At 67.4% G+C, this 51,019-nt stretch carries 73 protein-coding genes (1 of these 73 cut by a window edge); 20 read left to right on the top strand and 53 right to left on the bottom strand.

Features of this window, described 5'->3' with window-relative positions:
• On the bottom strand, positions 1-158 hold the beginning of the coding sequence (locus BM162_RS14460) for a thymidine phosphorylase (RefSeq protein WP_093423399.1). Its footprint begins 1,150 nt before the window's first position; 158 of the gene's 1,308 nt are visible here — the first part of the coding sequence; the start codon lies at positions 156-158; its stop codon lies off the left edge, out of view.
• On the bottom strand, positions 159-548 hold the full coding sequence (locus BM162_RS14455; protein ID WP_093423396.1) for a cytidine deaminase: 390 nt from the start codon (positions 546-548) through the stop codon (positions 159-161).
• Positions 549-664: 116 nt separating this feature from the next.
• On the opposite strand from BM162_RS14455, the gene BM162_RS14450 reads away from it, so the two are divergent.
• The 5 genes from BM162_RS14450 (at position 665) to BM162_RS14430 (ending at position 5,989) form a co-directional block, all read left to right on the top strand.
• A complete protein-coding gene (locus BM162_RS14450) occupies positions 665-883 on the top strand; it encodes a DUF3072 domain-containing protein (RefSeq protein WP_093423394.1) in 219 nt (72 codons plus the stop codon).
• Between the two features lie 3 nt (positions 884-886).
• Positions 887-1,096, top strand: coding sequence for a hypothetical protein (locus BM162_RS14445; protein ID WP_093423391.1), 210 nt, complete (start codon positions 887-889; stop codon positions 1,094-1,096).
• 62 nt (positions 1,097-1,158) lie between these two features.
• Positions 1,159-1,380: a DUF3072 domain-containing protein gene (locus BM162_RS14440; RefSeq protein WP_093423388.1), complete on the top strand. Its 222-nt coding sequence runs from the start codon at positions 1,159-1,161 to the stop codon at positions 1,378-1,380.
• Positions 1,381-1,441: 61 nt separating this feature from the next.
• Positions 1,442-3,721: an NADP-dependent malic enzyme gene (locus BM162_RS14435; RefSeq protein WP_093423385.1), complete on the top strand. Its 2,280-nt coding sequence runs from the start codon at positions 1,442-1,444 to the stop codon at positions 3,719-3,721.
• A gap of 375 nt (positions 3,722-4,096) precedes the next feature.
• Positions 4,097-5,989, top strand: coding sequence for a propionyl-CoA synthetase (locus tag BM162_RS14430; RefSeq protein ID WP_093423382.1), 1,893 nt, complete (start codon positions 4,097-4,099; stop codon positions 5,987-5,989).
• 36 nt (positions 5,990-6,025) lie between these two features.
• On the opposite strand, the gene BM162_RS14425 is transcribed toward BM162_RS14430, so the two are convergent.
• Genes BM162_RS14425 through BM162_RS14415 form a run of 3 tightly spaced genes read right to left on the bottom strand, consistent with a single transcriptional unit; the run spans position 6,026 to position 7,358 of the window.
• Positions 6,026-6,421: a hypothetical protein gene (locus BM162_RS14425; RefSeq protein ID WP_093423380.1), complete on the bottom strand. Its 396-nt coding sequence runs from the start codon at positions 6,419-6,421 to the stop codon at positions 6,026-6,028.
• 24 nt (positions 6,422-6,445) lie between these two features.
• Positions 6,446-6,862 carry a curli-like amyloid fiber formation chaperone CsgH gene (gene csgH, locus BM162_RS14420; protein WP_093423378.1) on the bottom strand — a complete coding sequence of 139 codons (417 nt, stop codon included), beginning with the start codon at positions 6,860-6,862 and terminating at the stop codon, positions 6,446-6,448.
• A 55-nt stretch (positions 6,863-6,917) separates the two neighbouring features.
• The gene (locus BM162_RS14415; protein WP_093423375.1) at positions 6,918-7,358 is read right to left on the bottom strand and encodes a hypothetical protein; all 441 of its coding nucleotides are present in this window, start codon (positions 7,356-7,358) and stop codon (positions 6,918-6,920) included.
• Between the two features lie 348 nt (positions 7,359-7,706).
• Between BM162_RS14415 and BM162_RS22830 the strand changes: the two genes are divergently transcribed.
• Positions 7,707-7,862: a hypothetical protein gene (locus BM162_RS22830; RefSeq protein ID WP_177215167.1), complete on the top strand. Its 156-nt coding sequence runs from the start codon at positions 7,707-7,709 to the stop codon at positions 7,860-7,862.
• 1 nt (position 7,863) lies between these two features.
• Here BM162_RS22830 and BM162_RS14410 read toward each other — a convergent pair whose 3' ends face one another.
• A complete protein-coding gene (locus BM162_RS14410) occupies positions 7,864-8,625 on the bottom strand; it encodes an NAD kinase (protein WP_093423373.1) in 762 nt (253 codons plus the stop codon).
• Here BM162_RS14410 and BM162_RS22825 point away from each other — a divergent pair.
• The 3 genes from BM162_RS22825 to BM162_RS14400 are packed head-to-tail and all read left to right on the top strand — an operon-like array spanning position 8,603 to position 10,872.
• Positions 8,603-8,761, top strand: coding sequence for a hypothetical protein (locus BM162_RS22825; RefSeq protein ID WP_177215166.1), 159 nt, complete (start codon positions 8,603-8,605; stop codon positions 8,759-8,761). The two genes, BM162_RS14410 and BM162_RS22825, sit on opposite strands and share 23 nt — an antisense overlap.
• Positions 8,762-8,803: 42 nt before the next feature.
• Positions 8,804-10,099, top strand: a complete 1,296-nt coding sequence (gene glyA / locus BM162_RS14405) for a serine hydroxymethyltransferase (protein WP_093423371.1) — start codon at positions 8,804-8,806, stop codon at positions 10,097-10,099.
• A gap of 8 nt (positions 10,100-10,107) precedes the next feature.
• On the top strand, positions 10,108-10,872 hold the full coding sequence (locus BM162_RS14400; RefSeq protein WP_093423368.1) for an alpha/beta fold hydrolase: 765 nt from the start codon (positions 10,108-10,110) through the stop codon (positions 10,870-10,872).
• A 3-nt stretch (positions 10,873-10,875) separates the two neighbouring features.
• On the opposite strand, the gene BM162_RS14395 is transcribed toward BM162_RS14400, so the two are convergent.
• Both BM162_RS14395 and BM162_RS14390 read right to left on the bottom strand, forming a co-directional pair.
• Positions 10,876-11,403 (bottom strand): cytochrome b, encoded by a 528-nt coding sequence (locus BM162_RS14395; RefSeq protein WP_093423365.1) that lies wholly within the window; start codon positions 11,401-11,403, stop codon positions 10,876-10,878.
• Between the two features lie 34 nt (positions 11,404-11,437).
• Positions 11,438-11,692: a hypothetical protein gene (locus tag BM162_RS14390; RefSeq protein WP_093423363.1), complete on the bottom strand. Its 255-nt coding sequence runs from the start codon at positions 11,690-11,692 to the stop codon at positions 11,438-11,440.
• Between the two features lie 133 nt (positions 11,693-11,825).
• On the opposite strand from BM162_RS14390, the gene BM162_RS14385 reads away from it, so the two are divergent.
• The 3 genes from BM162_RS14385 (at position 11,826) to BM162_RS14375 (ending at position 12,682) form a co-directional block, all read left to right on the top strand.
• Complete coding sequence (locus tag BM162_RS14385) at positions 11,826-12,131, top strand: hypothetical protein (protein WP_245759276.1); 306 nt, start codon at positions 11,826-11,828, stop codon at positions 12,129-12,131.
• A 49-nt stretch (positions 12,132-12,180) separates the two neighbouring features.
• Positions 12,181-12,324 carry an entericidin A/B family lipoprotein gene (locus BM162_RS14380; RefSeq protein WP_093423358.1) on the top strand — a complete coding sequence of 48 codons (144 nt, stop codon included), beginning with the start codon at positions 12,181-12,183 and terminating at the stop codon, positions 12,322-12,324.
• Positions 12,325-12,418: 94 nt separating this feature from the next.
• Positions 12,419-12,682 (top strand): hypothetical protein, encoded by a 264-nt coding sequence (locus BM162_RS14375; RefSeq protein WP_093423355.1) that lies wholly within the window; start codon positions 12,419-12,421, stop codon positions 12,680-12,682.
• A 356-nt stretch (positions 12,683-13,038) separates the two neighbouring features.
• On the opposite strand, the gene BM162_RS14370 is transcribed toward BM162_RS14375, so the two are convergent.
• Both BM162_RS14370 and lepA read right to left on the bottom strand, forming a co-directional pair.
• Positions 13,039-13,290 carry a PA2433 domain-containing protein gene (locus tag BM162_RS14370; RefSeq protein ID WP_093423352.1) on the bottom strand — a complete coding sequence of 84 codons (252 nt, stop codon included), beginning with the start codon at positions 13,288-13,290 and terminating at the stop codon, positions 13,039-13,041.
• Between the two features lie 342 nt (positions 13,291-13,632).
• A complete protein-coding gene (lepA, locus tag BM162_RS14365; RefSeq protein ID WP_093423350.1) occupies positions 13,633-15,435 on the bottom strand; it encodes a translation elongation factor 4 in 1,803 nt (600 codons plus the stop codon).
• Between the two features lie 102 nt (positions 15,436-15,537).
• On the opposite strand from lepA, the gene BM162_RS14360 reads away from it, so the two are divergent.
• From BM162_RS14360 to BM162_RS14350, 3 genes are all read left to right on the top strand, one after another.
• Positions 15,538-15,819: an acylphosphatase gene (locus BM162_RS14360; RefSeq protein ID WP_093423347.1), complete on the top strand. Its 282-nt coding sequence runs from the start codon at positions 15,538-15,540 to the stop codon at positions 15,817-15,819.
• Between the two features lie 129 nt (positions 15,820-15,948).
• Positions 15,949-16,248, top strand: coding sequence for a hypothetical protein (locus BM162_RS14355; RefSeq protein ID WP_093423344.1), 300 nt, complete (start codon positions 15,949-15,951; stop codon positions 16,246-16,248).
• Positions 16,249-16,276: 28 nt separating this feature from the next.
• On the top strand, positions 16,277-16,969 hold the full coding sequence (locus BM162_RS14350) for an NAD-dependent deacylase (protein ID WP_093423341.1): 693 nt from the start codon (positions 16,277-16,279) through the stop codon (positions 16,967-16,969).
• Here BM162_RS14350 and BM162_RS14345 read toward each other — a convergent pair.
• From BM162_RS14345 to meaB, 3 genes are all read right to left on the bottom strand, one after another.
• Positions 16,958-17,377, bottom strand: coding sequence for a copper chaperone PCu(A)C (locus BM162_RS14345; RefSeq protein ID WP_093423339.1), 420 nt, complete (start codon positions 17,375-17,377; stop codon positions 16,958-16,960). The genes BM162_RS14350 and BM162_RS14345 overlap by 12 nt on opposite strands.
• A gap of 107 nt (positions 17,378-17,484) precedes the next feature.
• Positions 17,485-17,772: a 50S ribosomal protein L28 gene (gene rpmB / locus BM162_RS14340; protein ID WP_093423336.1), complete on the bottom strand. Its 288-nt coding sequence runs from the start codon at positions 17,770-17,772 to the stop codon at positions 17,485-17,487.
• A gap of 250 nt (positions 17,773-18,022) precedes the next feature.
• Positions 18,023-19,018: a methylmalonyl Co-A mutase-associated GTPase MeaB gene (meaB, locus tag BM162_RS14335; protein ID WP_093423334.1), complete on the bottom strand. Its 996-nt coding sequence runs from the start codon at positions 19,016-19,018 to the stop codon at positions 18,023-18,025.
• A 74-nt stretch (positions 19,019-19,092) separates the two neighbouring features.
• Here meaB and hrpB point away from each other — a divergent pair, with 74 nt between their 5' ends.
• Positions 19,093-21,531 (top strand): ATP-dependent helicase HrpB, encoded by a 2,439-nt coding sequence (gene hrpB, locus BM162_RS14330; RefSeq protein ID WP_093423331.1) that lies wholly within the window; start codon positions 19,093-19,095, stop codon positions 21,529-21,531.
• A gap of 99 nt (positions 21,532-21,630) precedes the next feature.
• Positions 21,631-21,840, top strand: coding sequence for a hypothetical protein (locus BM162_RS14325; protein ID WP_093423328.1), 210 nt, complete (start codon positions 21,631-21,633; stop codon positions 21,838-21,840).
• 3 nt (positions 21,841-21,843) lie between these two features.
• Here the strand turns inward: BM162_RS14325 and BM162_RS14320 are convergent, their stop codons facing one another.
• Entirely contained in the window at positions 21,844-22,584 is a 741-nt protein-coding gene (locus BM162_RS14320; RefSeq protein WP_093423326.1) for an SDR family NAD(P)-dependent oxidoreductase, read from the bottom strand.
• 78 nt (positions 22,585-22,662) lie between these two features.
• Here BM162_RS14320 and argB point away from each other — a divergent pair, with 78 nt between their 5' ends.
• Positions 22,663-23,532, top strand: a complete 870-nt coding sequence (gene argB / locus BM162_RS14315; protein WP_093423323.1) for an acetylglutamate kinase — start codon at positions 22,663-22,665, stop codon at positions 23,530-23,532.
• Positions 23,533-23,673: 141 nt separating this feature from the next.
• Complete coding sequence (locus tag BM162_RS14310) at positions 23,674-24,183, top strand: SixA phosphatase family protein (protein WP_093423320.1); 510 nt, start codon at positions 23,674-23,676, stop codon at positions 24,181-24,183.
• Positions 24,184-24,192: 9 nt separating this feature from the next.
• Here BM162_RS14310 and BM162_RS14305 read toward each other — a convergent pair whose 3' ends face one another.
• The 10 genes from BM162_RS14305 to BM162_RS14260 all read right to left on the bottom strand — a co-directional run bounded on the left by BM162_RS14305 (position 24,193) and on the right by BM162_RS14260 (position 34,041).
• Positions 24,193-25,002, bottom strand: coding sequence for an amino acid ABC transporter ATP-binding protein (locus BM162_RS14305; protein ID WP_093423318.1), 810 nt, complete (start codon positions 25,000-25,002; stop codon positions 24,193-24,195).
• A 12-nt stretch (positions 25,003-25,014) separates the two neighbouring features.
• On the bottom strand, positions 25,015-26,328 hold the full coding sequence (locus BM162_RS14300) for an amino acid ABC transporter permease (protein ID WP_093423315.1): 1,314 nt from the start codon (positions 26,326-26,328) through the stop codon (positions 25,015-25,017).
• Between the two features lies 1 nt (position 26,329).
• Positions 26,330-27,868: an ABC transporter permease subunit gene (locus BM162_RS14295; RefSeq protein ID WP_093423313.1), complete on the bottom strand. Its 1,539-nt coding sequence runs from the start codon at positions 27,866-27,868 to the stop codon at positions 26,330-26,332.
• Between the two features lie 125 nt (positions 27,869-27,993).
• On the bottom strand, positions 27,994-29,010 hold the full coding sequence (locus BM162_RS14290; protein ID WP_093423310.1) for an amino acid ABC transporter substrate-binding protein: 1,017 nt from the start codon (positions 29,008-29,010) through the stop codon (positions 27,994-27,996).
• A 202-nt stretch (positions 29,011-29,212) separates the two neighbouring features.
• Entirely contained in the window at positions 29,213-29,923 is a 711-nt protein-coding gene (locus BM162_RS14285; protein ID WP_093423307.1) for an ATP12 family chaperone protein, read from the bottom strand.
• The gene (locus BM162_RS14280; protein WP_093423305.1) at positions 29,923-30,603 is read right to left on the bottom strand and encodes an HAD-IA family hydrolase; all 681 of its coding nucleotides are present in this window, start codon (positions 30,601-30,603) and stop codon (positions 29,923-29,925) included. Before BM162_RS14280 ends, BM162_RS14285 begins: the two co-directional genes overlap by 1 nt.
• Positions 30,600-31,640 carry an RluA family pseudouridine synthase gene (locus BM162_RS14275; RefSeq protein WP_093423302.1) on the bottom strand — a complete coding sequence of 347 codons (1,041 nt, stop codon included), beginning with the start codon at positions 31,638-31,640 and terminating at the stop codon, positions 30,600-30,602. Before BM162_RS14275 ends, BM162_RS14280 begins: the two co-directional genes overlap by 4 nt.
• Entirely contained in the window at positions 31,637-32,014 is a 378-nt protein-coding gene (crcB, locus tag BM162_RS14270) for a fluoride efflux transporter CrcB (RefSeq protein WP_093423299.1), read from the bottom strand. The genes BM162_RS14275 and crcB overlap by 4 nt, the downstream gene beginning before the upstream one ends.
• A gap of 31 nt (positions 32,015-32,045) precedes the next feature.
• Positions 32,046-33,371 (bottom strand): replication-associated recombination protein A, encoded by a 1,326-nt coding sequence (locus BM162_RS14265; protein WP_093423296.1) that lies wholly within the window; start codon positions 33,369-33,371, stop codon positions 32,046-32,048.
• A gap of 43 nt (positions 33,372-33,414) precedes the next feature.
• Positions 33,415-34,041: a helix-turn-helix transcriptional regulator gene (locus BM162_RS14260; RefSeq protein WP_093423293.1), complete on the bottom strand. Its 627-nt coding sequence runs from the start codon at positions 34,039-34,041 to the stop codon at positions 33,415-33,417.
• Positions 34,042-34,144: 103 nt separating this feature from the next.
• Here BM162_RS14260 and BM162_RS22420 point away from each other — a divergent pair, with 103 nt between their 5' ends.
• On the top strand, positions 34,145-34,336 hold the full coding sequence (locus BM162_RS22420) for a hypothetical protein (protein ID WP_143096162.1): 192 nt from the start codon (positions 34,145-34,147) through the stop codon (positions 34,334-34,336).
• Positions 34,337-34,377: 41 nt separating this feature from the next.
• Here BM162_RS22420 and rplQ read toward each other — a convergent pair whose 3' ends face one another.
• The 29 genes from rplQ to BM162_RS14115 all read right to left on the bottom strand — a co-directional run.
• On the bottom strand, positions 34,378-34,797 hold the full coding sequence (rplQ, locus tag BM162_RS14255) for a 50S ribosomal protein L17 (protein WP_093423290.1): 420 nt from the start codon (positions 34,795-34,797) through the stop codon (positions 34,378-34,380).
• A 143-nt stretch (positions 34,798-34,940) separates the two neighbouring features.
• On the bottom strand, positions 34,941-35,957 hold the full coding sequence (locus BM162_RS14250) for a DNA-directed RNA polymerase subunit alpha (RefSeq protein ID WP_093423287.1): 1,017 nt from the start codon (positions 35,955-35,957) through the stop codon (positions 34,941-34,943).
• Positions 35,958-36,078: 121 nt separating this feature from the next.
• Entirely contained in the window at positions 36,079-36,471 is a 393-nt protein-coding gene (rpsK, locus tag BM162_RS14245) for a 30S ribosomal protein S11 (RefSeq protein WP_093423284.1), read from the bottom strand.
• A gap of 15 nt (positions 36,472-36,486) precedes the next feature.
• Complete coding sequence (rpsM, locus tag BM162_RS14240; protein WP_093423282.1) at positions 36,487-36,855, bottom strand: 30S ribosomal protein S13; 369 nt, start codon at positions 36,853-36,855, stop codon at positions 36,487-36,489.
• A gap of 192 nt (positions 36,856-37,047) precedes the next feature.
• Positions 37,048-37,695 (bottom strand): adenylate kinase, encoded by a 648-nt coding sequence (locus BM162_RS14235; RefSeq protein ID WP_093423279.1) that lies wholly within the window; start codon positions 37,693-37,695, stop codon positions 37,048-37,050.
• Positions 37,692-39,047, bottom strand: a complete 1,356-nt coding sequence (gene secY, locus BM162_RS14230) for a preprotein translocase subunit SecY (RefSeq protein WP_093423276.1) — start codon at positions 39,045-39,047, stop codon at positions 37,692-37,694. The genes BM162_RS14235 and secY overlap by 4 nt, the downstream gene beginning before the upstream one ends.
• A gap of 106 nt (positions 39,048-39,153) precedes the next feature.
• Positions 39,154-39,621, bottom strand: a complete 468-nt coding sequence (gene rplO, locus BM162_RS14225; protein ID WP_093423273.1) for a 50S ribosomal protein L15 — start codon at positions 39,619-39,621, stop codon at positions 39,154-39,156.
• 140 nt (positions 39,622-39,761) lie between these two features.
• Complete coding sequence (locus tag BM162_RS14220; RefSeq protein ID WP_093423270.1) at positions 39,762-41,048, bottom strand: hypothetical protein; 1,287 nt, start codon at positions 41,046-41,048, stop codon at positions 39,762-39,764.
• 155 nt (positions 41,049-41,203) lie between these two features.
• Positions 41,204-41,392 carry a 50S ribosomal protein L30 gene (rpmD, locus tag BM162_RS14215; RefSeq protein WP_093423267.1) on the bottom strand — a complete coding sequence of 63 codons (189 nt, stop codon included), beginning with the start codon at positions 41,390-41,392 and terminating at the stop codon, positions 41,204-41,206.
• A gap of 12 nt (positions 41,393-41,404) precedes the next feature.
• Positions 41,405-41,998, bottom strand: coding sequence for a 30S ribosomal protein S5 (gene rpsE, locus BM162_RS14210; protein ID WP_093423265.1), 594 nt, complete (start codon positions 41,996-41,998; stop codon positions 41,405-41,407).
• A 12-nt stretch (positions 41,999-42,010) separates the two neighbouring features.
• Complete coding sequence (rplR, locus tag BM162_RS14205) at positions 42,011-42,370, bottom strand: 50S ribosomal protein L18 (RefSeq protein WP_093423264.1); 360 nt, start codon at positions 42,368-42,370, stop codon at positions 42,011-42,013.
• Positions 42,371-42,382: 12 nt separating this feature from the next.
• Complete coding sequence (gene rplF, locus BM162_RS14200) at positions 42,383-42,916, bottom strand: 50S ribosomal protein L6 (protein ID WP_093423262.1); 534 nt, start codon at positions 42,914-42,916, stop codon at positions 42,383-42,385.
• Positions 42,917-42,928: 12 nt separating this feature from the next.
• A complete protein-coding gene (gene rpsH / locus BM162_RS14195) occupies positions 42,929-43,321 on the bottom strand; it encodes a 30S ribosomal protein S8 (RefSeq protein ID WP_093423259.1) in 393 nt (130 codons plus the stop codon).
• Positions 43,322-43,333: 12 nt separating this feature from the next.
• Positions 43,334-43,639, bottom strand: a complete 306-nt coding sequence (gene rpsN, locus BM162_RS14190) for a 30S ribosomal protein S14 (RefSeq protein WP_093423256.1) — start codon at positions 43,637-43,639, stop codon at positions 43,334-43,336.
• A gap of 11 nt (positions 43,640-43,650) precedes the next feature.
• A complete protein-coding gene (gene rplE, locus BM162_RS14185) occupies positions 43,651-44,214 on the bottom strand; it encodes a 50S ribosomal protein L5 (RefSeq protein ID WP_093423253.1) in 564 nt (187 codons plus the stop codon).
• On the bottom strand, positions 44,214-44,522 hold the full coding sequence (gene rplX / locus BM162_RS14180) for a 50S ribosomal protein L24 (protein WP_093423251.1): 309 nt from the start codon (positions 44,520-44,522) through the stop codon (positions 44,214-44,216). Before rplX ends, rplE begins: the two co-directional genes overlap by 1 nt.
• Complete coding sequence (rplN, locus tag BM162_RS14175; RefSeq protein ID WP_005621870.1) at positions 44,522-44,890, bottom strand: 50S ribosomal protein L14; 369 nt, start codon at positions 44,888-44,890, stop codon at positions 44,522-44,524. Before rplN ends, rplX begins: the two co-directional genes overlap by 1 nt.
• A gap of 154 nt (positions 44,891-45,044) precedes the next feature.
• Positions 45,045-45,278 (bottom strand): 30S ribosomal protein S17, encoded by a 234-nt coding sequence (gene rpsQ / locus BM162_RS14170; RefSeq protein ID WP_093423248.1) that lies wholly within the window; start codon positions 45,276-45,278, stop codon positions 45,045-45,047.
• A gap of 4 nt (positions 45,279-45,282) precedes the next feature.
• Entirely contained in the window at positions 45,283-45,489 is a 207-nt protein-coding gene (gene rpmC, locus BM162_RS14165; RefSeq protein ID WP_093423245.1) for a 50S ribosomal protein L29, read from the bottom strand.
• Between the two features lie 106 nt (positions 45,490-45,595).
• A complete protein-coding gene (gene rplP / locus BM162_RS14160) occupies positions 45,596-46,009 on the bottom strand; it encodes a 50S ribosomal protein L16 (RefSeq protein WP_093423242.1) in 414 nt (137 codons plus the stop codon).
• A 13-nt stretch (positions 46,010-46,022) separates the two neighbouring features.
• A complete protein-coding gene (gene rpsC / locus BM162_RS14155; protein ID WP_093423239.1) occupies positions 46,023-46,724 on the bottom strand; it encodes a 30S ribosomal protein S3 in 702 nt (233 codons plus the stop codon).
• Positions 46,724-47,104: a 50S ribosomal protein L22 gene (rplV, locus tag BM162_RS14150; RefSeq protein ID WP_093423237.1), complete on the bottom strand. Its 381-nt coding sequence runs from the start codon at positions 47,102-47,104 to the stop codon at positions 46,724-46,726. Before rplV ends, rpsC begins: the two co-directional genes overlap by 1 nt.
• Before the next feature lie 3 nt (positions 47,105-47,107).
• Complete coding sequence (rpsS, locus tag BM162_RS14145) at positions 47,108-47,386, bottom strand: 30S ribosomal protein S19 (protein ID WP_093423234.1); 279 nt, start codon at positions 47,384-47,386, stop codon at positions 47,108-47,110.
• 3 nt (positions 47,387-47,389) lie between these two features.
• A complete protein-coding gene (rplB, locus tag BM162_RS14140; RefSeq protein WP_093423231.1) occupies positions 47,390-48,232 on the bottom strand; it encodes a 50S ribosomal protein L2 in 843 nt (280 codons plus the stop codon).
• A 98-nt stretch (positions 48,233-48,330) separates the two neighbouring features.
• Positions 48,331-48,627 carry a 50S ribosomal protein L23 gene (locus BM162_RS14135; RefSeq protein WP_093423228.1) on the bottom strand — a complete coding sequence of 99 codons (297 nt, stop codon included), beginning with the start codon at positions 48,625-48,627 and terminating at the stop codon, positions 48,331-48,333.
• Positions 48,624-49,244, bottom strand: coding sequence for a 50S ribosomal protein L4 (rplD, locus tag BM162_RS14130; RefSeq protein ID WP_093423225.1), 621 nt, complete (start codon positions 49,242-49,244; stop codon positions 48,624-48,626). Before rplD ends, BM162_RS14135 begins: the two co-directional genes overlap by 4 nt.
• Positions 49,241-50,083 carry a 50S ribosomal protein L3 gene (gene rplC, locus BM162_RS14125; RefSeq protein WP_093423222.1) on the bottom strand — a complete coding sequence of 281 codons (843 nt, stop codon included), beginning with the start codon at positions 50,081-50,083 and terminating at the stop codon, positions 49,241-49,243. The genes rplD and rplC overlap by 4 nt, the downstream gene beginning before the upstream one ends.
• 14 nt (positions 50,084-50,097) lie before the next feature.
• Positions 50,098-50,406 carry a 30S ribosomal protein S10 gene (gene rpsJ / locus BM162_RS14120; RefSeq protein WP_093423590.1) on the bottom strand — a complete coding sequence of 103 codons (309 nt, stop codon included), beginning with the start codon at positions 50,404-50,406 and terminating at the stop codon, positions 50,098-50,100.
• 141 nt (positions 50,407-50,547) lie between these two features.
• Positions 50,548-51,019, bottom strand: a 472-nt coding sequence (locus tag BM162_RS14115) for an EF-Tu C-terminal domain-related protein (protein ID WP_245759275.1), incomplete at its 5' end; no start/stop codon positions are given.

The raw sequence follows: 51,019 nt of genomic DNA, 5'->3' as shown, positions 1-51,019 counted from the left end.
TCGCCAAGCCCCGCGTGGCAGACGCCCATGGCGAAGGCCCCGGCCTGTGCGTCGCTCACTTGGCCGTCGGCCAGGCCCTTGGCGAACCAGCGCACCGCGTCCGGCTCGGGGGCGACCCCGGCGCGAAGGTCGGCCAGGACGCTGCGGGCGTCGGTCATTCAGCTCTCCATGTGTTCGGCGGCGAAGGCGCCCGGCAGCAGGTCGGCGACCTTCATGACCCGCGTGGCGCCGCCGGTGGTGGCCAGCGTCACCTGCACGTCGGGGTCCGCGAACTCGGCGATCTTCTGCCGGCAGCCGCCGCAGGGCGGAACGGGCGACAGGCTGTCGGCGATCACCGCGATCTCGGCGATGCGGGTGTCGCCAGCGGCGATCATCGCGGCGATGGCCCCGGCCTCGGCGCACGTTCCTTCCGGATACGCCACGTTCTCGACGTTGCAGCCCCGGTGCTCGCGCCCTTCGGTGCTGCGCAGCGCCGCGCCGACCTTGAACTTGGAGTAAGGGGCGTAGGCGTTCTCGCGCACCTCTTTCGCCGCGTCGATCAGGTTCATGGGCAGGCTCCTCGGATGATCGCGCGATCTTGAGGGGACGGGCCCGCGAAGACAAGGGCGCGGCCGGAACCCGGCGCTTCGACCTCGCGTTAAATTTGACTGAACGGAGACGCGCCATGAAGAACCGCAACGAACCCAAGGGCGTGGTGGACGAAACGCCGCTGGCGGGCATCACCACCGCGCGCACCCACGGTCACGATGCGATGACCGAAAAGCAGGCCGTCGAATTGCGCCAGTTGGCCGAGGAAGCGGGCGAGCCCTTCGACACCAGCCTCAATCGCGGCCAAGCCGAAGAACGCATCGAAGCGCTGAAGAAACAACTGGGACGCTCGTAAGCCATGACCACGAACCACCACCTGAACCCCGCCGCCGGTGGCCTGATCCGCGAAGACGGGTTCGAGGACCGGCCGGCCCACGACATGAGCAACGAGCAGGCCGTCAAGCTGCGCGAGCTGTCCGAGAAGGCGGGCGAACCGTTCGACGGCAACCTCGACGCGCGGCAGGCGGACGCGCGAATTGCCTATCTCGAAAAGAAGCTCAAGGGCTGAGGGAAACGCCGAGCCCAGCGTCGGCGTTTTCTTGAGAACTTTTAGCGAACAACGGGGACAACATGCAGGACGATGACCAGCATCCCAAGACCGACGCGCCCGGCAACGCCGACAAGCCGACCGAGGACTGGGTGACCGGCGACGAGAAGATGACCGGCGCGCAGGCGTCCTACCTCAAGACCCTATGCCAGGAGGCAGACGAGCCGTTCGATCCGAACCTGACCAAGGCCGAAGCGTCCGAGAAGATCGACCAGTTGCAGGAGAAGACGGGCCGCGGCGCCTGAGCCATCTTTCCGTAGCGCCAGCAATCGTCTAGTCCTGCCTTCCGGAACGGAGAGGCAGGGCATGACGACCAAGGGCACCGACACTCTGCGCCAGGCGGCGCTTGACTATCACCGCAACCCCAAGCCCGGAAAGCTCGAGATCCGGGCGACGAAGCCGCTCGCCAACGGCCGCGACCTCGCCCGCGCCTATTCGCCGGGCGTGGCGGAGGCGTGTCTCGAGATCAAGAGCGACCCCTTCACCGCCGGTGACTACACCGCGCGCGGCAACCTGGTGGCCGTGGTCACGAACGGCACGGCGGTGCTGGGCCTGGGCAACATCGGGGCGCTGGCCTCGAAGCCGGTGATGGAGGGCAAGGCGGTGCTCTTCAAGAAGTTCGCCAACATCGACTGCTTCGACATCGAGCTGAACGAAAACGACCCCGAGAAGCTGGCCGACATCGTCTGCGCGCTGGAGCCAACCTTCGGCGCGATCAACCTCGAAGACATCAAGGCCCCCGACTGCTTTATCGTCGAGAAGATCTGCCGCGAGCGGATGAACATCCCCGTCTTCCACGACGACCAGCACGGCACCGCCATCGTCGTGGGCGCGGCCGCGGTTAACGCCCTGCGCGTGGCCGGCAAGAAATTCAAGGACATCAAGATCGTCTCGACCGGCGGCGGCGCGGCGGGGATCGCCTGCCTCGACATGCTGCTGAAACTCGGCGTGAAGCGCGAGAACGTGTTCCTCTGCGACCTCGCCGGGCTTGTCCACGAGGGCCGAGAAGAGGATATGACGCCCCAGAAAGCCGCCTATGCCCAGCCCGGCGGCCCGCGCGGGCTGTCAGACGTGATCGACGGCGCCGACCTGTTCCTGGGTCTTTCGGGGCCCAACGTGCTCAATCCCGAAATGGTCGAGCGCATGGCGACCGACCCGATCATCTTCGCGCTCGCCAACCCCACGCCCGAGATCATGCCCGACGATGCGCGCGAGGTCGCGCCGGGCGCGATCATCGCGACCGGGCGCTCGGACTATCCCAACCAGGTGAACAACGTCCTCTGCTTCCCCTTCATCTTCCGCGGCGCGCTCGACGTCGGCGCGACGACGATCAACGACGAGATGAAGATCGCCTGCATCGAGGGCATCGCCGCCCTCGCCCGCGCCACCACCAGCGCCGAGGCCGCGGCGGCCTATCAGGGCGAGCAGCTGACCTTCGGGCGCGACTACCTGATCCCCAAGCCCTTCGACCCGCGCCTGATGGGCGTCGTCGCCTCGGCCGTGGCGAAAGCCGCGATGGACACCGGCGTCGCGACCCGGCCGATCGAGGACCTGCAGGCCTACAAGCGCAAGCTCGACAGTTCGGTCTTCAAATCGGCGCTCATCATGCGCCCGGTCTTCGACGCCGCTGCCACCGCCGAGCGCCGCATCGCCTTCGCCGAGGGCGAGGACGAGCGCGTGCTGCGCGCCGCTCACGCCATGCTCGAGGAAACCACCGACACGCCGATCCTTATCGGCCGTCCCGAAGTGATCGAGCTGCGGGCCGAACGCGCGGGCCTGCCAATCCGCCCGGGCAAGGATTTCGAGCTGGTGAACCCCGAAAACGATCCGCGCTACCGGGACTACTGGACCACGTATCACAAGATCATGGCCCGGCGCGGCGTCACGCCCGACCTCGCCCGCGCGATCATGCGGACGAACACCACCGCCATCGGCGCGGTGATGGTGCACCGCGGCGAGGCGGATTCGCTGATCTGCGGCACGTTCGGCCAGTACCTGTGGCACCTGAACTACATCCAGCAGGTGCTGGGCACGAAAGAGCTTCACCCCGTCGGCGCGCTGTCGCTGATGATCCTGGAGGACGGACCGCTCTTCATCGCCGACACCCACGTCCACCCCGAGCCTACGCCCGAGCAGATCGCCGACACGGTGATCGGCGCCGCGCGCCACGTGCGCCGCTTCGGGCTGGTGCCGCAGATCGCGCTGTGCTCGCACTCGCAGTTCGGCAACCTCGACTGCGACACGGGGCGGCGGATGCGCGCGGCGCTCGACATCCTCGATTCCAAGCCCCGCGACTTCGCGTACGAGGGCGAGATGCACGCAGACGCCGCGCTCGACGCCGGGCTGCGCGACCGCATCTTCCCCGACTCGCGGCTCGACGGCGCGGCCAACGTGCTGGTCTTCGCCAACACCGACGCGGCCTCGGGCGTGCGTAACGTGCTGAAGATGAAGGCGGCGGGGCTCGAGGTCGGGCCGATCCTGATGGGGATGGGCAACCGCGCGCATATCGTGACCTCGTCGATCACCGCGCGCGGCCTGCTGAACATGTCGGCGCTCGCCGGCACGCCGGTGGCGCATTACGGCTGAACGAAAACGCGCCGCTGCGGGGGCACTGCAGCGGCGCGCACCTGAGGGAATTACTTCGCGGACGGCTTCGAGCCCGGTTTCGACGGCTGCTTCTTCGTGTCCTTCTTGTCGCCCATGGCAACGGATCCTTGATGAGCGGGCGGGCGCCATGCCCGGCCCTGCCCCGCATCATGCGCCGCCGCGACCCGAGTCGCTAATCCGTTTTCGACGCCGATGTCGAAAACGCCCCCCGCACGGGCAAGGCCGATGCGATCGATGAGCCCCGCAGCCTTCTTCTCCGTTAACGCCAACAGTGACCGGATAGCGCAGACGACCGGCTTGCCCGCTCGCCGCGACGCCGCGTAACGTCATCGTGACCGCAGGGAGGAGACGGCCATGAGCTACGCGGAGGTCTTTGACGCGTGGAAGCGGGACCCCGAGGGGTTCTGGATGGAGCAGGCGCGCGCCATCGAGTGGGAGAGGATGCCGTCCAGGGCGCTCTTCGACGACAAGGCGCCGATGTACGAATGGTTCTCGGACGGGCTGGTGAACACCTGCTGGAACGCCGTCGACCGGCACGTTGAGGCCGGGTACGGCGACCGCGTGGCCATCATCCACGACAGCCCGGTGACCCATACCAAGCACGCGATCACCTATGCCGAGCTGCGCGACCGCATCGCCTCTCTCGCCGGGGCGCTGAAGGCGAAGGGCGTGGGCAAGGGCGATCGCGTCATCATCTACATGCCGATGGTGCCCGAGGCGCTGGAAGCGATGCTGGCCTGCGCCCGGCTGGGCGCGATCCACTCGGTCGTCTTCGGCGGCTTCGCGGCGCACGAACTGGCCGTGCGTATAGACGACGCCAAGCCCAAGGCGATCATCGCCGCCTCCTGCGGGATCGAGCCAGGGCGCATCGTCCATTACAAGCCGCTGCTCGACGGGGCGCTGGCACAAGCCAGGCACAAGCCCGACTTCTGCGTCATCTTCCAGCGCGAGCAGGAGGTCGCGAAGCTGGAGGACGGGCGCGATTTCGACTGGCACGGCTTCCAGTACGGCGTAGAACCCGCCGACTGCGTCCCGGTCGAGGGCAACCACCCGGCCTACATCCTCTATACCTCGGGCACGACCGGGCAGCCCAAGGGCGTGGTCCGGCCCACCGGCGGCCACCTGGTCGCCCTGAACTGGACGATGAAGAACATCTACAACGTCGATCCAGGCGAGGTGTTCTGGGCCGCCTCGGACGTGGGCTGGGTCGTCGGGCACAGCTACATCTGTTACGCCCCGCTGATCCACGGCAACACGACCATCGTGTTCGAGGGCAAGCCGGTCGGCACCCCCGACGCCGGCACGTTCTGGCGCGTGATCTCGGAACACAAGGTCCGGTCGTTCTTCACCGCGCCCACCGCCTTCCGCGCCATCAAGCGCGAGGACCCGAAGGGCGAGTACCTGAAGAAATACGACCTGAGCGGCCTGCGCGCGCTTTACCTCGCCGGAGAACGTGCGGATCCGGACACGGTGAACTGGGCGGCGGACATGCTGGGCGTGCCGGTCATCGACCATTGGTGGCAGACCGAGACGGGTTATGCCATCGCCGCCAACCCCGTGGGCATCGAGCACCTGCCGGTCAAGGTCGGCTCGCCCTCGGTCGCGATGCCGGGCTACGACGTGCGCATCCTCGACGAGGGCGGGCATCCGGTGCCCGCCGGCACGCTCGGCGCGATCGCAGTGAAGCTGCCCCTGCCTCCGGGCACGCTGCCGACGCTGTGGAACGCGGAAGAGCGGTTCCGCAAGGCCTATCTCGACCACTTCCCCGGCTACTACGAGACCGGCGACGCGGGTTACGTGGACGAGGACGGGTACCTCTGGATCATGGCCCGCACCGACGACGTCATCAACGTCGCCGGCCACCGCCTGTCGACCGGCGCCATGGAGGAGGTGCTGGCCTCCCATCCCGACGTGGCCGAATGCGCGGTGATCGGGATGAGCGACGAGCTCAAGGGCCAGCTGCCCGTGGGCTTCGTCTGCCTGACCAAGGGGGTCGAGCGGCCGCACGACGAGATCGCGAAGGAATGCGTGGCGCTGGTGCGCGACCAGATCGGCCCGGTGGCGGCGTTCAAGCACGTCGCGGTGGTGGACCGGCTGCCCAAGACCCGCTCGGGCAAGATCCTGCGTGCCACCATGGTCAAGATCGCGGACGGGGCCGAGGTCAAGGTCCCGGCGACCATCGACGACCCCGCGATCCTGGACGAGATCCGCGGCGCGCTCGGCGGCATCGGGCTCGCCAGGGCGTAACGGCAACCCCGCCCGGCATGCGGGCGGGGCCCTGCCTCACCAGCCGTACTGGAACGTCAGCCCGGCGCGCCCGTCGCCGCGTTGTTTCACGTGAGCCGTCGTACCGCGGCCCTTCTGGAACAGGCCATAGAGGTTGCCGTTGCCGGTCTGGCTTATGCTCCCCTCGTGCCCCGCGCCGTCCTGCTCGATCAGCGCGCGGTTTCCGCGCCCGCGCTGGCGCGTCCCGGCGGTGTTGTCCTCGCCCCTCTGGCGCACCTCCGCCTCGTTCTCCAGGTCCTTCGTCAGCGCGTAAGCGCTCAGAAGCGCGCCGAGGGTCCGCGCCCCGTCCCCCCGCGGCGCGAAGTTGAAGGTCACGCTGCCGCCCGCCGCCGCGGGCGCGGCAAAGCCGAGGGACAGGGCGAGCGTGGCGGCGGTGGCGATGCGGGTGAACATGGCGTGGCTCCTTTCGCTGAGGGATCAGAGGTTGATGGCGTCGTGCAGGCGACAGACGGTGCGCTTACCCTCCCATTTCAGGGTGAGCTCGGCGTCGTAATCCGCCGCCTGCCCGCCGAGCGTCGCCAGGCTCAGCGTGTCCGGCGTGCCGTAGGCGGCCGAGAAGGTGCCCGATTGTTCGATCACCGCCGAGCCGCCGCCCCGGCGCTTCTCGATCTGCATCTCGAACGTGCCGGAGACGGGGCGGTCGGCGCGCGCGATCCCTACGAGGCGTACGCCCCCCGCGGTGTCCGCGACCGCGATCTCGCACCGCACGGGGCCGTCGGCGGTACCGTCGGATGCGGCCGAAACGGCGCAGGCGCCGGCGAGCGCCAGTGTCGCGGGCAGGAGCAGGGCCAGCGCGGCCTGGCGCGCCGGGAGGTTCGAGGGTCTGCGTGTCATGGCGTCTCTCCTTGTGCTGCGGGGCGGCGGGCGGCGCGAGGGCCGCCCGCGCCGGTCAATCCTGCACGATCACGGTGACGTTGCCGCTGCCGCGCTGGATCACGTCGGCCGTGTTGCCACGGCCGGACTGAATCACCCCGAGCGCGTTGCACCGGCCGCTTTGCGTGGTGGTGGCGCTGTTGTTGCGACCGAACTGCGCCACGCCCGCGACGTTGCAGCGCCCGGTCTGCAGAACGTCGGCGCGGTGATGGCCGCCCGCCTGGCCGATGACCACGCGGTTGCGGTGGCCGTCCTGCGACGACAGCGCCGTGTTGCGGTGCCCGTCCTGCGTGACGGTCAGCCGGTTGCGGCCGCCGTGCTGCGCGACGCCCAGCTCGTTCTGCCAACCGAACTGCTCGACCGACAGGCGCGAGCCGCCGCCCGCAACGGCCGGAACGGCGGCTGCGGCAAGCGTGAGGGACAAAAGGGCGGTGCGGATCGTGGTGGTGAGGGTCATCGTCTGCTCCTTGTGCACGTGGTGCGGTTCGCTGTGACGGCTTTGCGCCGTGGCGCAGGGTGCCGATGCGCCGACGATGGGGGCCGCGGCGGAGGACAGGCAATTTCGTCACGGCGTTATCCGCCTTCGACCCCGCCGTCATCGGATAGCGACGGCGGCAAGGCACCGATTTTTCGTCGAAAAACCGGAGACTGCGAATTTTCGACGAAAATTCGCTGCCTCGGTCAGCCCTTCGCTGGGGTCCCTATTCGATGGAGCGTGATTCACATCAAGCGCACGCGACGCGGCCTGTGTTACCCTACGTCACATTGGAAGCGCGGATGCGGCTGCATCCGAAGGAGTATTTTCATGACGTTCAAATTCGCCTGCCTCGTCCTCGGCGCCGCCGTCACGCTCGGCGCCTGCGCCCCCGGCACCTATCCGATGAGCGGTCGCACGGTCGGAACCGACGATCCGGTGCGGTCCTTCCAGGCGCGCGATTGCGTGCCCTTCGACGGGCGTTGATTCAGACGAACTGCTCGCGGATCAGCCGCTCTTCCAGCCCGTGGCCGGGATCGAAGAGCAACAGGTGCTCGACCGCAGGCTCGCTGCGGATCTCGACCCAGAGCACGTTGCGGACCGAGCGGCTGTCGGCGTCGGCCATCACCGGCCGCTTGGCGTGCTCGAGCACGTCGAAGCGCACCTTCGCCGCCTTGGGCAGCAGCGCCCCGCGCCAGCGGCGGGGGCGGAAGGCTGCCATCGCCGTCAACGCCAGCACGTCCGCCCCGATGGGCAGGATCGGGCCATGGGCGGAATAGTTGTAGGCGGTCGAGCCCGCCGGCGTCGACAGGAGTGCGCCGTCGCAGACCAGCTCTTCCATCCGCACCGTGCCATCGACGCTGATCCTGAGCTTCGCGGCCTGCGGCCCCGCGCGCAGCAAAGACACCTCGTTGATCGCCAGCGCCTCGTGCAGCTTGCCGTCATCGGCCGCCGCCGTCATCACCAGCGGATTGATCACCTCGAGTTCGGCCGCCTCGAGCCGGGCGAGGAGGTTCTCCTCGCCGAACTCGTTCATCAGAAAGCCGATGGTGCCGCAATTCATGCCGTAGACCGGCGTTTGCAGGTGCATCGTCGCGTTCAGCGTCTGCAGCATGAAACCGTCGCCGCCCAGCGCCACGATCACGTCCGCATCCTCGGGCGGGGCGTCGCCATAGGCGTCGCACAGCCGGGCGCGGGCCCGCTGCGCCTCGTCCGTGGGACTGGCCATGAAGGCGATCCTGGGCGCCATCGCGCTCTCCCCTCGTTCCCTGCAAGGCATCGCAAGCGACGCGACGAAACACAAGCATGCGATGCCGCCGTCCGCGCCGCCGGCGCGCTGCGGTGCGTCGCATTGGGGCCTTTTGAACCGTTGCGTCATCCGTTAAAGAGCCCGCAACCCCGCCCCGTCATCGAAGGGAGAGACCCAGATGAACGCTCCGCACCGCGATTCCGGCTTTTTCACCGAGACCCTCTCGACCCGCGACCCCGAGCTTTTCGGCGCCATCCGCTCCGAACTCGGCCGTCAGCGCGACGAGATCGAGCTGATCGCATCGGAGAACATCGTCTCGGCCGCGGTGATGGAGGCGCAGGGCTCGGTGATGACGAACAAGTACGCCGAGGGTTATCCGGGCCGCCGCTACTATGGCGGCTGCCAGTACGTCGACGTGGCCGAGAAACTGGCGATCGAGCGCGCGAAAGAGCTGTTCGGCGTGGCGTTCGCCAACGTCCAGCCGAACTCGGGCAGCCAGGCCAACCAGGGCGTGTTCACCGCACTTCTTCAGCCCGGCGACACCATCCTGGGCATGAGCCTTGATGCCGGCGGCCACTTGACCCACGGCGCGAAGCCGAACCAGTCGGGCAAGTGGTTCAACGCCGTGCAGTACGGCGTGCGCCAGCAGGACCTGCAAATCGATTATGACCAGATCGCCGCGCTTGCCGCCGAGCACAAGCCGAAGATGCTGATCGCCGGCGGCTCGGCCATTCCGCGCATCATCGACTTCGCCAAGATGCGCGAAATCGCGGACAGCGTCGGCGCCTACCTGCTGGTGGACATGGCGCACTTCGCGGGCCTCGTCGCCTCGGGCCACTACCCCTCGCCCTTCCCGCACGCGCACGTCGCCACGACGACGACGCACAAGACCCTGCGCGGCCCGCGCGGCGGCATGATCCTGACCAACGACGAGGCTATCGCGAAGAAAGTCAACTCGGCCATCTTCCCCGGGATCCAGGGCGGCCCCCTGATGCACGTGATCGCCGCCAAGGCCGTGGCCTTCGGCGAGGCGCTGCGCCCCGAGTTCAAGACCTACCAGCAGCAGGTCATCAAGAACGCCCAGGCGATGGGCGACCAGCTGATGAAAGGCGGGCTCGACATCGTCACCGGCGGCACCGACAGCCACCTGCTGCTGGTGGACCTGCGTCCCAAGGGCGTGAAGGGCAACGCGACCGAAACCGCCCTAGGCCGCGCGCACATCACCTGCAACAAGAACGGCATTCCCTTCGACACTGAGAAACCGACGGTGACCAGCGGCATCCGCCTGGGCTCCCCGGCCGGGACGACCCGCGGATTCGGCGAGCCGGAGTTCCGGCAGATCGCGGACTGGATCGTCGAGGTCGTGGACGGGCTCGCCGCCAACGGCGAGGACGGCAACGCCGCCGTCGAGGAGAAGGTGAAGGGCGAGGTCGCCACGCTCTGCGCCCGCTTCCCGATCTACCCCGAACTCTGAGGGGGCCGATGCCCCCCCTCCCCCTCGCCACGATCGAACATCCCTCGGACGGCGACGCCGTGCCCGTGCTGATCGCGCACGGACTCTTCGGCTCGGCCCGGAACTGGGGCGTCATCGCCAAGCGCCTGTCCGATCGCGGGCCCGTAACCGCCGTCGACATGCGCAACCACGGCGACAGCCCGTGGGCCGACAGCCACGGCTATCACGAGATGGCCGAGGATCTGGCCGGGATGATCGACGGGCAGTGTGACGTCATCGGCCACTCGATGGGCGGCAAGGCCGCCATGGCGCTGGCTCTGCTGCACCCGGAAAAGGTGCGGCGGCTGGTCGTCGCCGATATCGCGCCCGTCGCTTATGGCCACACGCAGATGCACCTCGTCGACGCGATGCGCGTGCTTGACCTGTCCGACGTGCGCCTGCGCTCGGACGCCGACGCGAAGCTGGCCGAGGTGGTCGAGACGCCGGGCGTGCGGGCGTTCCTGCTCCAGTCGCTCGACCTCAAGGGCAAGTGCTGGAAGCTGAACCTCGACGTGCTTGCGGCCGAGATGGAGCGGATCGTCGGCTGGCCCGTGGACATCGGCGACACCTTCGACGGCCCCGCCTTCTTCCTGTCGGGCGAAAACAGCGACTACGTCCTCCCCGAGCACCGGGACGTCATCCGCGACCTGTTCCCGAAGGCGCGTTTCGCGAAGCTGTCAGGCGCGGGCCACTGGCTGCACGCCGAGAAACCGCGCGAATTCGAAGCCTCGGTCCGCGCCTTCCTCGACGCCTGAGCCTCAGCGCCGGGTGCCCGGGCCGGTCGCCGGCGTCTGCGGCGGGTCGGCGCGCAGCATGCGGCGGTGCGCGTCACTGTCCTTGCGAAAGGCGTGCAACAGCGCGCCCGAGACGTGCATCACGATCAGCACCAGAAGCGCGATCCGCAGCCATTCATGCGCCGTGCCCCAGACCGGCTCGAGCGTGAGCACGGCGGTCATTCCCGTCAGCGGCATGGCCAGCAGCACCGCATAGAACGCCCAGTGCGTTCCGCGCGACACGACCTGCATCCAGCCCGGCTCGCTGTCGGGCGGGGGCGGTGTGCCGTGGGTGAAGCGCAGCGTCAGGCGCCAGAGCATGAAGACGAGGATCAGCGACCCGCCCACGGCATGCATCAGCGCCGAACCGTCGAGGGGGAATACCCCCGTCTCCAGCCCGGTCGCGTAGGCCCTCTGCATCGCGCCGTTGAACAGGTACTGCATGATCACGACCAGCACCGTCATCCAGTGCAGGATGAGCTGATGCCGGTGATAGTGGCCGGGGCGGGACATGGCGGCTCCTTTTGCGTGTCTCGCGGCGGGCGTTTCAGACCTCGGGCGCGTCGGGCGGCGGGACCGGCTTCTTCGCGTCTTTCACGCGATCCTCGCGCCAGTTCGGGTCGTCGCGCTTCACCTTGCGGCTGATGACATAGGCCAAGGGCCAGGCCAGGGCGAATCCGATGACCGCCGCGACGCCGACGCTCCACCACGAATACCAGTTGAACGTGAAGAACAGGATGGCCAGCCCGCCCGTCAGAACGGCGCCCGTCATCAGGGTGAGCAGGATGGAAAGACGGTCCATGGCGTGCCTCCCGTGCTTGCTTGCGGTTAAGATTCCAACGGGTCGGGCGGCGGCAGGGTTCCTCGGCGTCAGCGCCGGGATGACGCAGGTCAAGACAGACCCGGCCCGCATGGGGCACACTGGACGGCGTGGCATGGCACGGGAGGAGGCGATGATCACGCTGGACGACATCGAGGACATGACCATCCTGACGCGCGAGGAGATCGCCGCGGTGGCCGAGCACGAGCACCTGCCCGAGCTCGACGCGGCGGTGCTGGGCGACTACGTGATGCACGCCCATCACGGCCCCGCGAGGGTGCAGACCATGATCTGCGAAGACATTCGCGACGCCCTGCACAGGCGGGACAAGGACGAGGCGAAGCGGCTGTTCGTGGTGCTGCGGCACTTCATGGCGGGCCACCCCGACGCGGCGCGGGGGTCGGGGGACGGCGGAACGTGAGGCGGCCGGGGGCGTTGGGCGCAGGATCAACGAACCCAAGAGGAACACCATGAACCTGCTCGTGAAACTGCTGCCCATCCTCGCCCTGACCGGCCTTGCCGCCTGCGACACCACCGCCGGGTTCGGGCAGGACCTGGAAGAGACCGGCGCCGCGATCCAGGAGGAAGCGATCGAGACCGAGGCGCAGATGTGAGGCACCGCACGGGGCGGTGACGCGTCCGAAAGCGTACCTCCGGTACAGTTCCGGGCAAACGCTGTACGCTTCCGGGTCTGAAAGGAGCCGCCCCATGCTGCCACACCTGCACAAGGTCCACCTGACCGACTTCCGCGCCCACATGGCCCGCGACTTGGCCTTCGTGCGGGAACGGTTGGGCCACCTGTGGCTGATGAGCCACAACCGCCACGTCGCCACCATCGTCCCGCCCCGCGACGGCCTGCTGGTCGAGGAGTTCCGCAAGCGCTCGGTCGACGAGGTGCGCCGCCGCCAGGATGCGCTCTGGGAGAAGTGGAAACGGGTGCAGGAACTGGACGGCTCTTACGATCAGTGGTGACCGCGCGGTGCGTTCACGGGATGTTCACTCTTGGGCGGCAAGCTGTGCCCATGATTTGCTCGCCGTCCCCTCCGCCCCGCCGTCGCCCTGGGTCATTCACCGGCTATCAGGGCCGCGGCGCCTGTCATTTCCGCGAATGCAAGGACCTCCCGCCGTTAGCGCAGACCGTGCCACGATGCCGGACACGGCCGGACCGACGGCGTGCGCCTCCGTCGTGGACAAGTGGCGACGCGGGTACGACCGCCGCGCTGGCGGCGGGAGAGGTCCCCGCTTTCGCGGGGACGACTCGGCGGAGGGCGTCGGCGCCCTTCCGCGGACGGAATGGCTCCGCGCCCGCCGAGTGGCGGGCCTCTGCCCTACCCTCCGATGCCCAGCAGCGCCTTAGCTTCGGCGAGCGCGTCGACCGAGGCTTGGTGGTCCCCGGCGGCGTGCAACTCCTCTCCCCTCTGCCGCAGGCTATGTGCCTCTTGCAGCGCCTCGTCCGAAACCTGCGGGTTCGAGGCGAGCGCCGCGTCGATCTCGGCCATGTCGGCCGGACACTGGAATGCCATCGCCGGGCCTGCGAAGGCGAGCGCGACCGCACCGGCCGCGAGAAGACGTCTCAGCATGGTCAGGATCCTCCCATCCGCGCCCGGCCAGGGGGCCGGGTTACGCTGGGGAAGATTAGCAGGATTCGGATAGCGAAGGGAGGCGAACTCAGCGGAGCGATTGCGAGCGTCTTGTGTCATCCCCGCGCAAGCGGGGACCTCCAAGCGCGAGCGCAGGTGGACAGGGGGAGAGGTGAGCGTGATGGGAGCTAGGGGCAGCGACAGAGGCGAACATCGGCCACTAGAGCCTTGCGGAGGTCCCGTTGGTGTCACCCCCGCGGAAGCGGGGACTCGCGGTGTTAGCGGAAGGATGGGCGCAGCGTGAGCGGTGGCAGGTGCCCGCTTTCGCGGGGATGACAGGCGTCAACTATCCATCTTCAACGCGTTGATGAACGCTTCCTGCGGGATCTCGACCTTGCCGAACTGGCGCATCTTCTTCTTGCCGGCCTTCTGCTTCTCCAGAAGCTTGCGCTTCCGGGTGGCGTCGCCGCCGTAGCATTTGGCGGTCACGTCCTTGCGCATGGCCGACAGGGTCTCGCGCGCGATCACGCGGCCGCCGATGGCCGCCTGGATCGGGATCTTGAACATGTGGCGCGGGATCAGCTCTTTGAGCTTCTCGCACATGGCGCGGCCGCGGCCCTCGGCGCGGTCCCGGTGGACCATCATGGCAAGCGCATCCACCGGCTCGTCGTTCACCAGGATCGACATCTTCACCAGGTTATCTTCCCGGTAACCGATCATCTGGTAGTCGAAGCTGGCATAGCCCTTTGTCACCGACTTCAGCCGGTCGTAGAAGTCGAAGACGACCTCGGCCAGCGGCAGGTCATAGACCACCATCGCCCGCGTGCCGGCATAGGTCAGGTCCATCTGCACGCCGCGCCGGTCCTGGCAAAGCTTGAGCACATCGCCCAGGTACTCGTCGGGCACCAGGATCGTCGCCTTGATGCGCGGCTCCTCGATATGATCGACGGTCGCCGGGTCGGGCATGTCGGCAGGGTTGTGCAGCTCGATCATCTCGCCGTCGCGGGTGTGGACGTGGAAGATCACGCTGGGGGCGGTGGTGATGAGCTCGATGTCGTACTCGCGTTCGAGCCGGTCGCGGATGACCTCGAGGTGCAGAAGGCCCAGGAAGCCACAGCGGAAGCCAAAGCCGAGCGCGGCCGAGGTCTCCATCTCGTAGGTGAAGGATGCGTCGTTGAGCGCGAGCTTCTCGATCGCATCGCGCATGTCGTCGAAGTCGTTGGTGTCGACCGGGAACAGGCCGCAGAACACCACCGGGACCGAGGGCTTGAAGCCCGGCAGCGCCTTCTCGGTCGGCTTCTTCTCGGTCGTGATGGTGTCGCCCACGCGGGTGTCGCGCACCTGCTTGATCGAGGCGGTGAGAAAGCCGATCTCGCCCGGGCCGAGTTCTTCGACGTCGGTCATGGCGGGGCGGTAGACTCCGACCTTGTCGACGTCGTAGGTGCCGCCCGTCTTCATCATGCGGATGCGCTGGCCCTTCTTCAGCACGCCGTCGATGATGCGGACGATGACGACGACGCCGAGATAGGGGTCGTACTTCGAATCGACCAGCATGGCCTTGAGCGGCGCGTCGCGGTCGCCCTCGGGCGGGGCGGGCAGGCGCTGGACGATGGCTTCGAGCATCTCGGGGATGCCGAGGCCGGTCTTGGCGCTGATCTCGACGGCGTCGTGCGCCTCGATCCCGATCACGTCCTCGATCTGCTCCTTCACGCGCTCGGGCTCGGCGGCCGGAAGGTCGATCTTGTTGAGGACGGGGACGATCTCGTGATCCGCCTCGATCGCGGTGTAGACGTTGGCGAGCGTCTGCGCCTCGACGCCCTGGGTGGCGTCGACGACGAGGAGCGACCCCTCCACCGCCTGCATCGAGCGCGAGACCTCGTAGGCGAAGTCGACGTGGCCCGGCGTGTCGATGAGGTTGAGGATGTAGGTGTGGCCGTCCTTGGCCGGATACTCGATCCGGACGGTGTTGGCCTTGATAGTGATGCCGCGCTCGCGCTCGATATCCATCGCGTCGAGCAGCTGTTCCTTCATGTCCCGTTCGGCCACCGTTCCAGTGAGCTGGATCAGGCGGTCGGCCAGGGTGGATTTCCCGTGGTCGATATGGGCGACGATGGAGAAATTGCGGATGTAACGGAGCTCGGTCATGACCGGCGATATGCGGTGGAAACCGTGTCTGGTCAAGCGGACTTGGTGTTGCGGCGGCTGTCGTGGCAGCCTTTCGGGCAGGGTTTTGGAGCGGAGGATGCGATGTCGGAGCGTGTGGCGGTCGAGGTGCGCGTGACGGGGCGCGTGCAGGGCGTGAGCTTCCGGGCGTGGACGCAGGGCGAGGCCGAGGAGCTGGGCCTGGCGGGCTGGGTGCGCAACGCGGATGACGGCGCGGTGGAGGCGTGGCTCGAGGGGCCGGAGGACGCCGTGCGCGCGATGGTGGAGCGGCTGAACCAGGGGCCGCTGCCGGCGCGGGTGGATACGGTCGAGGAGGTGTCGCGGGGCACGCCGGAGGGGGAGTCGTCGTTTCGCATCACCGGGTGAGACAGGGCGTGCGCGCGGGTCTTGAAAAATTGAAAAGTATCTTCGACTCAGGCATCGTTCCTCACATGGCAGTGACCGGGGACAAGCACGCGGCAAGCGGGCGGCCCCGGCAGGAACGAGGACGAGCAGATGAAGAAATTCCTTGCGATCGCGGCTCTGGCCGTTTGCGCGGGCGGCGCGGCCCAGGCGGGCACCATCGAACGGGCGTGCCTGAGTTCGGAACGGGCGTCCGGCAACCGGGCGCTGTGCGGCTGCATCCAGCACGTGGCCGACCTGACGCTGGACCGGCGCGACCAGCGCCTGGCGGCGAAGTTCTTCCGCGACCCGCACCAGGCGCAGGTCGTGCGCCAGTCGGACCGCCGCAGCGACGAGACGTTCTGGCAGAAGTACAAGCGGTTCGGCACCACGGCCGAGACCTATTGCAGCTGAGGCGGCGCGTGCCGCCCGAGGTGGCGGCATGATCGTGATCCTGACCGGGGCCGGCGTTTCGGCGGAAAGCGGCCTCGGCACCTTCCGTGACAAGGGCGGCCTCTGGTCGAGGTACGACCTGAGCGAGGTGGCGACGCCCGACGGCTTCGCCGCTGACCCCGCGCTGGTCCACGACTTCTACAACGCGCGGCGCGCCAATGCGGCGGAGGCCGAGCCGAACGCGGCGCACCGGGCGCTGGCGCGGCTGGAGGCCGAGGCGGACGAGGACGTGCTGATCGTCACGCAGAACATCGACGACCTGCACGAACGGGCGGGCAGCCGGTCGGTCATCCACATGCACGGAGAGCTTTTCCGCACGCTTTGCGCCGCCTGCGGGGCGCGCTGGGACGCGGCCCCTGCCCTGTCGACCGCCGATGCCTGCCCGCAATGCCGGGCGGCGGCCGTCCGGCCCGACGTCGTCTGGTTCGGCGAGATGCCGTATCACATGGAGCGGATCGTCGAGGCGCTGGAGCGCGCGCGGCTTTTCGTGTCGATCGGGACGTCCGGGAGCGTCTATCCGGCCGCGGGCTTCGTGGCCGAGGCCAAGGCGTTCGGGGCCGCGACGCTGGAGCTGAACCTCGAACCGTCCGACGGCGCAACGGGGTTCGACGCGGGGCGCTATGGCCCCGCTAGCGAGGTGGTGCCGGCCTGGGTGAACGAGGTGCTGGGATCAGCGCGGTAGCGCGACCGGCAGCTCGACCTCGATCTCGCCCGCGTTCTCGAAGATCAGCGTCAGGTTCAGCGTTCCCTCGGGATCGAGCGGGGCAAGGCCCATCAGCATCACGTGGTCGCCGCCGCGTTCGAGGGCGAGCGATTCGCCCGCCGCGATCTCGAAGCCGTCCTCGACGTGAAGCATCTTCATCACGCCGTCCTCGTGGACATGCGTGTGCAGCTGGGCCTTCTCAGCGGCGTCAGTGCGGGCGCCCGTCAGCCTGTCGGCCAAGTCGCCGGTGTTGGTGACGGTCAGGAAGGCCGCGCCCGAGGGGGCGCCGGGGCGGGAGATGCGTGCCTCGCCCGGCTCGACGACGATCTCGGCGAGGGCGGGGAATGCGGCGAGCGCGAAGGCGCAGGAAAGGAGGATCTGTTTCATGCGCCGATCAGTGATACGACCGCACACACGCTTCCAGAGTCCAAAACGACGCAGCCCCGCCGGGCCGGTGCCGGGCGGGGCCGTGATCGTCTGGCGACGAAGAAGCCTCAGGCGGTGGCCTGCGCCTTTTCCAGTTCGCGCTTGATCTTCAGGGCGTTGGGGGCCAGCTGGGCCTCTTTCGCCTTGAGCAGGTAGTTGTCTAGCCCGCCCCGGTGATCGACGGTGCGCAGCGCCGACGCCGAGATCCGCAGCTTGAACGTGCGGCCCAGCGTTTCGGACATCAGCGAGACGTCGTTCAGGTTCGGCAGAAAGCGGCGGCGGGTCTTGTTGTGGGCGTGGCTGACGTTGTTGCCAGTCACCGGGCCCTTTCCGGTCAGTTCGCAGCGGCGCGACATGGGCGTTTTCCTCAGTCCTGAGCCGGACGTCCTGCGGGTCCGGCAATACCAAGGGGCACCGCCCACGGCAGCGCCCCGAATTCCGTCTGCGCCGTGTAAGGGGGTTGGCGGGGGAGGTCAAGCGATTCATGGGGGCCCTGGCGGCACCGTGTCGGAACGCGGACGCGCCTGCGGCGCGACGCCTTTTCGTGGCGCCGGGCTGCGCCCGGCGCGGTGCCTCCGGCGGGGATATTTCAGGACCGAAGATGCCCTAGCGGCCGGAGGCCTCGGGAAGCTGGTCGAGCACCTGCGCCGCGGCAGCCGAGGGCGGCAGCGTGCCGTCGGCGACACGGCGCGAGAGCCGCTCCATCGCCTCGCGCGTGGCGGGGTCTTCGCGCAGGCGGGCGAGCAAGCCCTGCCGCACCTCCTCGGCGAACCAGCGGGCGTTCTGCTCGGCCCGGCGGGCGACCCAGTGGCCGTGGGCGCGGCGCCATTCGGCCAGGGCCTGCATCTCGGACCAGGCGGCGTCCAGCCCCTCGTCCGTCTCGGCCGAGACGGTGAGCGCCTTCGGGAAACCCTGCGGGTCCTGCGGGCGCTTGCGCAACAGGCGCAGCGCGCCGGCGTAGTCGGCGGCGGTGCGGGTGGCGGCGGACTTCATGTCGCCGTCGGCCTTGTTGACCAGGATCAGGTCCGCCGTTTCCATGATCCCGCGCTTGACGCCCTGCAACTCGTCGCCGCCGCCCGGCGCGATGAGCAGGACGAACAGATCCGACATCTCGGCCACCAACGTCTCGCTCTGGCCGACGCCGACGGTCTCGATCAGCACGACGTCGAAGCCCGCGGCCTCGCACAGGCTCACCGCCTCGCGCGTGCGGCGGGCGACGCCGCCGAGTTCGCTCTGGCTGGGCGAGGGGCGGATGAAGGCCCTCGGGTCGCGCGACAGCCGCTCCATTCGGGTCTTGTCGCCCAGAATCGAGCCGCCGGTGCGGGCGGAGGACGGATCGACCGCCAGCACCGCGACGCGCAGGCCCTGCGCGGTCAGGCGGGTGCCGAACGCCTCGATGAAGGTGGACTTGCCGACGCCGGGCGTGCCCGAGAGGCCGATGCGCAGCGCCTCGCGCCTTGGGTCGGCGAGCTTCGCCAGAAGTTCGGTCGCCTGCGCGCGGTGGTCGGCACGGCCGCTTTCGACAAGGGTGATCGCGCGGGCCAGGGCGCGGCGGTCGCCGGTGCGGAGGCGCTCGGCGAGGGTGTCGAGGTCGTGCGTCATCCCTGTCGATGTGCATGGGGCCGCGCGGCTTGTCCAGCCTTTCGCCCGCGCCCCCGGCTTGCGATAAGGCGGGCATGATGCGCCTTCCCATCGACGATGCCCTGCCCGACCTGATCGAAGCGCTGCGTGCCGAGGGGCGCGCGGTGCTGCAGGCCCCGCCCGGCGCGGGCAAGACCACGCGCGTGCCGCTGGCGATGCTGGAGGCGGGCCTGCGGCCCGGCCGGATCGTGATGCTGGAGCCCCGCCGGCTGGCCGCCCGTGCCGCCGCCGAGCGGATGGCAGAGACGCTGGGCGAGCCGGTGGGCCGCACCGTCGGCTACCGCATCCGGGGCGAGGCGAAGGTGTCGCGCGCCACCCGGATCGAGGTGGTCACCGAGGGGATCCTGACGCGGATGATCCAGTCCGACCCCGAGCTTGCGGGCGTCGGCGCGGTAATCTTCGACGAGTTCCACGAGCGCTCGCTGAACGCCGACCTCGGGCTGGCGCTGTGCCTGGAGATCCGGGGTGCGCTGCGCGACGACCTGGTGCTGGTGGCGATGTCGGCGACGCTGGACGCCGCGCCGGTGGCCCGGCTGATGGACGACGCGCCGGTGATCACGTCGGAGGGGCGGAGCTTTCCGGTGGAGACGCGGTGGCTGGAGCGGCCGGTGGCGAACGGCGCGCGGTTTGAGCTGGCGGTGGCCGACCTGGTGGCGCAGGCGGTGGGCGAGACCGGGGGCGGTGTGCTGGTGTTCCTGCCGGGCGAAGGCGAAATCCGGCGGGTCGAGGGCGCTCTGGCCGGCCGGCTGCCAGCGGGCGTGGCTGTGCGGCCGCTCTTCGGTGCGATGGAGATGAAAGCCCAGCGCGCGGCGATCGCGCCGGCGGCGGAGGGGCGGAAGCTGGTGCTCGCCACTTCGATCGCCGAGACGTCGCTGACCATCGAGGACGTGCGCGTGGTGGTCGATGCCGGGCGCGCGCGGCGCGCGCGGTTCGATCCCGGCTCGGGCATGTCGCGGCTGGTGACGGAGCGGGTGACGCGGGCCGAGGCCGACCAGCGCCGGGGCCGCGCCGGGCGGGTGGCCGAGGGCGTGTGCTACCGGATGTGGACGAAGGGAGAGGAGGGCGGCCTTCTGCCCTTCCCGCCGGCCGAGATCGAGGCGGCGGACCTGTCGGGGCTGGCTCTGGAACTGGCGCTCTGGGGCGTGGCGGAGCCCGCTGAGCTGCCCTTCCTGACGCCGCCGCCCGAGGGGGCATATGCCGAGGCGCGGGCCCTGCTGACGGCGCTCGGCGCGCTCGACGGCGGGACGATCACGGCGCACGGGCGCGCGCTGGCGGCGATGCCGCTGCACCCGCGGCTGGCGCACATGCTGCAGCTGTCGGGCGGCGGGGCGGCGGATCTGGCGGCGCTCCTGTCCGACCGCGACATCCTCAAGGGCGCGCCCGCCGACCTTTCGCTGCGGCTGGAAGCGCTGCGAGACCCGCGCGGCTTCGCCGAGCGGCGGCCGTATCAGCTTCTTCGCCCCGCCCGCGCGCGGGTGAAGGACGAGGCGCAGCGCCTGCGCCGCCTCGCCGGGGAAGGTGCGGACTTCACGCTCGCCCAGCAGGCCGCGCTGGCCTATCCCGACCGGGTCGGCCTGCGGCGGAAGGGCGACGCGCCCCGCTTCGTGCTCTCGGGCGGCAAGGGCGCGGCGCTGACCGAGGACGATCCGCTGGCCAGCGCCCGCCTGATCGTGGTCACCGACACCGACGGACATCCGAGAGAGGCGAGGATCCGGCAGGCTGTCGAAGTTACCGAGGCCGAACTGCGTGCCGTGCACGGCGACGCGATCGGCTGGACCGACGTCTGCGAATGGTCGAAGCGCGAGCGCCGGGTGGTGGCGCGCAGGCAGGAGAGATTCGGCGCGGTGGTGCTCGACGACCGGCTCTGGCGCGACGCCCCGCCCGAGGCCGTGGCCCGCGCGATGCTCGACGGCGTGCGCGAGCTGGGCCTGACATTCTCCGACGCCGCCCGCCGCTTCCGCGCCCGCGTGGCGCTGGTGCGGGAGGCGGGTGCGGACCTGCCCGACCTCTCCGATGCGGCTCTGATGGAGACGCTGGAGGACTGGCTTCTGCCCTACCTCAAGGGCGTCCGCACCTCCGAGGACTGGAAACGCTTCGACCTGCTCGAGCCGCTCCGCGCCATGCTCGACTGGGAGCAGATGCAAACGCTGGACCGCGAGGCCCCGGCCCACGTGGAGACCCCGCTCGGCCGGCGCATCCCCATCGACTATGACGGCGAGGCGCCGGGCATCCAAGTCCGCCTGCAGGAGATGCTCGGCACCACCACCCATCCCACCGTCGCCGGGCGCCCGCTGCGGGTCACGCTGCTGTCGCCCGCGCACCGGCCCGTGCAGACGACGATGGACCTGCCGGGGTTCTGGGCCACCTCCTATGCCGACGTGCGCAAGGACATGCGCGGCCGTTATCCGAAACACCCCTGGCCCGAGGACCCGACACAGGCCGACCCGACGCTCCGGACGAAACGGAAAGCGTGACCGGCTCCATCTTCGGTCCTGAAATATCCTCGGGGGGAGTCGCCGCAGGTGACGGGGGGCAGACAGCCCCCCTTCACGCGCAGACAGGAGAGAGACCGCATGCAGATACTGGAAGACGTGGCCGACCAGCTGGCCCGCGACACGCTGGCTGCCGTCGCCAAGACCGGGGACGAGTCGCTTGAACAGCAGGTGAGCGAGGCACTGGGGTCGTCCTCGCAGACGCTGCAAGAGGCGTTCCTTACCGCGATCCGCGTGCGCAAGGCCGAGCGTCGGGCGCTGGCGCTGCTGGCGAGGGCGGAGAAAGACTAGCGCTCAGACGTGCTGGCCGGCATTGACCTCGATCTCGGTGCCGGTGACGTAGCTCGACTGGCCAGAGCACAGGAAGTGGATCACGTCCGCCACCTCGCCCGGCTGGCCCAGGCGGCGCAGCGGCAGGGTCTCGACGATCTTCTCGGTCCCCGCCGACAGGATCGAGGTTTCGACCTCGCCCGGCGCGATGGCGTTCACGCGCACGCCTAGGGGGCCATAATCGTGCGCCATCTCGCGCGTGAGCGCGGCCAGCGCGGCCTTCGACGTGGCATAGGCGGCGCCGGCGAACGGGTGCACGCGCGATCCGGCGATGGAGGTGACGTTGACCACCGCGCCCTTCGCGGCGGCGAGTTCGTTCTTGAGGTTCCGCGCCAGGATCACGGGCGCGAAGAAGTTGACGTTGAACACCTGGTTCCAGGTCTCGAGCTCTGTCCCGATCGTGTCGAGCCGCGCGCCGTCCTCGCCCTTGGGCGAGATGCCGGCGTTGTTGACCAGCGCCTCGAGTCGGCCGTCGAGCTTCGCGCGGATGACCTCGAGCGCGGCGACGATGCTGGAGGTGTCGGAGAGATCGACCTGGATGTGGTTCGCCTCGCCCCCCGGCCAGGGGCAGCGCGCATCGAAGGGCTGGCGCGAACAGGTCAGCACGCGCCACCCCTCGACCGAGAATTTCTTGACCGTGGCGTGCCCGATGCCCCGGCTCGCCCCCGTCAGAAGCAGCGTCGGCTGCCGTATCTCGTCCTGCATGCGTCTGCCTCCTGCCCGCTGCGCCCTTGAGCGGAACCATAGGTCAGATTAACAGGGGCCCAAGCCCGAGGGACAGAGATGAGAACCCAATCCACCATGAACCGCGACTGGATCGCCACCGCCGCCACCCTGAACTCCGCCCTGCCCTACCTGCAGCGGTATGACGGGGCGACCGTCGTCATCAAGCTGGGCGGCCACGCCATGGGCAGCGACGAGGGGATGGAGAGCTTCGCCCGCGACGTCACGCTGATGCAGCAGGTCGGCGTGAACCCGGTGATCGTCCATGGCGGCGGGCCGCAGATCAACCAGATGCTCGACCGGCTGGAGATCAAGTCCGAGTTCGTGAAGGGCAAGCGCGTCACCGACGCCGCCACCGTCGAGGTGGTCGAGATGGTACTCTCGGGCCGCGTCAACAAGCGCATCGTGCAGGCAATCAACGCCGCCGGGGGCAAGGCGGTGGGCCTTTCGGGCAAGGACGCGAACCTGATGGTGTGCAACCCGACGGACCCCGACCTGGGCTTCGTGGGCACGCCGGCGGAGTTCAATCCCGACTTCCTGCGCACGCTTCACGCGGCCGAGATCATCCCGGTCATCGCCCCCATCGGCGCGGGCCGCAATGGCGAGACGTTCAACGTCAACGGCGACACCGCCGCCGGGGCCATCGCCGCATCTTTGAAGGCGGACCGGCTGCTGTTGCTGACGGACGTGTCGGGCGTGAAGAACGGTGCGGGCGAGGTGGTGACCGAGCTCACGCCGCAGCAGATCCGGGAGATGACCGAGGACGGCACCATCGCGGGCGGCATGATCCCCAAGACCGAAACCGCGCTGGACGCGATCGAGCACGGTGTGCGGGCGGTTGTGATCCTGGACGGGCGTGCGCCCAACGCCTGCCTTCTGGAGCTTTACACCGAGCATGGCGCGGGCTCGCTGATCCGTCCGCCGCGCTGAGGATCGCGCTGCGCCGCGGCGGTGCGGGGCGCTTGGACTCCGGCGCGGGGCATGATTGCATGAACGCGACCGGGTGGCCGGTCGGCCGATGTTTCCGGGGCGGCGCGGGCCGCCCGCGTTCCACATGAAAGCGTGTCTTGCATGACCCTCCGCCTGATCCTGATCCGCCACGGCAAGTCCTCCTGGGACGACCCGAAGCTCGACGATCACGCCCGCCCGCTGAACCCGCGGGGGCGGCGGTCGGCCCATGCCATCGGCACGTGGATGGCCGAGAAAGGCTACATCCCGGGCGAGATGTTCTGTTCCGACGCCCGGCGTGCGGTGGGCACGGCGAAGCGGGTGCTCGAGGAGCTGCCGGACCACACGGTGCCGCACTACCTGCCCGCGCTTTTCCATGCCTCGGCCGAGACGATCCTGGCGGCGGTGCGGGGCGCGTCGGCGCCCGTGCTGGCGGTCGTCGGCCACAATCCCGGAATCGGCGCCTTCGCCTCGCGCGTCCTGTCCGAACCGTGGGACCATCCGCGCTTCGGCGACTACCCGACCTGCGCCACCACCGTGATCGACTTCGACGCCGCGCAGTGGCGCGGCGTCGAGTGGGGGTCGGGGCGGGCGGTCGATTTCGCCCTGCCCCGCGAGCTGCTGGGAGAGTGAACCCCGGCCCTAGTGGCCGAGGATCTGCGACAGGAACAGCTTGGTCCGGTCGCTCTGCGGATTGTTGAAGAACTCCTCGGGCTCGTTCTGTTCGACGATCTGGCCCTGGTCCATGAAGATCACCCGGTTGGCGACCTTGCGCGCGAACCCCATCTCGTGGGTCACGCAGAGCATGGTCATGCCTTCCTCGGCGAGTTCGATCATGGTGTCGAGCACCTCGGCAATCATCTCGGGGTCGAGCGCCGACGTCGGTTCGTCGAACAGCATGATGCGCGGCCGCATGCAGAGGGAGCGCGCGATGGCCACGCGCTGCTGCTGGCCGCCCGAAAGCTGGCCGGGATACTTGTGCGCCTGCTCGGGGATTTTCACCTTCTCGAGGAAGTGCATCGCCGTTTCCTCGGCCTCTTTCTTCGGGACCTTGCGGACCCAGATCGGGGCGAGCGTGCAGTTTTCCAGGATGGTGAGGTGCGGGAACAGGTTGAAGTGCTGGAACACCATCCCGACTTCGGACCGGATCTTGTCGATGTTCTTGAGGTCGTTCGACAGCTCGGTTCCGTCGACGACGATCTCGCCCTGCTGATGCTCTTCCAGGCGGTTGAGGCACCGGATCAGGGTGGACTTGCCCGAGCCCGAGGGCCCGCAGATCACGATCCGCTCGCCGCGATAGACGGTGAGGTTGATGTCGCGCAGCACGTGGAACGATCCGTACCACTTGTTCATGCCGCTGATCTGAATCGCGACCTCGTCCGACACAGTCATGTGGCTGCGGTCGATCTCGCGCTGGGTCTCAAGCGGGGTGGCGGGGGCGGCGTCTGTCATGGACGTCTCTCCTTAACGGTGCTCACGCTGGAGCTTGTTCTCCAGGTAGATCGAGTAGCGGGACATGCTGAAGCAGCAGATGAAGAACATCAGCCCGATGAACACGAACAGCTCCCAGTAGATGCCATTCCATTCGGTCGAGGCGCGGATGGCGTTCGACAGGCCGATGGGGTCGAGAAGGCCGATGAAGACGACCAGAGTTGTGTCCTTGAACAGGCCGATGAAGGTGTTCACGATCCCGGGGATCGAGATTTTCAGGGCCTGCGGCAGGATGATCAGCCGCATGGACCGCCAGTAATCCAGCCCCAGCGCATCCGCGGCCTCGTACTGGCCTTTGGGCAGCGCGGCGAGCCCGCCGCGCACGACCTCGGCGATGTAGGCCGAGGCGAAGAGTGTGACCATGATGATGACGCGCAGCATCAGGTCGAAGTTCGTGCCAGGCGGAAGGAAGTAGTTCAGCAGCAGCGACGCGGTGAACAGCCAGACGATCAGCGGCACGCCGCGGATGATCTCGATGAACGCCACCGACGTCTTGTTGATGATGAACAGGTTGGACTGACGCCCCAGCGCCAGCAGGATGCCCAGCGGCAGCGACAGAAGGATGCCCGCCATGCCAATGATGAACGACAGCTGGAAGCCGCCGAAATCGTCCGAGGGCACGAAGGTCAGCCCGATGGGCAGGACCGAGGCCAGCGCGCCGGCCAGCGGCCCGGCGACGAACAGCCAGTAGAGGATCGGCACGACGATGGCGCCGAGCGTGGCCAGCAGCGCGTTGAAGCGCGACAGGCCGACGAAGGTCGCGTAGCCCACGACGAAGCCCAGCGCCACGGCGAGCGGGCCCCAGATCGTGCCGCCCCACAGGACGAAGTAGATCAGGAAAGGCGCCGCCGCGCTGAACCACAGCGCTTTGCGCGGAATACCCGCGAACAGCACCGGTGCCATGGCCGCCAGGAACAGCAGCAGCGCCACGATGGGCCGCCAGTAGAATTCGGGCGGGTAGAAGCCGAAGACCAGCTGGTGCCAGCGGTCGGTGATCACTGCGAAGCAGGCCGACGAGGCGTCGGGGCCGAAGACCTCGTCTCGGATCTCGCGGCACTCGGACAGAGAGCCGGCCGACCAGACCGAGTTCAGGAACCACGGCAGCAGGTGGCTGAGCACGAACCAGATGAAGGCCAGCGACAGCACCGTGAGCAGGATGTTCAGCCAGCCCGAGAACAGGTTCTCGCGCACCCACTTGAGCACCCCCGACTCGGCCAGCGGCGGCTCTTGCTCGGGCAGCATGGACTCGCGGACGAAGCGGACGGTCTGTGCGTGTGTATCGCTCATCTCACCGCTCCTTCAGCTTGACGCGGCTGTTGTAGAAGTTCATCGCGCCCGAGATCAGCAGGCTCAGCACCAGGTAGAACAGGCCGAGCAGCAGCATCCCCTCAAGCTCGCGGCCCGTCTGGTTGATGGTGATGCCGCCCAAGGTCGAGCGCACGTCCATGTAGCCCACGGCGATGGCGAGCGACGAGTTCTTCGTCAGGTTGAGATACTGCGAGATCAGGGGCGGGATGATCACCCGCATCGCCTGCGGCAGGATCACCAGGTTCATCGTCCGGTTGGGACGCAGGCCCAGCGCATACGCCGCCTCGGTCTGGCCTTTCGACACCGACAGGATGCCGCCGCGCACGATCTCGGCGATGAAGGCGCCGGTATAGAGCGACAGCGCCAGCCACAGGGCGATCAGCGAGTTGCGCAGGTGGATGCCGCCGTCGAAGTTGAAGCCGCCCAGATACGGCTGCTCGAACTCCAGCGCGTTGCCGCGGCGGATGGTTTCGACCAGCGGCACCGGGGCGAAGCCGCCCTCGGCCTCGGCGATTATCGGGTCGGACTGGGTGGCCGGAACGCTCAGCACGTTGCAGTCGCCGACCTGGAACCCTTCCAGCGCCTGGCCCTCGTCGTTGAACGGCACCGCGTTGTAGCGCACGTCGGCCCCGCGCAGCGTCTTTTCCAGGTTCAGCGCCGTCGTGGTGCCGGGGATCAGGCAGACGTTCAGCGATTCCTGCGACTCGGCATACTCGGTCAGCGTCAGGCCGGCCTCGCCGCCCGTGGCCAGGATCGCCTGTTCCGTCCGCCCGTTGGCGAAGGCGATGGCGAAGTAGGTGAGGAGCACCGGGATGAAGAAGAGCGCCAGCGACACACGGAACACGGGCAGGATGTCGCCCGTCGCTTCCTGCCGGCGATGGGCGTAGCGGCGGAAGGCCCATATGGCGATCAGCGAGATCACGAAGACGCCGATCAACAACGACGCGCCCTCGCCCCAGACCGGGGCCGGAACATAGACGCCGCGGTTCGAGATGGCGATCGAGCCGAACAGCATCGACGCGTCACCGCCTTCGCGGAAGTCGCGCGGCATCGGCGTGCTTTCCGTCATCAGCGCGAAGATCGCGATGATCCACAGAAGCAGCGGCACGTTGCGGAAGCCCTCGACGTAAACCGCCATCAGGCGCGAGACGAGCCAGTTCTTCGACAGCCGCAGGACGCCCGCGATCACGCCCAGGATCGTGGCCAGCGCGCAGCCGAGGAAGGCGACGAGGATTGTGTTGAGGATGCCCACCAGCGCGGCGCGCGCATGGGTGCTTTGCGACGTGTATTCGACGAGCCGCTGGTTGATGTCGTAACCCGCGCGCTGGCCGAGGAAGCCGAAGTCGAAGTCCTTGCCCAGGTTCTCGAGGTTCTGGACCGTGTTCGACACCAACCATGAAATCATCAGGACGAGCAGGATCATCGCCACGGTCTGGATGGTCAGCGACCGGTACCGCGTGTCGTAGATCAGCATGCTCAGCCGGAACGACTCCTTCGGTGGCTCCGAAAGTGTGCTCATACCGGATGTACCCCCTTGTTCGGTCTCCGCCCCAGGCGTGCCGAATTCGTATCTCGGGTCTTGTGTGCCCTTGTCTTTATCGAAGAAGGGGCGCGGTCATGCCGCGCCCCTTCCGGAGTGTGATCTTACCGGAACGGCGGCGAGTAGAGCAGGCCGCCCTCGGTCCACTGCGCGTTCAGGCCGCGTGCCAGGCCGATCGGGGTCGACTCGCCGATGTGGCGCTCGAACAGCTCACCGTAGTTGCCGCCCGCCTTGATGGCGCGCACTGCCCAATCGCTGTCGAGACCGATCATCTCGCCCAGGTTGCCCTCGGTGCCGAGGATGCGGTTGATCTCGGGGTTGTTGGTGCCTTCGGCCAGCTCGTCGATGTTGGCCGAGGTGATGCCGTACTCTTCCGCGGCGATCAGCGCGTTCAGCGTCCAGCGGGCGATGTCGCCCCACTCGTTGTCGCCGTGACGGACCAGCGGGCCCAGCGGCTCTTTCGAGATGATCTCGGGCAGGATGACGTGGTCGCTCGGGGTTTCGAACGTCGCGCGCGTCGCGGCGAGGCCCGAGGCATCGGTGGTGTACACGTCACAGGCGCCGGCAAGGTACTGCTGCTGCGCCTCGGCGTTGGTTTCGATCGGGACCGGCTCGTAGTCCATGTTGTTGGTGCGGAAGAAGTCCGCGAGGTTGAGCTCGGTCGTGGTGCCGGTCTGGATGCAGACGGTGGCGCCGTCGAGGTCCTTGGCCGAGGTCACGCCAAGCGCCTTGGGCACGAGGAAGCCCTGGCCGTCGTAGTAGTTCACGCCGACGAATTCGAACTTGAGGTCGTTGTCGCGGCTGAACGTCCAGGTGGTGTTGCGCGACAGCATGTCGATTTCGCCCGAGGCCAGCGCCGTGAATCGGGTCTGGCCGGTCGTGGGCACGAACTCGACGGCGGTCGGGTCGCCCAGGACGGCGGCGGCGACGGCGCGGCAGACGGCGACGTCGAAGCCTTCCCACTCACCGGCGGAGTTCGGGGCCGAGAAGCCCGGCAGGCCCGTCGACACGCCGCAGTTCAGGTTGCCACGTTCCTGCACGTCCTCAAGCGTCGCGGCGGCGGCCGCACCAGCCACCAGGCCGGATACCGTCAGCGCACCGAGAAAAGCCGTTTTCTTCATGTTTACCTCTTCCTGAGTTTGCCGCCCGTGCGGGCGGTTCTTCCCGGCCCTCCCCGGACCGAAGTCGCATTGTTCTGGGACGTTGCCCCGAACGCGGGCAAGTGTGGTCGCAGAGTTGCGCACAGGTCAAGGCCGCGTTCGTGGCCTGTGCCCACGAAAGAAGCGGCATGTCTTAAGGTTAACAGAAGGAATGCACAGGAATTCAGCGTTCTGCCAGCCGGAAGAACCGCTCGGCATGCAGGAAGGAGTCGCGCTTTTGCTCGGCGAAGGCCTCGGCCTCGGCGTCGCGGCCCCATTGCTCGGCCTGCCAGTCCTCGTCGATGCGCGACAGGTCCCAGGCCTCCTGGGGCGTGCGCACCGCCTGCGCCACGGCCAGCCCCAGCACCATCGAGCCGGTCAGCCCGACGAGGTCGTGGAAAGCGGCGAGGTGGAAATCGCTCATCCCCTCCATCTGCCGCGTCAGCCGCGCCGTCGCCTCGGCCGGCTGCGCCACGGGCATGACCCCCGCCACCAGCGTCAGGCGCGCGCCGAACGTCTCGTCCGCCCAGTCGAGCAGCGGGTCCCACGCCTGCGCCTGGCGTTCGGCCAGCGCCTCGGGCGTCTCGGCGCGGTAGCACAGAAGGTCGGTTTCGCCGAAGGCGGCGATCATCTCGACCACCGCCTGCCGCTGCGGCGCGACCTTGTCGAGCGCGGCGTTGGCCGAGCGGGTGGTCGGCATCTTCAGCGGCTCGATCTTTTCGTCCTGCGCGTCCCATTCGCCGGCAACGGCCTCGGCCATCGGGCGGGTCGGCACGACCAGCGGGGTCTTGGCCGGCGTGCGCACCGGCCGCCCGTCCAGCCGGACCGAGAAGCCCTCGGGCTCCTCGTGCACGGTCACGTCCTTCCAGAAGCGTTTGGCGGCCCAGTCAGCCATCACGCGATCTCCCACATCTCGTCGAGCGCCGCGTCGAGCGCGGCGAAGTCGTCCAGTATCCTCTCGGCCCCCGCCGCCTGAAGCTGCACGCGCGGGTGATAGCCCCAGTCAACACCCAGGCAGCGGACGCCGGCGGCGCGGCCCATTTCCATGTCGAAACTCGTGTCGCCCACCATGACGGTGCGCGCCGCCTCGGCTCCGGTCGCGGCCATGCAGGCCTGGATCATTGACGGGTGCGGCTTCGACGGGTGGTCGTCGGCCACCTGCGTCGTCAGGAAGAAGTGCGCCAGGTCGTGCGTCTCGATCACGTGCGTCAAGCCGCGGCGGGACTTGCCGGTGGCGACGCCCAGCAGCACCTCGTCCCGCTGCGCCAGCCGCTCCAGCGCTTCGCGCGCGCCGGGAAAGAGCGGCGAGCCGCCTGCCTGCGGATCGTTGGCGCGCAGGTGGGTGTAGTGGTCCTTGTACCCCTCGACCAGCCGGGCGACCGTCGCCGCGCCCTGCCCCGGCGCAAGCTGCGCGATGGCCTGCGGCAGGGACAGGCCGACGATGGTCAGGACGGCGGCGCGCGAGGGCGGCTTCAGCCCTTCGGCCACGAACGCGCCCTGCATCGAGGCCGTGATCTGCGCCTGGCTGTCGACGAGCGTGCCGTCGACGTCGAAGATGACGAGCGTGAGGCTCATGCCTCCTCCTCGAACGGATCGTCGGGCACGTCGCCCGCGCGCCATTCCAGCGCGTCCCAGGTGCGCTGCATGTGCTCGGGCAGCGGCGCGGTCAGGTTCAGCGTTGCGCCGGTCACCGGGTGGCGCAGGCGGATTGAGCGGGCGTGGAGGTGCAGCTTGCGGCTGATCTCTCCGCCCAGCTGCGCGCCCCAGCCGCTGCCCAGGTTCTCCTGCCCCGAGCCGCCGTACTTGCCGTCGCCCACGATGGGATGCCCAAGTTCCGCCATGTGCGCGCGAAGCTGGTGCGTGCGCCCCGTCACCGGCACCAGCGCGACCCACGAGGCGCGCGTGCCCAGGTTCGACAGCACGGCGTAGTCGGTCGTCGCCCGCTTCGCCCCGGGCGTGTCGTCCACCGCGTCGGGGTGGATGCACAGCATCTTCTCGGCCTCGCCCTTCGCGCCGTGCCCCGGCGCCTTGACCAGTCCGAAGCGCACCGTGCCCATGCGCGGCTGCGGCGCGCCGGCGACGGCAGCCCAGTAGATCTTGCGCGTCTCGCGGGCGCGGAACGCCTCGGTCAGCGCGCCGGCCACCGCGCGGGTGCGGGCCAGCAGCAGGACGCCCGACGTGTCCTTGTCGAGCCGGTGCACAAGCCGCGGTTTCTCGTCGTAGTCGAAGCGCAGCGCCTCGGCGAGGCCGTCGACATGCCGTGTCTGCTTGCTGCCGCCCTGGGTCGGCAGGCCCGGCGGCTTGTTCAGCGCGATCACGTGGTCGTCACGGTAGATGACGGCGCGGCGGATCATCTCGGCATCCGCGTCGCTGACCTTTGGCCGGTCCGGCGCGGGCGCGGCGGCATCGGGGAGCGGCGGGACGCGCACGGTCTGTCCCGCTTCCAGCCGGGTCGCCCCCTTCACGCGGCCGCCATCGACGCGGATTTCGCCCTTGCGGCACATCTTCTCGACCCGGCCCTGCGGGACGTGCGGGAAATGCCGGCGGAACCAGCGGTCGAGGCGCTGATCGCCCTCGTCCGGGCCGACCGTGAGTGTCTGGACGCCGCTCATGCGAAGGCTCCTCGTGTCAAAACCATTCCCGCCGCCAGCGCCGCCAGCGACACGACGACCGACAGGCCGACATAAAGCAGCGCGGCCGCCACCTGCCCCCGCTCGATCAGCGTGATCGTGTCGAGCGAGAAGGACGAGAACGTGGTGAACCCGCCCAGGAACCCGGTCATCACCAGCGGCGACAGGTGCGTGAGGCCCCGCTGCGCCGCGAGCGAGACGAAGATCCCCATCAGGAACGAGCCGAGCACGTTCACCGTGAGGATGCCGAGCGGGAAGCCGTGGCCGAACAAGCGCACGACTCCGATGCCGGTCAGGTACCGGGCGGACGCGCCGACGGCCCCGCCGAGCGCGACCTGGAGGACGGTGGAAATCATGGGCACTCTCTTGTGGGCGAGGCGGTCGATGTCAACCGTCCTGCCGCTTGGCGCGAAGCTTGGCGAACCACTCGACGCGCTTCTTGAGGTCCCGCTCGAACCCGCGCTCGACCGGCAGGTAATAGACCCCACGCTTCATGCCGTCCGGGAAATAGTTCTGCCCCGAGAACGCATCTTCGGCGTCGTGGTCATAGGCGTAGCCGGCGCCGTAGCCCTGTTCCTTCATCAGCCCCGTCGGCGCGTTCAGGATGATCTTGGGCGGCGGCTCGCTTCCCGTCTTGCGGGCGGCGGCGCGGGCGGCCTTGTAGGCGGCGTAGCCCGCGTTCGATTTCGGCGCGAGCGCGAGGTAGATGACCGCCTGCGCCAGCGCCAGTTCGCCCTCGGGGCTGCCGAGCCTCTCGTAGGTTTCCCACGCGTGCAGGCACTGGGTCTGGGCCTGCGGGTCGGCCAGACCGATATCCTCCACCGCCATGCGCGTGATGCGGCGGGCCAGATAGCGCGGGTCCTCCCCTCCCTCGAGCATCCGGGTGAACCAGTAGAGCGCGGCGTCCGGGTCCGAGCCCCGGACCGATTTGTGCAGTGCCGAGATGAGGTTGTAGTGCTCGTCGCCCGACTTGTCGTATTTCGCCGCCCGCTTCATCAGCCGGGTCGTCAGCGCCGTCTTGTCCAGCTTGGCGTCCGTCTTCCACGCCGCCACCTGCTCGACCAGGTTCAGCAGAGCGCGGCCATCGCCATCCGCCATCTCCAGCAGCGCTTCGCGCGCCGGGCCGTCGAGCGGCAGCTTGCGGCCCAGCTCCTTCTCGGCCCGCTGCGCCAGCAGTTCGAGGTCGGCGAGCGACAGGCGTTCGAGCACCAGCACCTGACTGCGCGACAGGAGCGCCGCGTTCAACTCGAACGACGGGTTCTCGGTCGTGGCCCCGACCAGCAGGATCGTCCCGTCCTCCATGTGCGGCAGGAAGCCGTCCTGCTGCGCCTTGTTGAAGCGGTGGATTTCGTCCACGAACAGAAGCGTCCCCTGCCCGTTCGCACGCCGCATCTTCGCCGCCTCGAACACCTTCTTGAGGTCCTGTACGCCGGTGAAGATCGCGCTGATCTGGACGAAGTGCAGATCGGTTTCCGAGGCCAGAAGCCGCGCGATGGTCGTCTTGCCGACGCCCGGCGGCCCCCAGAATATCAGCGAGGACAGCGCGCCCGAGGCCAGCATCGTCGTCAGCGGCGCGTCAGGCCCCAGCACCTGCGGCTGCCCGATGACCTCGGCCAGCGCGCGGGGGCGCAGCCGGTCGGCCAGCGGGCGCGGCGCAGTGTCATGGGCGGGCGCGGCGGGGGCGCCGGGGGCGGGATCGAAGAGGTCGGCCATGGGCCTTATCTAGGCGCTGACGCCGGGCGAGGGAAGCGGCGGGTCAGAGCAGCTTGTGCTCTTGCGCGCGCTGGATCGCCTCTGCGGTGGTCCGCGCGAGAAGCCGTTCGCGCGCCGCCTTGAGCCGCGCCTTGAACGCGCTTTCCGAGATGCCCAGCCGCTCGGCCGCTTCGGCGTACCGCGCGCCGGAGGCCACCAGCTTGAGCGCGTTCCGCTGCGCCGGCGTCAGGCTTTCCGGCGGCGTGGCCGCGTCGTGCAGCTGCGCCACGATCTGCGCGATCCGCGCCATCTCTTCGTCCGTGAACTCGCGGTCGGCCCGCCCAAAGCTTCCGACGCTGCGCGACGACCGGGGGCCGTGCGACACGGTGAAGCCGTAGATCAGCCCGTACTCCCGCGCCTGTCCCATGACGTTATGCGGGTCAGGATAGGCCAGGCCGCTCCAGCGGCACATCCCCTGCTGCCCGAGCGCCCATGAAATGGTGGGGTCGCAGAGCAGGTAGTCGCTCTCGGTATACTGCTCGACCCACTCCTGCGGATAGGTCACGAACATCATCTGGGCCGAGGCGAAGCGGATGTGGAGCGCGAGCGCATACCCGCTTGGAGCGAGCCGTCGAAGTTCGTTCAGCCAGCGGCCGAGGCGGTGTTCGTCATGGTTCGTGTGGGCCGTCATCCCGGGGATCCGTTCTTGGTGGGAACCGGACCCTCATTCAGCCGTTGAACGAATCGGTGCGCATTGTCCGGCACCCGCTTGACTCGTTATTTAGGAGTTCCGTGTGCCGAAAGAATACGCCGCCGAGGGGCTTGAACAAATATTGCGCGACCTGCCCCCGTCCGTGCAGGACGAGATCGTGGCCTTCCTGCGCGCCAGCGACCTGAGCGGGGACGCGGCCAGGCTGGCGGAATTCCGCAGCAAGGTGGCCCAAACCGTCGACACCATCTCTGAAAACGGAAAAAGCCCCGCCTGACCGGCGGGGCTTTGGATCGGTCCGTCGATGACGGGCGGTAATTACTCCGCCTCGGCCTCTTCGGCGGCGACGCGCTCGCGGTCGGACTTGCCCTTGGCGTCGACGTCACGGTCGACGAATTCGATGATCGCCATCGGGGCCATGTCACCGTAGCGGAACCCGGCCTTCAGGACGCGGACGTAACCGCCCTGGCGATCCTTGTAGCGCGGGCCCAGCACGTCGAACAGCTTCGCGACATAGGCATCCTGCTTGAGCTGCGAGGCCGCCTGACGGCGGGCATGCAGGTCGCCGCGCTTTCCGAGGGTGATCAGCTTCTCGACGATGCGGCGCAGTTCCTTCGCCTTGGGCAGCGTGGTCTTGATCTGCTCGTGCTCGATCAGCGAGCCGGCCATGTTGGCCCAAAGCGCCTTGCGGTGCTCGTGGGTGCGGTTGAGGCGGCGGTATCCGCGGGCGTGACGCATTTTCTATCTCCTAATCGCGTTTTGCTTTGTCCGGCCGGCGATGCGTGTCACCGGCTCTCCTTGGGGTCGCTGGACCCGGGTGGTTCGATGCGTGTGAGCACGTACCCTACGTCGGCAGGGTGCGTGCTCGTTACGCACCGGTCTTAGAACTGGTCTTCGAACTTCTTGGCCAGATCCTCGATGTTCTCCGGCGGCCATTCCTCGACGTCCATGCCGAGGTGCAGGCCCATGCCCGAAAGCACTTCCTTGATCTCGTTGAGCGACTTGCGGCCGAAGTTCGGGGTCCGGAGCATCTCGGCCTCGGTCTTCTGGATCAGGTCGCCAATGTAGACGATGTTGTCGTTCTTCAGGCAGTTTGCGGACCGCACCGAAAGCTCGAGCTCGTCGACCTTCTTGAGCAGGAGCGGGTTGAACTCCAGCCCCTCGTCCTCGTCCGCGCGGCCGGCGGCCTCGGGCTCGTCGAAGTTGACGAAGATTGACAGCTGGTCCTGGATGATGCGCGCGGCATAGGCCACGGCGTCCTCGGGGGTGACCGAGCCGTCGGTTTCCAGCTTCAGCGTCAGCTTGTCGTAGTCCAGCACCTGGCCCTCACGAGTGGGCTGCACGTCATAGCTGACCTTCTTGACCGGCGAATAGATCGCGTCGATCGGCATCAGGCCGATGGGCGCATCCTCGGGGCGGTTCTTGTCGGCCGAGACGTAGCCCTTGCCGGTGTTCACGGTCAGTTCCATGAACAGGTCGGCACCTTCGTCAAGGTGGCAGATGACGTGATCCTTGTTCAGGATCTCGATGCCCGCGGATTCCGAGATGTCGCCAGCGGTGACGACCTGCGGACCCTTTGCCGAGATCGACAGGCGCTTGGGCCCCTCGACTTCCATGCGGATGGCCACGCCCTTGAGGTTGAGGACGACATCTGTCACATCCTCGCGCACGCCGGCGATGGACGAGAACTCGTGCAGGACGTTGTCGATCTGCACGCTGGTGATGGCGGCGCCCTGCAGGGACGACATCAGCACGCGGCGCAGCGCGTTGCCCAGCGTCAGGCCGAAGCCCCGCTCGAGCGGCTCGGCAACAACCGTCGCCTGACGCATGCGGTCGTTGCCCGGCTTGACCTCGAGCTGCGTCGGCTTGATGAGTTCCTGCCAGTTTTTGTGGATCATGCGTGTCTCCTCAATTCCAGGCCGACGTCCATGTCCGAGACGAGGGCCACCCGAGGTTCTGAAATGACAGGCGCGGACCGCGGCGCGCGGCCACGGTCCGTGCTATTGGTATTCGACCCGATCAGACCCGGCGGCGCTTCGGCGGGCGGCAGCCGTTGTGCGCGATGGGGGTCACGTCGCGGATCGCGGTGATGTTGAAGCCGACGGCGGCCAGGGCGCGCAGAGCGCTCTCGCGGCCGGAGCCCGGACCCTGCACCTCGACCTCGAGCGTGCGGACACCGTGTTCCTGCGCCTTTTTGCCCGCGTCCTCGGCGGCCATCTGGGCGGCGTAGGGCGTGGATTTCCGCGAGCCCTTGAAGCCCATGGTGCCGGCGGACGACCACGAAATGGCGTTGCCCTGCACGTCCGAGATCAGGATCTTGGTGTTGTTGAAGGACGAGTTCACATGCGCCACGCCTGCGGCGATGTTCTTCGAGACCTTCTTCTTACCTGCGGTACGACGATCACGTGCCATGGTATCTGACCTCCCTTACTTCTTCTTGCCGGCGATCGGCTTCGCAGGGCCTTTGCGGGTCCGCGCGTTGGTGTGGGTGCGCTGGCCGCGCACGGGGAGGTTGCGGCGGTGCCGCAGGCCACGGTAGGAGCCCAGGTCCATCAGGCGCTTGACGTTCATCTGCACTTCGCGGCGCAGGTCGCCTTCGACCGTGTAGTTGGCGTCGATGTGTTCGCGGATGGCGAGCACTTCGGAGTCGGACAGTTCGTTCACCCGGCGGGTCTGGTCGACGCCGACGGCGTCACAGATCGTACGGGCCGACGACGGGCCGATTCCGGTGATGTAGGTGAGCGCGATGGGAACGCGCTTGGCGGTGGGGATGTTAACGCCGGCGATACGTGCCACGTCGATATCTTCCTTTCGTTGCGGTTCCGTAGTGCCGGAACCTTTTTTCACAACGGAAGCCCGAGGCATGACCGCCACGGGCTGCTGCTGAATTCAATGGATCGGCCGGGGCGCACGCCCCCCTCACCGACTGCGAGTCTCGCAAGAGAAGCCGCCGTGTAAGAGGGATTCGCCTTGGCGTCAAGAGGAGGTTTACGCCTCCTCGAGAACGCGGGCGATGCGCGCCTTGACCTCGTTGATCTCGCCGAGCCCGTCGACCGGGGCGAGCTTGCCCTTGGCGTGGTAGTAACCGATCAGCGGCGACGTCTTCTTGTAGTATTCCATCAGCCGCTGCTTCAGGCTTTCCTCGTTGTCGTCGCCCCGGCGGTTGAACTCGGTGCTCCCGCACTTCGCACACTTGCCGTCCGCCGGGATCGGCTTGGTCTCGTCGTTGTAGACCTCGCCGCACTTGGCGCAGGTGGCGCGGCCGGTGATGCGCCGCACCAGCGCCTCGTCGTCCACCTGCATCTCGATGACGGCCGACAGCGCCTGCCCGTGGCGGGCCAGAAGGTCGTCCAGCGCGTCGGCCTGGGCCAGCGTCCGGGGGAAGCCGTCGAAGATGATGCCGCTGCCGGTGTTCCCGTCCAGCCGCTCTTCGATCAGGCCGATGACGATTTCGTCGGTGACGAGTTCGCCGCGGTCCATCACCTCGGCCACCTTCTTGCCCATCTCGGTTCCGCTGGTCCGCGCCTCGCGCAGCATGTCGCCCGTCGAAAGCTGAACCATCCCGCGCTCCTCGCAGAGGATCTTGGCCTGCGTTCCCTTGCCGGCACCCGGGGGGCCGAGGAGGATGATGTTCATCGTCTTGCTGTCCCTTTCTTGCCGCGTCTTTTGCCGCGCAGCTGAGATTTCTCGATCAGCCCCTCGTACTGGTGCGCCAGAAGGTGGGACTGCACTTGCTGGATCGTGTCCATCGTGACGGAGACCACGATCAGAACAGAGGTGCCGCCAAAATAGAAGGGAATGGCGAGCTGTGAACGCAGAATCTCGGGCAGAAGACAAACCGCCGCAAGGTAGAGCGAGCCCAGCACCAGCACGCGGTTGACCACGTATTCCAGGTACTCCGAGGTTCGCTTGCCCGGGCGGATGCCGGGGATGAAACCGTTCTGATTCTTCAGGTTGTCCGCGACATCGTCCGTCTTGAACGACACGTTGTGCGTGTAGAAGTACGTGAAGAAGACGATCATGCCCCCGAAGAACAGAAGGTACAGGGGCTGCCCCGGCCCGAAATAGGCCAGGATCGTGGACATGACCGGACCCGTCTGTCCGCCGCTGAAAGTGGCCAGCGTGGTGGGCAGAAGAAGCAGGGACGACGCGAAGATCGCCGGGATCACGCCCGCCGGGTTGACCTTGATCGGCAGGTGGCTGGAGCCGCCGTCATAGACCTTCATCCCGACCTGCCGGCGCGGGTACTGGATGTGGATCTTGCGCAGGCTGCGCTCCATGAACACCACGAAGGCGATCACGGCGACGATCATCAGAAGCACGCCGACGATGACGACCGGGCTGATCGCGCCCGAGCGGCCAGAGGCGAAGAACTGCGCCAGCGCCGCCGGAACCTCGGCGATGATGCCCACGAAGATGATCAGCGAGATGCCGTTGCCGATGCCGCGCTGGGTGATCTGCTCGCCCAACCACATCAGGAACATGGTGCCGCCGACCAGCGTGATGATGCACGAGGCTCGGAAGAACCAGCCCGGATCGTGGGCCAGGTCGCCCGCCTCGAGGCTCATGGCAAGGCCATAGGCCTGAAACGTCGCCAGGAACACCGTGCCGTAGCGGGTGTACTGGTTGATCTTCTTGCGGCCCTGCTCCCCCTCTTTTTTCAGCTGTTCCAGCTGGGGGACCATCGCCGTGAGAAGCTGCACGATGATCGAGGCCGAAATGTAGGGCATGATCCCCAGGGCGAAGATCCCCATGCGCGAGATGGCGCCGCCGGTGAACATGTTCAGGATGCCGCCGATGCCGGTCGACGCCTGCTCCATGAAGTCGCGCAGCGCACCACCGTCGATGCCGGGAACCGGGATGTAGGTGCCCAGGCGATAGACGATGAGGAGCCCGAGGGTGAAGAGGATGCGGCCGCGGAGCTCGGTCGCCTTCCCGAAGGCGCCCCAGCTCATGTTCGCCGCCATTTGCTCTGCTGCAGATGCCATTCGCGGTCTCTTTCGTGCAAGCGCCGCGGACTCCGTTTTCCGGACCCGCGGCGCTCAGGGAAAACTGTCAGAGGATGTAAGCGGGTCTGTTACCGCTCATAACCTGTTACTCGGCCGCTTGAGCGGACGTGACGGTGAGCGTGCCGCCGGCCTTCTCGACCGCTTCGACCGCCGACTTCGACGCACCGGTAACGGTGAGGTTCACCTTCGACGTCAGCTCGCCCTTCGCCAGGACGCGGACACCGTCGCGCTTGCGGCGGACGAGGCCGCTGTCGAGCAGCTCGGTCTCGGTGATCTCTTCGCCCAGCTTGCCGGCGTCGATGAACTTCTGGATCAGGCCTAGGTTGACGACCGCGTATTCCTTGCGGTTCGGCTTGTTGAAGCCGCGCTTCGGAAGACGCTGGTAGAGCGGCATCTGGCCGCCTTCGTAGCCCTTGATGGCCACGCCCGAGCGCGACTTCTGGCCCTTGATGCCGCGGCCGGCGGTCTTGCCCTTGCCCGAGCCCGGGCCGCGGCCGACGCGCATCCGCTTCTTGGCGGCGCCTTCGTTGTCGCGCAGTTCGTTGAGTTTCATGTCGCTTCTCCTTGGCCGGACACGGACCCCAGCGACGGATGGTCCGGACACGGCATTCTTATCAAATGGATTCGGCCCCGAAAGGGAGCACCGGGCGCGTATACGCGGAACCTATCCGGCGTTCAATCCCCTGCCCCGGCTCAGGCATGAGCGATGGCCGAGACAATGTACCGGCGCAGCCATTCAAGCGCGTCCTGCGGCACTCCGCCCGCGAGCGTGTGCTCTCCCCGGTCGGTCGAAAGCACCAGTTCCCGGCCGAAAAGCGGCGTCGAGCGGCCGGCCACCGTCGCGCCCTGCCGGATGCCCACGCGCACGCTCTCGACCTCGGAAAGCGGGACGGAATAGCCGCGTGACTCCACGTTCGGTACGACATAGGCAATTTCTTCGCGCGTGATGCGGATCTCTCGCGGGGCGCGCCGCTCAAGATACCAGATGCCGATGGCGATGCCGATGAAGACGAGACCGAAGAGGATGGTGTCGAAGCTCAGCGTGAACACGCCCTGCAGGACGAAAAGGCTCCCGACCGCGACGAAAAGCCCATGGAAGAGCAGCGGCACCTCGGTCGCGTGCAGCCGCACCCGCAGTTCCTGCGACGCCGGATCGGCCGGATCGCCCAGCGTCTCGACCTCCAGAGACGGCGGGGGCGGCGCGTCGCTTTGCGCTGCATCGATGCGGCCCCCCTTGGCGAGTTCCTGTACGTTCTTGTCGACGTCCTCGGCCTCGCGCACCTCGTAGCCCCCGTCGCGCGCGTCGATCGCCGGCATATCCAGCTGGCGGGCGTAGCCTTCCCACACGAGGCGCGGCTCCCCGGCTCGGGTCGTGCGTCGCATCTCCTGTGCCTTTTCGCGCAGCCTCGCCTTCTGCTCTTCGCTCGGCGGCCCCTCGGTCACCGCCTCGCGCATCAGGCTGCCGACCTGCAGAAGCCCCGGCGGCGACGTCACCTCTTCGAACAAGGGTATCGTCTTCGACGGATTGGAATGCACGAGTTCGATCAGGTGGGTATGCCTGATCCGGTTGCTGGTGTCCGAATCGCTCGAAGACTGCGTGTGCTGGTACCGCTGCCACCGCACGCCCTCGAAGGCCGAGAGCGGTTCGCTCCAATGGCGGGTTCCCAGAAGGGTTCGTTCAGTGACCGAGACCTCTCCGTCATCGATCCGGATATCCGTGCGCTGCCGGAACGAACGGATCACCTTCCAGCACGACCAGATTGCGCCCAGTCCTGTTGCCGCAACCACGGCGAGGAAGATCACTCCCTCTCCAGCCGGCGCGCCGAGGTCCTGCGCGAAACGCGCTGCGACGATGAAAAGTAGTATGCTGATCCCGGCGGCCAGCACGGTACCCACCGATGCAGGCCGCACCGCGATCACGAGGGGGAACCGCCCGTCTTCGCTCGTCCGCCTGACATTCATACCCGTGCGCCCGGCCATCACGTCGCCTCCGTTTACTCCTCCATTGGTGGGGAAGCCTAGACGGACTCATGCTCAAGTTGAAGACGCGTGGCCGACGGCCGTTGATCCAAAACGGAAAAACGCCCCGGCGGGTGGCCGGGGCGTTTCCATCATTCGGGTCAAAGGGTCGCGGCTCAGCCGCGCTCTTCGACAATCTCGACCAGATGCGGGATTTTGGCGACCATGCCGCGGACCGAGGGCGTATCCTCGAGCTCGCGGGTCTTGTGCATCTTGTTCAGGCCCAGGCCGATCAGCGTCTGGCGCTGCTTGGCCGGGCGGCGGATCGGCGAACCGATCTGCTTCACGACGATGGTTTTTGCCATGCCAGTCTCTCCTTAGGCCTGGGCCGGGGCCGCTTCATCCACGGTCTGGACCGAGGACGCAGCGGCTTCGTCCCGCTTTGGCAGGATGTCGGCCACCTTCTTGCCGCGACGCTGCGCGACCGAACGGGGGCTGGCTTCCTGCTGCAGACCGTTCAGGGTCGCGCGGATCATGTTGTAAGGGTTCTGCGACCCCAGCGACTTGGCGACCACGTCGTGCACGCCCAGCATCTCGAACACGGCGCGCATCGGGCCGCCGGCAATGATGCCGGTGCCGGTCGGCGCCGTCCGCATCGTCACCTTGCCGGCGCCGTGGCGGCCGTACACGTCGTGATGCAGCGTGCGGCCGTCGCGCAGGGGCACGCGGATCATGTTGCGCTTGGCGCTTTCGGTGGCCTTGCGGATCGCCTCGGGCACCTCTTTCGCCTTGCCCTTGCCGAAGCCGACACGGCCCTTCTGGTCGCCGACCACGACGAGCGCGGCGAAGCCGAAGCGCTTACCGCCCTTCACGGTCTTCGACACGCGGTTGATCGCCACGAGACGATCGGCGAATTCCGGAGTTTCGTCGCGGTCGCGGCGGCCACCCCGGCGGTTATCACGTTCTGCCATACTCTCGTCTCCTTAGAACTTCAGCCCGCCCTCGCGGGCGGCGTCGGCCAGGGCCTTGATCGTGCCGTGATAGAGGAAGCCGCCACGGTCGAGGTAGCATTCCTCGACGCCCGCCTTCTTCGCACGCTCGGCGATGGCCGTGCCGACCTTCGAGGCCGCCTCGGCGTGGTTCTTGCCGACGAAACCCAGGTCCTTCTCGAGCGTCGAGGCAGAGGCCAGGGTGCGGCCCGCCACGTCGTCGATCAGCTGGACGCTGATGTTCTTGTTCGAGCGGTGGACCGACAGGCGCGGACGCCCGTTGGCCTGCTTCCGCAGTTTGTTCCGAACGCGCAGGCGGCGCTTCAGAAACAGGTCACGTTTGCTGTTAGCCATTCTCTGCCGTCCTTACTTCTTCTTGCCTTCCTTGCGGAAGATGAACTCGCCCTTGTAGCGGATGCCCTTGCCCTTGTAGGGCTCGGGTCCCCGCCACTCGCGGATGTTCGCCGCGACCTGGCCGACCTGTTGCTGGTCGATACCTTCGACCGTGATCTCGGTCGGCTTGGGCGTCGTCACGGTGATGCCTTCCGGCACCTCGAAGTCGACGTCGTGGCTGTAGCCGAGGTTCAGTTTCAGCACCTTGCCCTGCATCTGGGCGCGGTAACCCACACCCGCGATCTCGAGCTCTTTCTTGAAGCCCGTGTTCACGCCGGTCACCAGGTTCTGGACCATGGTGCGGGCCATACCCCACTGCTGGCGCGCCCGCTTGGACGTGCCGCGAGGCGTGATCGTGACGGTGTTCTCCTCGACCGCGACGGTGACGTCGTCGGTCGCGGTGAAGTTCCGCGTGCCCTTGGGGCCTTTCACTTCGACGGTCTGGCCGGAGACGGAGGCCGAAACCCCCGACGGCAGCTCGACCGGTCGCTTACCAATTCGAGACATAATCCGTTCTCCTTAGAAGACCGTGCAGAGCACTTCACCGCCGACATTGGCGGAGCGCGCCGCTGCATCCGACATCACGCCGCGGGGCGTGGAGACGATGGAGACGCCGAGGCCCTGGCGCACGGCCGGGATGTCCTTGGCGCCCGAGTACACGCGACGGCCCGGGGTCGACACGCGCTTGAGCTCGCGAATGACCGGCGTGCCTTCGTAGTACTTCAGGCTGATCTCGAGCGCCGGATGGCCCTTCTTGTCAGTCACGTTCTCGTAGCCGCGGATGTAGCCTTCGTCGGCCAGCACGTCGAGAACCCAGGCACGAAGCTTGGACGCCGGCGTCAGGACGGTGGACTTGCCCCGCAGTTGCGCGTTGCGGATGCGGGTCAGCATATCGCCGAGAGGATCGTTCATCTTGTACCCTCCTTACCAGCTCGACTTCACGAGCCCGGGGACCTGGCCGTTCGACCCGAGGTCCCGGAGCGCGATCCGGCTCATCTTCAGCTTACGGTAATAGGCGTGCGGACGCCCCGTGAGCTGGCAGCGGTTGTGCAGGCGGGTCGCCGAGCTGTTGCGCGGCAGTTTCGCCAGTTTCAGCCGCGCCTTGAAGCGCTCCTCCATCGGGCGGCCTTCGTCATTCGCGATATCCTTCAGCGCCTGGCGCTTGGCGGCGTACTGCTCAACCAGCTTCTGGCGCTTCTTCTCGCGTTCGATCATTGCTTTCTTCGCCATGAGATCGTCCCTCAGCTGGTGAACGGCATGTTGAAGTGCTTCAACAGCGCCTTGGCTTCCGCGTCGGTCTTCGCGGTGGTGGTGATGACGATGTCCATCCCCCACACTTCGTCGACCTTGTCGAAGTTGATTTCCGGGAACACGATGTGCTCCTTCAGGCCGGTGGCGTAGTTGCCGCGGCCGTCGAAGCTTTTGCCGGAAACGCCACGGAAGTCGCGGATGCGCGGCATGGCGATGGTGATCAGGCGGTCCAGGAACTCGTACATGCGGTCGCCGCGCAGGGTGACCTTGGCGCCAAGCGGCATGTCCTCGCGGACACGGAAGCCAGCGATCGACTTCTTCGCCTTGGTGATGACGGCCTTCTGACCGGCGATGGCAGTCAGGTCTTCCTGGGCCGACTTCGCCTTCTTGGAGTCACGGACAGCCTCGGCCCCGCAGCCGATGTTCAGGACGATCTTGTCCAGGCGCGGGATCTGCATGTCGTTGGAGTACCCGAACTCCTCTTTCAGCGCCGCGCGGATGGTGTCGCGGTACTGCTGGCGGAGGCGGGGCGTGTAGTTCGCTGCGTCGAGCATCAGATCACGTCTCCCGTGGTCTTGGCGAAGCGCACCTTCTTGCCGTCGTCGTCGAAGCGGAAGCCGACACGGGTGGCCTTGCCGTTGGCGTCGAGGAGCGCGAGGTTGCTGAGGTCGATGGGCATCGCCTTGGGCTGGCGGCCGCCCTGCGACGTCTGCGACTGGCGCTGGTGACGGATGGCGATGTTCACGCCGTCGACGATGGCCTTGTTGTCCTTGGGCAGAACTTGGGTGATCTCACCCTGCTTGCCCTTGTCCTTGCCGGCCAGCACGACGACCTTGTCGCCCTTGCGGAGTTTCGCGGCCATTACAGCACCTCCGGAGCAAGCGAGATGATCTTCATGAAGTTCTTCGCGCGCAGCTCACGAACCACGGGCCCGAAGATACGGGTGCCGACCGGCTCGTTGTTGTTGTTGAGAATGACCGCGGCGTTCCGGTCGAAGCGGATCGCGGTGCCGTCCTCGCGGCGCACTTCCTTGGCGGTGCGAACGACAACGGCCTTGCGGACGTCGCCCTTCTTCACGCGGCCGCGCGGAATGGCTTCCTTGACCGAGACGACGATGATGTCGCCCACGGAAGCGTATTTCCGCTTCGACCCGCCGAGGACCTTGATGCACTGAACCCGGCGTGCGCCGGAGTTGTCAGCGACATCCAGATTGGTCTGCATCTGGATCATGTGGTTTCTCCCGACCTTTGGGGGGCCCTTCCGGCCTGTTTCCCCAGGGTTTCGATCAAACCGGGCGTGATGTCCCGAATTTGCGGTCGGCTCTTCCGTCCCGGCGGTCCTTTATCGCGTGCGATCAGGAACCAAAGGGACCGAGGAGCGGCCGTCAGACGCGGTCGACCACCTCCCAGCGTTTCGACTTCGAGACCGGCGCGCATTCCTGGATGCGGATCACGTCGCCTTTCTTGAAGGTGTTCTCAGGATCGTGAGCCCGGTACTTCTTGGACTTACGGATCGTCTTTTTCAGAACGGGGTGCGTGAAGCGACGCTCAACCGACACGGTCACGGTCTGGGCGTTGGCGTCGCTGGTCACGGTGCCTTGCAGGATACGTTTGGGCATTCGCTTACGCCTCCGACGCCGCGGCGGCGGCCTTCTCGTTCAGAACGGTTTTCACGCGCGCCACGTCACGGCGGACCTGGCGCATACGGGCGGTGTTTTCCAGCTGGTTCGTGGCCTGCTGGAAGCGGAGGTTGAAGGCCTCCTTCTTCAGCTCGGTCAGCTGATCGCGCAGCTGGTCCGGCGTCTTGTCTCTCAGTTCGCTGGCGTGCATCGCCTTCCCTCTCATCAGAAGTCGCCGGACGGCCCGTGGCCTTCAGTGCCGGCGCTTTTCCAACAGGCGCGGCCCACCGCATGACGCGCGGTGGGCCGCGAAATTCTTACCAGTCCTCGCGGACCACGGTCCGAGTTTTGATCGGAAGCTTCATGGAGGCGAGGCGGAGCGCCTCCCTTGCCACAGAATCGGACACGCCGTCAATCTCGAACATGATGCGTCCGGGCTTGATCTTGGCGGCCCAGAAATCGACCGAACCTTTACCCTTACCCATCCGGACTTCGGTCGGCTTGGAAGTCACCGGCACGTCCGGGAAGATGCGGATCCAGACACGGCCCTGACGCTTCATGTGGCGCGTCATGGCCCGGCGGGCGGCTTCGATCTGACGCGCAGTGATGCGCTCGGGCTCGATCGCCTTGAGGCCGTACGTGCCGAAGTTGAGATCCGATCCGCCCTTCGCTTGGCCGTGGATACGGCCCTTGTGCTGTTTGCGGAACTTCGTGCGCTTAGGTTGCAGCATCTCGTTTCACTCCTTAACGGCGGCCGCCGCGCGGGGCGGGACCTTCCTGGAGCTCCGCCTGGCGACGGTCACGAGCCGCAGGATCGTGCTCCATGATCTCGCCTTTGAAGATCCAGACCTTCACACCGATGATGCCGTAGGGCGTCTTCGCCTCGGCATGGGCGTAGTCGATGTCGGCACGCAGCGTGTGCAGCGGAACGCGGCCCTCGCGATACCACTCGGTCCGGGCGATCTCGGCCCCGCCGAGGCGGCCCGACACGTTCACCCGGATGCCCAGGGCACCCATGCGCATGGCGTTCTGAACCGAGCGCTTCATGGCGCGGCGGAACGACACACGACGCTCGAGCTGCTGCGCGATTGACTCGGCAACCAGCTGACCGTCGAGCTCGGGCTTGCGGACCTCGACGATGTTGAGGTGCAGCTCGCTGTCCGTCATCGCGGCGAGCTTGCGGCGAAGCTGCTCGATGTCGGCGCCCTTCTTGCCGATGATCACGCCCGGACGCGCCGTGTGGATCGTCACGCGGCACTTGCGGTGCGGACGCTCAATGATCACGCGGCTCACGCCGGCCTGCTTGCATTCTTGCTTGATGAACTCGCGGATCTTGACGTCTTCCAGCAGGAGATCGCCGTAATCCTTGGTGTCGGCGTACCAGCGGCTGTCCCAGGTCCGGTTGACCTGGAGGCGCATGCCGACCGGATTTACTTTGTTACCCATTAGGCTTGCTCCTCGACCTGGCGGACCTTGATGGTGAGCTCCGAGAACGGCTTCACGATGCGGCCGAACCGGCCACGCGCACGGGGCTTGCCGCGCTTCATGACGAGGTTCTTGCCGACATAGGCCTCGGCGACCACCAGTTCGTCGACGTCAAGGTTGTGGTTGTTCTCAGCGTTCGCGATGGCCGACTGAAGGCACTTCTTCACGTCGTCCGAGATCCGGCGCTTGGAGAAGGTGAGATCGGACAGCGCCTTCTCGACCTTCTTGCCACGGATCATCGCGGCCACGAGGTTCAGTTTCTGCGGGCTCGTGCGAAGCATCCGGGTCTTGGCCATCGCTTCGTTTTCGGCCACGCGGCGGGGGTTCTTTGCCTTGCCCATGACTTACTTCCGCTTCGCTTTCTTGTCGGCGGCGTGACCGTAGTAGGTCCGGGTCGGCGAGTATTCACCGAACTTCTGGCCGATCATGTCCTCGGTGACGAGCACCGGGATATGCTTCTGGCCATTGTAGACGCCGAAGGTGAGGCCCACGAATTGGGGCAGGATCGTCGAGCGGCGCGACCAGATCTTGATGACCTCGTTGCGGCCCGACTCACGGGTTTTCTCGGCCTTCTTCAGGACATAGGAGTCGACGAAGGGGCCTTTCCAAACAGAGCGTGCCATATGTTAGCGGCCCTTCTTCCTGGCGTGACGCGAGCGGATGATCAGCTTCGACGACGCCTTGTTCTTGTTGCGGGTGCGCGCACCCTTCGTCGGCTTGCCCCACGGGGTGACCGGGTGGCGGCCGCCCGAGGTGCGGCCTTCACCGCCGCCGTGCGGGTGGTCGATCGGGTTCATCACGACACCGCGGACCGACGGGCGCTTCCCGAAGTGGCGGTTGCGGCCGGCCTTGCCGATGTTCTGGTTCGAGTTGTCGGGGTTCGACACCGCACCGACAGTCGCCTGGCACTCCTGGCGAACCATCCGCAGTTCGCCCGAGGACAGGCGGATCTGGGCGTAGCCGCCGTCACGGCCGACGAACTGGGCGTAGGTGCCGGCAGCGCGTGCCAGCTGGCCGCCCTTGCCCGGCTTCAGCTCGATGTTGTGCACGATCGTGCCGATGGGCATGCCCGAGAAGGGCATCGTGTTGCCCGGCTTCACGTCCACCTTGGCGCCGGCGACGATCTTGTCGCCCACGGCGATCCGCTGCGGCGCCAGGATATAAGCCTGCTCGCCGTCGGTGTACTGGATCAGCGCGATGAAGGCGGTGCGGTTCGGGTCGTATTCGATCCGGACCACGACGGCTTCGACGTCGTGCTTGTTCCGCTTAAAGTCCACCACGCGATAGAGACGCTTCGCCCCGCCGCCGCGGCGGCGCATCGTGATCCGTCCGGTGTTGTTCCGGCCGCCGTTCTTGGTCAGACCCTCGGTGAGGGATTTGACCGGGCGCCCTTTCCAAAGCTCCGAACGGTCGATCAGCACCAGCCCGCGCTGGCCAGGCGTCGTCGGCTTGTACGACTTGAGTGCCATGCTTTCTGTCTTCCGTCTGCTTCGTGGGTCTCGCGACCCGGGTTAGGTCGAAAAACGTCGGCCCCCGAAGCCGGGGGCCGACGATTCGGTGCCTTCTATCAAAGGCCCGTGGTAACGTCTATCGTGTTGCCCTCTTCGAGCGTCACGTAGGCTTTCTTGACGTCGGCGCGCCGGCCGCGGATGCCGCGGAAGCGCTTCTGCTTGCCCTTGGTGATGGTGGTGTTGACCGCCTTCACCTTGACGCCGAAAAGCTCCTCGACCGCTTCCTTGATCGCGGGCTTGTTGGCGTCGATCGCCACCTCGAAGACCACGGCGCCATGCTCGGACGCCAGGGTGGCCTTCTCGGTGATGACCGGCTTGCGGATCACGTCGTAGTGTTCGGGCTTCGCGCTCATTTCAGTCGAGCCTCCAGAGCTTCGACACCCGCCTTCGTGATCACCAGCGTGTCACGCTTGAGGATGTCATAGACGTTGGCGCCCACCGAGGGGAGCACGTCCAGGCCTTCGATGTTGGCGGCGGCGCGGGCGAAGTTCTCGTTCACCTGGGCGCCGTCGATCACCAGCGCACGCTTCCAGCCAAGCGCCTTGACCTGCTTGGCCAGGGCGTTCGTCTTGGACTCGCCCAGCGTCGCGTCGTCCAGGACGACGAGGTTGCCGGACGCCGCCTTCGACGACAGCGCATGCTTCAGGCCCAGCTTGCGGAACTTCTTGGTCAGCTCGTGACCATGGCTCCGGGGGGTCGGGCCCTTGTAGATGCCGCCCTTGCGGAAGATCGGCGCGTTCCGGTCACCGTGGCGTGCGCCGCCGGTGCCCTTCTGGCGATAGATCTTCTTGGTCGAGTAGCTGGTCTCGGACCGCGTCTTGACCTTGTGGGTGCCCTGCTGCGCGTTGTTGCGCTGCCAGCGCACGACGCGGTGCAGGATGTCGGCGCGCGGCTCGAGCCCGAAGATCTCGTCGCCGAGATCGACCGAGCCGGCCTTCTCGCCGTCCAGCTTGATCACGTCGAGTTTCATTCGTCGCCTTCCTTCTTCTCGGCCTCGATGTCGGCCTCGGCCTCTTTCAGCGCGGCCTCCTGCTCGGCGGCGGCGGCTTCGGCGGCGGCGCGTTCGGCTTCCTCGGCCTCGCGTGCGGCCTGCTCGGCGGCCTCGGCGGCGACGCGCTCGGCTTCCTCGGCGGCCGACTTGAGCGCGGCCGGGTAGATCACGTTCTCCGGCGTCGGCTTCTTGACCGCGTCCTTGATCGTGACCCAGCCACCCTTCGAGCCGGGAACCGCACCCTTGACCATGATGAGCCCGCGGTCGGCGTCGGTCTTGACGACCTGCAGGTTCTGCGTGGTCACGCGGGCGGCGCCCATGTGGCCGGCCATCTTCTTGCCCTTGAACACGCGGCCGGGGTCCTGACACTGACCCGTCGAGCCGTGCGAACGGTGCGAGATCGACACGCCGTGCGTGGCGCGCAGACCACCGAAGTTGTGCCGCTTCATGGCACCCGCGAAACCCTTACCGATCGAGGTGCCGCTGACGTCGACGAACTGACCCTCGAAGTAGTGGTTCGCGGTGATCTCCTCGCCGACCTCGATCAGGTTCTCAGGGGCAACGCGGAATTCCGCGACCTTCCGCTTCGGTTCGACCTTGGCGACGGCGAAATGGCCGCGCATGGCTTGCGACGTCCGCTTGGCCTTGGCCGTGCCCGCGCCGAGTTGCACGGCAGAATATCCGTCCTTCTCGGTCGTGCGCTGAGCCACGACCTGCAGCTTGTCCAGTTGCAGGACGGTCACCGGGATCTGCTTCCCGTCCTCCATGAAGAGGCGGGTCATCCCGACCTTCTTCGCGATCACTCCAGAGCGCAACATGTCCGGTGCCCTCCTCAAACCTTGATCTCGACGTCGACACCGGCAGCCAGGTCGAGCTTCATCAGCGCGTCCACGGTCTGCGGGGTCGGGTCCACGATGTCGAGCAGCCGCTTGTGCGTGCGGATCTCGAACTGGTCGCGGGACTTCTTGTCGATGTGGGGGCCACGAAGGACCGTGAACTTCTCGATCTTGTTGGGCAGCGGGATCGGCCCGCGGACCTGCGCCCCGGTCCGCTTGGCGGTGTTCACGATCTCCTGCGTGCTGGCGTCGAGCACGCGGTAGTCGAACGCCTTCAGGCGGATTCGAATGTTCTGGCTAGCGATTGCCATTGTCGTATGCCTTTCACGGCTTTTGAAGTTGAGAGGTGGAGGCCGCCGAACGCGGCCCCCACGTCGAACCCTTGGTCTTGGTCATAGGGGCGGGGCCGAAGCCTCGCGCCCTACGGGTCGTTGGGCGATCTCAGATCACTCGATGATCTTCGAGACGACGCCGGCGCCGACGGTTCGGCCGCCTTCGCGGATGGCGAAGCGCAGCTTTTCTTCCATCGCGATCGGGGCGATCAGCTCGACCGAGAACGACACGTTGTCGCCCGGCATCACCATCTCGGTGCCCTCGGCCAGCGTCACCGTCCCGGTCACGTCCGTCGTGCGGAAGTAGAACTGCGGGCGGTAGTTGGCGAAGAACGGCGTGTGGCGGCCGCCCTCTTCCTTGGTCAGGATGTACGCCTCGGCCTCGAACTTGGTATGCGGGGTCACCGAGCCCGGCTTGCAGAGCACCTGGCCCCGCTCGACGCCGTCACGGTCGACGCCGCGCAGCAGCGCGCCGATGTTGTCGCCGGCTTCACCGCGGTCGAGCAGCTTGCGGAACATCTCGACGCCCGTGCAGGTCGTCTTCTTGGTGTCGCGGATGCCGACGATCTCGATCTCGTCGCCCACG

This window comes from Tranquillimonas alkanivorans (assembly GCF_900115595.1).
Classification (GTDB): Bacteria; Pseudomonadota; Alphaproteobacteria; order Rhodobacterales; family Rhodobacteraceae; genus Tranquillimonas; species Tranquillimonas alkanivorans.
This window is presented reverse-complemented; position numbering and strand designations above follow the sequence as displayed.

Excerpts from the sequence above, each read along its gene's own strand:
- BM162_RS14455 (WP_093423396.1), bottom strand. The coding sequence starts at position 548 with ATGAACCTGATCGACGCGGCGAAAGAGGTGCGCGAGAACGCCTACGCC.
- BM162_RS14450 (WP_093423394.1), top strand. The coding sequence starts at position 665 with ATGAAGAACCGCAACGAACCCAAGGGCGTGGTGGACGAAACGCCGCTG.
- BM162_RS14445 (WP_093423391.1), top strand. The coding sequence starts at position 887 with ATGACCACGAACCACCACCTGAACCCCGCCGCCGGTGGCCTGATCCGC.
- BM162_RS14440 (WP_093423388.1), top strand. The coding sequence starts at position 1,159 with ATGCAGGACGATGACCAGCATCCCAAGACCGACGCGCCCGGCAACGCC.
- BM162_RS14435 (WP_093423385.1), top strand. The coding sequence starts at position 1,442 with ATGACGACCAAGGGCACCGACACTCTGCGCCAGGCGGCGCTTGACTAT.
- BM162_RS14430 (WP_093423382.1), top strand. The coding sequence starts at position 4,097 with ATGAGCTACGCGGAGGTCTTTGACGCGTGGAAGCGGGACCCCGAGGGG.
- BM162_RS14425 (WP_093423380.1), bottom strand. The coding sequence starts at position 6,421 with ATGTTCACCCGCATCGCCACCGCCGCCACGCTCGCCCTGTCCCTCGGC.
- csgH (WP_093423378.1), bottom strand. The coding sequence starts at position 6,862 with ATGACACGCAGACCCTCGAACCTCCCGGCGCGCCAGGCCGCGCTGGCC.
- BM162_RS14415 (WP_093423375.1), bottom strand. The coding sequence starts at position 7,358 with ATGACCCTCACCACCACGATCCGCACCGCCCTTTTGTCCCTCACGCTT.
- BM162_RS22830 (WP_177215167.1), top strand. The coding sequence starts at position 7,707 with ATGACGTTCAAATTCGCCTGCCTCGTCCTCGGCGCCGCCGTCACGCTC.
- BM162_RS22825 (WP_177215166.1), top strand. The coding sequence starts at position 8,603 with ATGAAGGCGATCCTGGGCGCCATCGCGCTCTCCCCTCGTTCCCTGCAA.
- BM162_RS14410 (WP_093423373.1), bottom strand. The coding sequence starts at position 8,625 with ATGGCGCCCAGGATCGCCTTCATGGCCAGTCCCACGGACGAGGCGCAG.
- glyA (WP_093423371.1), top strand. The coding sequence starts at position 8,804 with ATGAACGCTCCGCACCGCGATTCCGGCTTTTTCACCGAGACCCTCTCG.
- BM162_RS14400 (WP_093423368.1), top strand. The coding sequence starts at position 10,108 with ATGCCCCCCCTCCCCCTCGCCACGATCGAACATCCCTCGGACGGCGAC.
- BM162_RS14395 (WP_093423365.1), bottom strand. The coding sequence starts at position 11,403 with ATGTCCCGCCCCGGCCACTATCACCGGCATCAGCTCATCCTGCACTGG.
- BM162_RS14390 (WP_093423363.1), bottom strand. The coding sequence starts at position 11,692 with ATGGACCGTCTTTCCATCCTGCTCACCCTGATGACGGGCGCCGTTCTG.
- BM162_RS14385 (WP_245759276.1), top strand. The coding sequence starts at position 11,826 with ATGGCACGGGAGGAGGCGATGATCACGCTGGACGACATCGAGGACATG.
- BM162_RS14380 (WP_093423358.1), top strand. The coding sequence starts at position 12,181 with ATGAACCTGCTCGTGAAACTGCTGCCCATCCTCGCCCTGACCGGCCTT.
- BM162_RS14375 (WP_093423355.1), top strand. The coding sequence starts at position 12,419 with ATGCTGCCACACCTGCACAAGGTCCACCTGACCGACTTCCGCGCCCAC.
- BM162_RS14370 (WP_093423352.1), bottom strand. The coding sequence starts at position 13,290 with ATGCTGAGACGTCTTCTCGCGGCCGGTGCGGTCGCGCTCGCCTTCGCA.
- lepA (WP_093423350.1), bottom strand. The coding sequence starts at position 15,435 with ATGACCGAGCTCCGTTACATCCGCAATTTCTCCATCGTCGCCCATATC.
- BM162_RS14360 (WP_093423347.1), top strand. The coding sequence starts at position 15,538 with ATGTCGGAGCGTGTGGCGGTCGAGGTGCGCGTGACGGGGCGCGTGCAG.
- BM162_RS14355 (WP_093423344.1), top strand. The coding sequence starts at position 15,949 with ATGAAGAAATTCCTTGCGATCGCGGCTCTGGCCGTTTGCGCGGGCGGC.
- BM162_RS14350 (WP_093423341.1), top strand. The coding sequence starts at position 16,277 with ATGATCGTGATCCTGACCGGGGCCGGCGTTTCGGCGGAAAGCGGCCTC.
- BM162_RS14345 (WP_093423339.1), bottom strand. The coding sequence starts at position 17,377 with ATGAAACAGATCCTCCTTTCCTGCGCCTTCGCGCTCGCCGCATTCCCC.
- rpmB (WP_093423336.1), bottom strand. The coding sequence starts at position 17,772 with ATGTCGCGCCGCTGCGAACTGACCGGAAAGGGCCCGGTGACTGGCAAC.
- meaB (WP_093423334.1), bottom strand. The coding sequence starts at position 19,018 with ATGACGCACGACCTCGACACCCTCGCCGAGCGCCTCCGCACCGGCGAC.
- hrpB (WP_093423331.1), top strand. The coding sequence starts at position 19,093 with ATGATGCGCCTTCCCATCGACGATGCCCTGCCCGACCTGATCGAAGCG.
- BM162_RS14325 (WP_093423328.1), top strand. The coding sequence starts at position 21,631 with ATGCAGATACTGGAAGACGTGGCCGACCAGCTGGCCCGCGACACGCTG.
- BM162_RS14320 (WP_093423326.1), bottom strand. The coding sequence starts at position 22,584 with ATGCAGGACGAGATACGGCAGCCGACGCTGCTTCTGACGGGGGCGAGC.
- argB (WP_093423323.1), top strand. The coding sequence starts at position 22,663 with ATGAGAACCCAATCCACCATGAACCGCGACTGGATCGCCACCGCCGCC.
- BM162_RS14310 (WP_093423320.1), top strand. The coding sequence starts at position 23,674 with ATGACCCTCCGCCTGATCCTGATCCGCCACGGCAAGTCCTCCTGGGAC.
- BM162_RS14305 (WP_093423318.1), bottom strand. The coding sequence starts at position 25,002 with ATGACAGACGCCGCCCCCGCCACCCCGCTTGAGACCCAGCGCGAGATC.
- BM162_RS14300 (WP_093423315.1), bottom strand. The coding sequence starts at position 26,328 with ATGAGCGATACACACGCACAGACCGTCCGCTTCGTCCGCGAGTCCATG.
- BM162_RS14295 (WP_093423313.1), bottom strand. The coding sequence starts at position 27,868 with ATGAGCACACTTTCGGAGCCACCGAAGGAGTCGTTCCGGCTGAGCATG.
- BM162_RS14290 (WP_093423310.1), bottom strand. The coding sequence starts at position 29,010 with ATGAAGAAAACGGCTTTTCTCGGTGCGCTGACGGTATCCGGCCTGGTG.
- BM162_RS14285 (WP_093423307.1), bottom strand. The coding sequence starts at position 29,923 with ATGGCTGACTGGGCCGCCAAACGCTTCTGGAAGGACGTGACCGTGCAC.
- BM162_RS14280 (WP_093423305.1), bottom strand. The coding sequence starts at position 30,603 with ATGAGCCTCACGCTCGTCATCTTCGACGTCGACGGCACGCTCGTCGAC.
- BM162_RS14275 (WP_093423302.1), bottom strand. The coding sequence starts at position 31,640 with ATGAGCGGCGTCCAGACACTCACGGTCGGCCCGGACGAGGGCGATCAG.
- crcB (WP_093423299.1), bottom strand. The coding sequence starts at position 32,014 with ATGATTTCCACCGTCCTCCAGGTCGCGCTCGGCGGGGCCGTCGGCGCG.
- BM162_RS14265 (WP_093423296.1), bottom strand. The coding sequence starts at position 33,371 with ATGGCCGACCTCTTCGATCCCGCCCCCGGCGCCCCCGCCGCGCCCGCC.
- BM162_RS14260 (WP_093423293.1), bottom strand. The coding sequence starts at position 34,041 with ATGACGGCCCACACGAACCATGACGAACACCGCCTCGGCCGCTGGCTG.
- rplQ (WP_093423290.1), bottom strand. The coding sequence starts at position 34,797 with ATGCGTCACGCCCGCGGATACCGCCGCCTCAACCGCACCCACGAGCAC.
- BM162_RS14250 (WP_093423287.1), bottom strand. The coding sequence starts at position 35,957 with ATGATCCACAAAAACTGGCAGGAACTCATCAAGCCGACGCAGCTCGAG.
- rpsK (WP_093423284.1), bottom strand. The coding sequence starts at position 36,471 with ATGGCACGTGATCGTCGTACCGCAGGTAAGAAGAAGGTCTCGAAGAAC.
- BM162_RS14235 (WP_093423279.1), bottom strand. The coding sequence starts at position 37,695 with ATGAACATCATCCTCCTCGGCCCCCCGGGTGCCGGCAAGGGAACGCAG.
- secY (WP_093423276.1), bottom strand. The coding sequence starts at position 39,047 with ATGGCATCTGCAGCAGAGCAAATGGCGGCGAACATGAGCTGGGGCGCC.
- rplO (WP_093423273.1), bottom strand. The coding sequence starts at position 39,621 with ATGAAACTCAACGAACTGCGCGACAACGAAGGCGCCGCCAAGAAGCGG.
- BM162_RS14220 (WP_093423270.1), bottom strand. The coding sequence starts at position 41,048 with ATGGCCGGGCGCACGGGTATGAATGTCAGGCGGACGAGCGAAGACGGG.
- rpmD (WP_093423267.1), bottom strand. The coding sequence starts at position 41,392 with ATGGCAAAAACCATCGTCGTGAAGCAGATCGGTTCGCCGATCCGCCGC.
- rpsE (WP_093423265.1), bottom strand. The coding sequence starts at position 41,998 with ATGGCAGAACGTGATAACCGCCGGGGTGGCCGCCGCGACCGCGACGAA.
- rplR (WP_093423264.1), bottom strand. The coding sequence starts at position 42,370 with ATGGCTAACAGCAAACGTGACCTGTTTCTGAAGCGCCGCCTGCGCGTT.
- rplF (WP_093423262.1), bottom strand. The coding sequence starts at position 42,916 with ATGTCTCGAATTGGTAAGCGACCGGTCGAGCTGCCGTCGGGGGTTTCG.
- rpsH (WP_093423259.1), bottom strand. The coding sequence starts at position 43,321 with ATGAACGATCCTCTCGGCGATATGCTGACCCGCATCCGCAACGCGCAA.
- rpsN (WP_093423256.1), bottom strand. The coding sequence starts at position 43,639 with ATGGCGAAGAAAGCAATGATCGAACGCGAGAAGAAGCGCCAGAAGCTG.
- rplE (WP_093423253.1), bottom strand. The coding sequence starts at position 44,214 with ATGCTCGACGCAGCGAACTACACGCCCCGCCTCCGCCAGCAGTACCGC.
- rplX (WP_093423251.1), bottom strand. The coding sequence starts at position 44,522 with ATGGCCGCGAAACTCCGCAAGGGCGACAAGGTCGTCGTGCTGGCCGGC.
- rplN (WP_005621870.1), bottom strand. The coding sequence starts at position 44,890 with ATGATCCAGATGCAGACCAATCTGGATGTCGCTGACAACTCCGGCGCA.
- rpsQ (WP_093423248.1), bottom strand. The coding sequence starts at position 45,278 with ATGCCCAAACGTATCCTGCAAGGCACCGTGACCAGCGACGCCAACGCC.
- rpmC (WP_093423245.1), bottom strand. The coding sequence starts at position 45,489 with ATGCACGCCAGCGAACTGAGAGACAAGACGCCGGACCAGCTGCGCGAT.
- rplP (WP_093423242.1), bottom strand. The coding sequence starts at position 46,009 with ATGCTGCAACCTAAGCGCACGAAGTTCCGCAAACAGCACAAGGGCCGT.
- rpsC (WP_093423239.1), bottom strand. The coding sequence starts at position 46,724 with ATGGGTAACAAAGTAAATCCGGTCGGCATGCGCCTCCAGGTCAACCGG.
- rplV (WP_093423237.1), bottom strand. The coding sequence starts at position 47,104 with ATGGGCAAGGCAAAGAACCCCCGCCGCGTGGCCGAAAACGAAGCGATG.
- rpsS (WP_093423234.1), bottom strand. The coding sequence starts at position 47,386 with ATGGCACGCTCTGTTTGGAAAGGCCCCTTCGTCGACTCCTATGTCCTG.
- rplB (WP_093423231.1), bottom strand. The coding sequence starts at position 48,232 with ATGGCACTCAAGTCGTACAAGCCGACGACGCCTGGCCAGCGCGGGCTG.
- BM162_RS14135 (WP_093423228.1), bottom strand. The coding sequence starts at position 48,627 with ATGAGCGCGAAGCCCGAACACTACGACGTGATCCGCAAGCCGGTCATC.
- rplD (WP_093423225.1), bottom strand. The coding sequence starts at position 49,244 with ATGAAACTCGACGTGATCAAGCTGGACGGCGAGAAGGCCGGCTCGGTC.
- rplC (WP_093423222.1), bottom strand. The coding sequence starts at position 50,083 with ATGTTGCGCTCTGGAGTGATCGCGAAGAAGGTCGGGATGACCCGCCTC.